This is a genomic window from Devosia indica, assembly GCF_003056405.1.
GTDB lineage: Bacteria > Pseudomonadota > Alphaproteobacteria > Rhizobiales > Devosiaceae > Devosia > Devosia indica.
In genome coordinates this window covers 1-56,008 of the sequence record NZ_PYVZ01000016.1, presented here as the reverse complement: position 1 = coordinate 56,008, position 56,008 = coordinate 1, and the positions used below count along the sequence as shown (strand labels likewise).

53 protein-coding genes, 1 tRNA gene and 1 pseudogene (1 of these 55 cut by a window edge) are annotated in these 56,008 nt (G+C 62.8%); 29 read left to right on the top strand and 26 right to left on the bottom strand.

Annotated elements, in window-relative coordinates; all coding sequences use genetic code 11:
* Both groL and DDE76_RS14980 read left to right on the top strand, forming a co-directional pair.
* A protein-coding gene (gene groL, locus DDE76_RS14985) for a chaperonin GroEL (protein ID WP_104891884.1) crosses the window boundary here: on the top strand, window positions 1-1,544 show its 3' portion. Its footprint begins 97 nt before the window's first position; the window shows 1,544 of its 1,641 coding nt (coding positions 98-1,641); its start codon lies off the left edge, out of view; its stop codon occupies window positions 1,542-1,544.
* Between the two features lie 133 nt (window positions 1,545-1,677).
* Window positions 1,678-1,911, top strand: a complete 234-nt coding sequence (locus tag DDE76_RS14980) for a BrnA antitoxin family protein (protein WP_104891885.1) — start codon at window positions 1,678-1,680, stop codon at window positions 1,909-1,911.
* Here the strand turns inward: DDE76_RS14980 and DDE76_RS14975 are convergent, their stop codons facing one another.
* The 7 genes from DDE76_RS14975 to DDE76_RS14950 all read right to left on the bottom strand — a co-directional run bounded on the left by DDE76_RS14975 (window position 1,912) and on the right by DDE76_RS14950 (window position 8,264).
* Window positions 1,912-2,661 (bottom strand): TSUP family transporter, encoded by a 750-nt coding sequence (locus DDE76_RS14975; RefSeq protein WP_104891886.1) that lies wholly within the window; start codon window positions 2,659-2,661, stop codon window positions 1,912-1,914.
* Between the two features lie 8 nt (window positions 2,662-2,669).
* Entirely contained in the window at window positions 2,670-3,887 is a 1,218-nt protein-coding gene (locus tag DDE76_RS14970; protein ID WP_198650929.1) for a glycosyltransferase family 2 protein, read from the bottom strand.
* A gap of 63 nt (window positions 3,888-3,950) precedes the next feature.
* Window positions 3,951-4,109, bottom strand: a complete 159-nt coding sequence (locus tag DDE76_RS19615) for a hypothetical protein (RefSeq protein ID WP_157955841.1) — start codon at window positions 4,107-4,109, stop codon at window positions 3,951-3,953.
* Window positions 4,110-4,112: 3 nt separating this feature from the next.
* Entirely contained in the window at window positions 4,113-4,805 is a 693-nt protein-coding gene (gene hisG / locus DDE76_RS14965) for an ATP phosphoribosyltransferase (protein ID WP_104891888.1), read from the bottom strand.
* Window positions 4,802-5,866: an ATP phosphoribosyltransferase regulatory subunit gene (locus tag DDE76_RS14960; protein ID WP_158672373.1), complete on the bottom strand. Its 1,065-nt coding sequence runs from the start codon at window positions 5,864-5,866 to the stop codon at window positions 4,802-4,804. The genes hisG and DDE76_RS14960 overlap by 4 nt, the downstream gene beginning before the upstream one ends.
* 139 nt (window positions 5,867-6,005) lie before the next feature.
* Complete coding sequence (hisS, locus tag DDE76_RS14955) at window positions 6,006-7,592, bottom strand: histidine--tRNA ligase (protein WP_104891890.1); 1,587 nt, start codon at window positions 7,590-7,592, stop codon at window positions 6,006-6,008.
* A gap of 405 nt (window positions 7,593-7,997) precedes the next feature.
* Window positions 7,998-8,264 carry a hypothetical protein gene (locus DDE76_RS14950; protein ID WP_157955840.1) on the bottom strand — a complete coding sequence of 89 codons (267 nt, stop codon included), beginning with the start codon at window positions 8,262-8,264 and terminating at the stop codon, window positions 7,998-8,000.
* Between the two features lie 473 nt (window positions 8,265-8,737).
* Here DDE76_RS14950 and DDE76_RS14945 point away from each other — a divergent pair, with 473 nt between their 5' ends.
* From DDE76_RS14945 to DDE76_RS14935, 3 genes are all read left to right on the top strand, one after another.
* The gene (locus DDE76_RS14945; RefSeq protein ID WP_157955839.1) at window positions 8,738-9,157 is read left to right on the top strand and encodes a response regulator; all 420 of its coding nucleotides are present in this window, start codon (window positions 8,738-8,740) and stop codon (window positions 9,155-9,157) included.
* A gap of 136 nt (window positions 9,158-9,293) precedes the next feature.
* Window positions 9,294-9,923, top strand: a complete 630-nt coding sequence (locus tag DDE76_RS14940; protein ID WP_104891893.1) for a L,D-transpeptidase — start codon at window positions 9,294-9,296, stop codon at window positions 9,921-9,923.
* A gap of 57 nt (window positions 9,924-9,980) precedes the next feature.
* Complete coding sequence (locus DDE76_RS14935; protein ID WP_104891894.1) at window positions 9,981-11,846, top strand: ubiquitin-activating E1 FCCH domain-containing protein; 1,866 nt, start codon at window positions 9,981-9,983, stop codon at window positions 11,844-11,846.
* A gap of 16 nt (window positions 11,847-11,862) precedes the next feature.
* Here the strand turns inward: DDE76_RS14935 and DDE76_RS14930 are convergent.
* A tRNA-His gene (locus DDE76_RS14930) sits at window positions 11,863-11,939 on the bottom strand.
* Window positions 11,940-12,259: 320 nt separating this feature from the next.
* Here DDE76_RS14930 and DDE76_RS14925 point away from each other — a divergent pair.
* The 5 genes from DDE76_RS14925 to DDE76_RS14905 all read left to right on the top strand — a co-directional run bounded on the left by DDE76_RS14925 (window position 12,260) and on the right by DDE76_RS14905 (window position 20,051).
* Window positions 12,260-15,007 carry a sensor histidine kinase gene (locus DDE76_RS14925; RefSeq protein ID WP_104891895.1) on the top strand — a complete coding sequence of 916 codons (2,748 nt, stop codon included), beginning with the start codon at window positions 12,260-12,262 and terminating at the stop codon, window positions 15,005-15,007.
* Between the two features lie 70 nt (window positions 15,008-15,077).
* Window positions 15,078-16,556 (top strand): ABC transporter substrate-binding protein, encoded by a 1,479-nt coding sequence (locus DDE76_RS14920; RefSeq protein ID WP_104894738.1) that lies wholly within the window; start codon window positions 15,078-15,080, stop codon window positions 16,554-16,556.
* A gap of 141 nt (window positions 16,557-16,697) precedes the next feature.
* Complete coding sequence (locus tag DDE76_RS14915; RefSeq protein ID WP_104891896.1) at window positions 16,698-17,648, top strand: ABC transporter permease; 951 nt, start codon at window positions 16,698-16,700, stop codon at window positions 17,646-17,648.
* Entirely contained in the window at window positions 17,645-18,493 is an 849-nt protein-coding gene (locus DDE76_RS14910) for an ABC transporter permease (RefSeq protein WP_104891897.1), read from the top strand. The genes DDE76_RS14915 and DDE76_RS14910 overlap by 4 nt, the downstream gene beginning before the upstream one ends.
* Window positions 18,480-20,051 (top strand): dipeptide ABC transporter ATP-binding protein, encoded by a 1,572-nt coding sequence (locus DDE76_RS14905; RefSeq protein ID WP_104891898.1) that lies wholly within the window; start codon window positions 18,480-18,482, stop codon window positions 20,049-20,051. Before DDE76_RS14910 ends, DDE76_RS14905 begins: the two co-directional genes overlap by 14 nt.
* A 10-nt stretch (window positions 20,052-20,061) precedes the next feature.
* On the opposite strand, the gene DDE76_RS14900 is transcribed toward DDE76_RS14905, so the two are convergent.
* The 7 genes from DDE76_RS14900 to DDE76_RS14870 form a co-directional block, all read right to left on the bottom strand.
* A complete protein-coding gene (locus tag DDE76_RS14900; protein WP_104891899.1) occupies window positions 20,062-20,643 on the bottom strand; it encodes a UPF0149 family protein in 582 nt (193 codons plus the stop codon).
* Window positions 20,644-20,688: 45 nt separating this feature from the next.
* A complete protein-coding gene (locus DDE76_RS14895; RefSeq protein ID WP_104891900.1) occupies window positions 20,689-22,002 on the bottom strand; it encodes a GH1 family beta-glucosidase in 1,314 nt (437 codons plus the stop codon).
* Between the two features lie 123 nt (window positions 22,003-22,125).
* Window positions 22,126-23,184 carry an Mrp/NBP35 family ATP-binding protein gene (locus tag DDE76_RS14890; protein ID WP_104891901.1) on the bottom strand — a complete coding sequence of 353 codons (1,059 nt, stop codon included), beginning with the start codon at window positions 23,182-23,184 and terminating at the stop codon, window positions 22,126-22,128.
* Between the two features lie 75 nt (window positions 23,185-23,259).
* The gene (gene fsa, locus DDE76_RS14885) at window positions 23,260-23,913 is read right to left on the bottom strand and encodes a fructose-6-phosphate aldolase (RefSeq protein WP_104891902.1); all 654 of its coding nucleotides are present in this window, start codon (window positions 23,911-23,913) and stop codon (window positions 23,260-23,262) included.
* Between the two features lie 81 nt (window positions 23,914-23,994).
* Window positions 23,995-25,179 carry an amino acid aminotransferase gene (locus DDE76_RS14880; RefSeq protein ID WP_104891903.1) on the bottom strand — a complete coding sequence of 395 codons (1,185 nt, stop codon included), beginning with the start codon at window positions 25,177-25,179 and terminating at the stop codon, window positions 23,995-23,997.
* 69 nt (window positions 25,180-25,248) lie between these two features.
* On the bottom strand, window positions 25,249-26,172 hold the full coding sequence (locus tag DDE76_RS14875; protein ID WP_104891904.1) for an electron transfer flavoprotein subunit alpha/FixB family protein: 924 nt from the start codon (window positions 26,170-26,172) through the stop codon (window positions 25,249-25,251).
* Window positions 26,172-26,930, bottom strand: coding sequence for an electron transfer flavoprotein subunit beta/FixA family protein (locus DDE76_RS14870; protein ID WP_104891905.1), 759 nt, complete (start codon window positions 26,928-26,930; stop codon window positions 26,172-26,174). The genes DDE76_RS14875 and DDE76_RS14870 overlap by 1 nt, the downstream gene beginning before the upstream one ends.
* A 212-nt stretch (window positions 26,931-27,142) precedes the next feature.
* Between DDE76_RS14870 and DDE76_RS14865 the strand changes: the two genes are divergently transcribed.
* The 3 genes from DDE76_RS14865 to DDE76_RS14855 all read left to right on the top strand — a co-directional run bounded on the left by DDE76_RS14865 (window position 27,143) and on the right by DDE76_RS14855 (window position 29,782).
* Window positions 27,143-28,309 carry a M20 aminoacylase family protein gene (locus tag DDE76_RS14865; protein ID WP_104891906.1) on the top strand — a complete coding sequence of 389 codons (1,167 nt, stop codon included), beginning with the start codon at window positions 27,143-27,145 and terminating at the stop codon, window positions 28,307-28,309.
* 68 nt (window positions 28,310-28,377) lie between these two features.
* Window positions 28,378-29,448: an AbrB family transcriptional regulator gene (locus tag DDE76_RS14860; RefSeq protein WP_104891907.1), complete on the top strand. Its 1,071-nt coding sequence runs from the start codon at window positions 28,378-28,380 to the stop codon at window positions 29,446-29,448.
* Window positions 29,449-29,482: 34 nt separating this feature from the next.
* Window positions 29,483-29,782 carry a hypothetical protein gene (locus DDE76_RS14855; RefSeq protein ID WP_104891908.1) on the top strand — a complete coding sequence of 100 codons (300 nt, stop codon included), beginning with the start codon at window positions 29,483-29,485 and terminating at the stop codon, window positions 29,780-29,782.
* Between the two features lie 71 nt (window positions 29,783-29,853).
* Here the strand turns inward: DDE76_RS14855 and DDE76_RS14850 are convergent, their stop codons facing one another.
* Window positions 29,854-31,488 carry an alpha-glucosidase family protein gene (locus tag DDE76_RS14850; RefSeq protein WP_104894739.1) on the bottom strand — a complete coding sequence of 545 codons (1,635 nt, stop codon included), beginning with the start codon at window positions 31,486-31,488 and terminating at the stop codon, window positions 29,854-29,856.
* Window positions 31,489-31,597: 109 nt separating this feature from the next.
* On the opposite strand from DDE76_RS14850, the gene DDE76_RS14845 reads away from it, so the two are divergent.
* Together DDE76_RS14845 and DDE76_RS14840 are read left to right on the top strand one after the other, a co-directional pair.
* A complete protein-coding gene (locus DDE76_RS14845; protein WP_157955838.1) occupies window positions 31,598-32,062 on the top strand; it encodes a GNAT family N-acetyltransferase in 465 nt (154 codons plus the stop codon).
* Between the two features lie 47 nt (window positions 32,063-32,109).
* On the top strand, window positions 32,110-32,448 hold the full coding sequence (locus DDE76_RS14840; protein WP_104891910.1) for a cupin domain-containing protein: 339 nt from the start codon (window positions 32,110-32,112) through the stop codon (window positions 32,446-32,448).
* Window positions 32,449-32,525: 77 nt separating this feature from the next.
* Here the strand turns inward: DDE76_RS14840 and DDE76_RS14835 are convergent, their stop codons facing one another.
* Entirely contained in the window at window positions 32,526-33,455 is a 930-nt protein-coding gene (locus tag DDE76_RS14835) for a 2-hydroxyacid dehydrogenase (RefSeq protein ID WP_104891911.1), read from the bottom strand.
* Window positions 33,456-33,741: 286 nt separating this feature from the next.
* Between DDE76_RS14835 and DDE76_RS14830 the strand changes: the two genes are divergently transcribed.
* From DDE76_RS14830 to DDE76_RS14820, 3 genes are read left to right on the top strand one after another with little or no spacing between them, the layout of a single operon-like run.
* Window positions 33,742-35,163, top strand: a complete 1,422-nt coding sequence (locus tag DDE76_RS14830) for a circularly permuted type 2 ATP-grasp protein (protein WP_104891912.1) — start codon at window positions 33,742-33,744, stop codon at window positions 35,161-35,163.
* Between the two features lie 2 nt (window positions 35,164-35,165).
* Window positions 35,166-36,110, top strand: coding sequence for an alpha-E domain-containing protein (locus DDE76_RS14825; RefSeq protein ID WP_104891913.1), 945 nt, complete (start codon window positions 35,166-35,168; stop codon window positions 36,108-36,110).
* A 3-nt stretch (window positions 36,111-36,113) separates the two neighbouring features.
* Window positions 36,114-36,920 (top strand): transglutaminase family protein, encoded by an 807-nt coding sequence (locus DDE76_RS14820; RefSeq protein ID WP_104891914.1) that lies wholly within the window; start codon window positions 36,114-36,116, stop codon window positions 36,918-36,920.
* A gap of 25 nt (window positions 36,921-36,945) precedes the next feature.
* Here the strand turns inward: DDE76_RS14820 and DDE76_RS14815 are convergent, their stop codons facing one another.
* Window positions 36,946-37,881 (bottom strand): AEC family transporter, encoded by a 936-nt coding sequence (locus DDE76_RS14815; RefSeq protein WP_104891915.1) that lies wholly within the window; start codon window positions 37,879-37,881, stop codon window positions 36,946-36,948.
* 161 nt (window positions 37,882-38,042) lie between these two features.
* Between DDE76_RS14815 and glpD the strand changes: the two genes are divergently transcribed.
* Together glpD and glpK are read left to right on the top strand one after the other, a co-directional pair.
* The gene (gene glpD, locus DDE76_RS14810; RefSeq protein ID WP_104891916.1) at window positions 38,043-39,545 is read left to right on the top strand and encodes a glycerol-3-phosphate dehydrogenase; all 1,503 of its coding nucleotides are present in this window, start codon (window positions 38,043-38,045) and stop codon (window positions 39,543-39,545) included.
* A 116-nt stretch (window positions 39,546-39,661) separates the two neighbouring features.
* Window positions 39,662-41,152, top strand: a complete 1,491-nt coding sequence (gene glpK, locus DDE76_RS14805; RefSeq protein ID WP_104891917.1) for a glycerol kinase GlpK — start codon at window positions 39,662-39,664, stop codon at window positions 41,150-41,152.
* A gap of 2 nt (window positions 41,153-41,154) precedes the next feature.
* On the opposite strand, the gene DDE76_RS14800 is transcribed toward glpK, so the two are convergent.
* Both DDE76_RS14800 and pdxH read right to left on the bottom strand, forming a co-directional pair.
* A complete protein-coding gene (locus DDE76_RS14800) occupies window positions 41,155-41,985 on the bottom strand; it encodes a DUF1499 domain-containing protein (protein ID WP_157955837.1) in 831 nt (276 codons plus the stop codon).
* A gap of 77 nt (window positions 41,986-42,062) precedes the next feature.
* Window positions 42,063-42,692 (bottom strand): pyridoxamine 5'-phosphate oxidase, encoded by a 630-nt coding sequence (gene pdxH, locus DDE76_RS14795; protein WP_104891919.1) that lies wholly within the window; start codon window positions 42,690-42,692, stop codon window positions 42,063-42,065.
* A gap of 113 nt (window positions 42,693-42,805) precedes the next feature.
* Between pdxH and DDE76_RS14790 the strand changes: the two genes are divergently transcribed.
* Window positions 42,806-43,759, top strand: coding sequence for a DnaJ C-terminal domain-containing protein (locus DDE76_RS14790; RefSeq protein ID WP_104891920.1), 954 nt, complete (start codon window positions 42,806-42,808; stop codon window positions 43,757-43,759).
* Here the strand turns inward: DDE76_RS14790 and DDE76_RS14785 are convergent.
* Window positions 43,756-44,694: an L-threonylcarbamoyladenylate synthase gene (locus DDE76_RS14785; RefSeq protein ID WP_104891921.1), complete on the bottom strand. Its 939-nt coding sequence runs from the start codon at window positions 44,692-44,694 to the stop codon at window positions 43,756-43,758. The genes DDE76_RS14790 and DDE76_RS14785 overlap by 4 nt on opposite strands.
* 62 nt (window positions 44,695-44,756) lie before the next feature.
* Between DDE76_RS14785 and DDE76_RS14780 the strand changes: the two genes are divergently transcribed.
* The 4 genes from DDE76_RS14780 to DDE76_RS14765 all read left to right on the top strand — a co-directional run bounded on the left by DDE76_RS14780 (window position 44,757) and on the right by DDE76_RS14765 (window position 47,391).
* Entirely contained in the window at window positions 44,757-45,683 is a 927-nt protein-coding gene (locus tag DDE76_RS14780; protein ID WP_104894740.1) for a histone deacetylase family protein, read from the top strand.
* A gap of 30 nt (window positions 45,684-45,713) precedes the next feature.
* A complete protein-coding gene (locus DDE76_RS14775) occupies window positions 45,714-45,965 on the top strand; it encodes an exodeoxyribonuclease VII small subunit (protein WP_104891922.1) in 252 nt (83 codons plus the stop codon).
* A 92-nt stretch (window positions 45,966-46,057) separates the two neighbouring features.
* Complete coding sequence (locus DDE76_RS14770) at window positions 46,058-46,657, top strand: SCO family protein (RefSeq protein ID WP_104891923.1); 600 nt, start codon at window positions 46,058-46,060, stop codon at window positions 46,655-46,657.
* Window positions 46,654-47,391 (top strand): TlyA family RNA methyltransferase, encoded by a 738-nt coding sequence (locus DDE76_RS14765; protein ID WP_281261864.1) that lies wholly within the window; start codon window positions 46,654-46,656, stop codon window positions 47,389-47,391. Before DDE76_RS14770 ends, DDE76_RS14765 begins: the two co-directional genes overlap by 4 nt.
* A 131-nt stretch (window positions 47,392-47,522) precedes the next feature.
* Here the strand turns inward: DDE76_RS14765 and DDE76_RS14760 are convergent, their stop codons facing one another.
* The 3 genes from DDE76_RS14760 to uxaC form a co-directional block, all read right to left on the bottom strand.
* A complete protein-coding gene (locus tag DDE76_RS14760; protein WP_104891924.1) occupies window positions 47,523-48,029 on the bottom strand; it encodes a CAP domain-containing protein in 507 nt (168 codons plus the stop codon).
* A 4-nt stretch (window positions 48,030-48,033) separates the two neighbouring features.
* Window positions 48,034-48,843, bottom strand: a complete 810-nt coding sequence (locus tag DDE76_RS14755; protein ID WP_157955836.1) for an aminoglycoside phosphotransferase family protein — start codon at window positions 48,841-48,843, stop codon at window positions 48,034-48,036.
* Between the two features lie 322 nt (window positions 48,844-49,165).
* Window positions 49,166-50,584, bottom strand: coding sequence for a glucuronate isomerase (uxaC, locus tag DDE76_RS14750; RefSeq protein ID WP_104891926.1), 1,419 nt, complete (start codon window positions 50,582-50,584; stop codon window positions 49,166-49,168).
* A gap of 222 nt (window positions 50,585-50,806) precedes the next feature.
* On the opposite strand from uxaC, the gene DDE76_RS19610 reads away from it, so the two are divergent.
* Window positions 50,807-50,962: a hypothetical protein gene (locus DDE76_RS19610; RefSeq protein WP_157955835.1), complete on the top strand. Its 156-nt coding sequence runs from the start codon at window positions 50,807-50,809 to the stop codon at window positions 50,960-50,962.
* Here DDE76_RS19610 and DDE76_RS14745 read toward each other — a convergent pair.
* A complete protein-coding gene (locus DDE76_RS14745; RefSeq protein WP_104891927.1) occupies window positions 50,959-52,803 on the bottom strand; it encodes a putative bifunctional diguanylate cyclase/phosphodiesterase in 1,845 nt (614 codons plus the stop codon). The genes DDE76_RS19610 and DDE76_RS14745 overlap by 4 nt on opposite strands.
* Window positions 52,804-53,443: 640 nt before the next feature.
* Here DDE76_RS14745 and DDE76_RS14740 point away from each other — a divergent pair.
* The 3 genes from DDE76_RS14740 to DDE76_RS14730 all read left to right on the top strand — a co-directional run bounded on the left by DDE76_RS14740 (window position 53,444) and on the right by DDE76_RS14730 (window position 54,992).
* A complete protein-coding gene (locus DDE76_RS14740; protein ID WP_104891928.1) occupies window positions 53,444-54,004 on the top strand; it encodes an alpha-ketoglutarate-dependent dioxygenase AlkB in 561 nt (186 codons plus the stop codon).
* 137 nt (window positions 54,005-54,141) lie between these two features.
* Entirely contained in the window at window positions 54,142-54,450 is a 309-nt protein-coding gene (locus DDE76_RS14735) for a type II toxin-antitoxin system TacA family antitoxin (protein WP_104891929.1), read from the top strand.
* Entirely contained in the window at window positions 54,447-54,992 is a 546-nt protein-coding gene (locus tag DDE76_RS14730; protein ID WP_104891930.1) for a GNAT family N-acetyltransferase, read from the top strand. The genes DDE76_RS14735 and DDE76_RS14730 overlap by 4 nt, the downstream gene beginning before the upstream one ends.
* Window positions 54,993-55,163: 171 nt before the next feature.
* Here DDE76_RS14730 and DDE76_RS14725 read toward each other — a convergent pair.
* Window positions 55,164-55,439: pseudogene (locus DDE76_RS14725) on the bottom strand (integrase core domain-containing protein); the annotation flags it as partial.
* Window positions 55,440-56,008 lie beyond the last annotated feature (569 nt).

Sequence of the window (56,008 nt, the reverse complement as noted above, 5' to 3'; positions counted from 1 at the left end):
CCAAGGGTCGTAACGTCGTTATCGAAAAGTCGTTCGGCGCTCCGCGCATCACCAAGGACGGCGTAACCGTCGCCAAGGAAATCGAGCTGGAAGACAAGTTCGAAAACCTCGGTGCGCAGCTGCTGCGTTCGGTCGCTTCCAAGACCAATGATGTTGCCGGTGACGGCACCACCACCGCGACCGTTCTGGGTCAGGCCATCGTGGTCGAAGGCGTCAAGGCCGTTGCCGCCGGCTTCAACCCGATGGACCTCAAGCGCGGTATCGATCTGGCGGTCTCCGATGTGATCGAGAGCCTCAAGGGCTCGGCCAAGGGCATCACCTCGTCCTCCGAAGTGGCTCAGGTCGGCACCATTTCCGCCAATGGCGAGACCTCCATCGGTGACATGATCGCCGAAGCCATGCAGAAGGTCGGCAACGAGGGTGTCATCACCGTCGAAGAAGCCAAGACCGCCGAAACCGAACTCGATGTTGTTGAAGGCATGCAGTTCGACCGTGGTTACCTGTCGCCCTATTTCGTGACCAACACGGAAAAGATGACGGCAACCCTGGAAGACCCGTACATCCTGCTGCACGAAAAGAAGCTCTCCAACCTGCAGGCCATCCTGCCGATCCTGGAAGCTGTCGTTCAGTCCCAGCGCCCGCTGCTGATCATCGCTGAAGACGTTGATGGCGAGGCCCTGCCGACCCTTGTCGTCAACCGTCTGCGCGCCGGCCTCAAGGTCGCTGCCGTCAAGGCTCCTGGCTTTGGTGACCGCCGCAAGGCCATGCTGGAAGACATCGCCGTTCTGACCGGTGGCCAGGTGATCTCCGAAGACCTCGGCATCAAGCTCGAGAACGTGACCCTGGACATGCTCGGCACTGCCAAGCGCGTCGAGATCACCAAGGAAAACACCACGATCGTCGATGGCGCCGGCACAGCCGATGACATCCAGGCCCGCGTTGGCCAGATCAAGGCGCAGATCGAGGAAACCACCTCGGACTACGACCGTGAGAAGCTGCAGGAGCGCCTGGCGAAGCTCGCTGGTGGCGTTGCCGTGATCCGCGTTGGTGGCTCGACCGAAGTGGAAGTCAAGGAACGCAAGGATCGCGTCGATGACGCGCTCAACGCGACCCGCGCCGCTGTTGAAGAAGGCATCGTGCCGGGTGGTGGTGTTGCCCTGCTGCGCGCATCGGCCAACATCAAGTCCAAGGGCGCCAATGCCGATCAGGAAGCCGGTATCGCAATCGTGCGCCGTGCCCTGCAGGCTCCGGTTCGCACCATTGCCAACAATGCCGGTGCCGAAGGCTCGGTCGTTGTCGACAAGATCCTGGAGAACTCGGAGATCTCGTTCGGCTACAACGCCGCGACCGGCGAGTATGGCGATCTGGTTGTTCTGGGTGTTATCGACCCGGTCAAGGTGGTTCGCACCGCCCTTGAAGATGCCGCTTCGGTTGCTTCGCTGCTGATCACCACCGAGGCCATCATCGTCGAGGCCCCCAAGCCTGAAGCTCCGGCAATGCCGGGCGGCGGCGGCATGGGCGGCATGGGCGGCATGGATTTCTAATCCAGCCGACTTCCGACACGCTTCGAGGTTCGTCTCTTCCCAGTCACGAACTTCGTGGAAAGCCCCGGTGGAAACACCGGGGCTTTTTTGTCGGCATGGCGTAGAGTGCACGCACCAATTTACGAGGACAATTATGCGCACTCCCCGACGCGGCAGCGCCTTTGAACAGGCGGAGGCTGCTTTCAAGGCGGTTACGAAAAGGAATGAGCCGACGGCAAAGGGGCCGGTGACCCCGCCGGCAGGCAAGGAGATGGTGTCATTGCGGCTCGACCGCGACGTGCTGGCGCATTTTCAGGATGACGGTCCGGGCTGGCAGGACCGCATCAACGCCGCATTACGCGCGGCCGCGGGACTGGCACCCGAGTGATCAGGGAAAGAATAACAGCTTGATGGCCATGGCGATGGACACCACCACGACCAGCGGACGGATGACCCTGGCGCCATAGCGAATACCGGTGCGGGCACCGATATAGCCGCCGACGATCTGGCCGAGGGCCATGACCAGTGCGACCGGCCAGACGACATGGCCCTGCGGAATGAAGATGGCCAGCGCGGCCAGGTTCGAGATGAAATTCAGCGCCTTGGTATTGCCGGTGGCGCGGGTGAGGCCCAGACCGAACAGCAGCACAAAGCCAATGGTGAAAAAGGACCCGGTGCCGGGACCAAAGACGCCGTCGTAAAAGCCAATGGCGAAGCCCAGAATGGGCACGAAGGGGCCGAAGGGCAAACGCGCCGCCTTGTCTGCATCAGACAGTTTGGGCGCGAACAGGAAATAAAGGGCAATGGCGATCAGAGCCACGGGCACGGCGATGTCGAGCAGGCCGGTATCGAGCTGGCTGACCGTGAGGGCGCCGAGAAAGCTGCCGGCAAAAGTCAGGGCAATGGCCGGCACAAGATTGCGAAAATCCACAAAGCCGCGTCGCCAATAGGTCAGGACCGCCATGCCGGTGCCGACCACCGATTGCATCTTGTTGGTTGCCAGTGCGGCAACCGGCGGCAGCCCGGCGGAAAGCAGCGCCGGCACGGTCAGCATGCCGCCGCCCCCGGCTATGGCATCGACGAAACCGGCGAGCAGGCCGACGCCCATGAGGGCCAGAAGAATGAGCGGATCAAGCATTTGGAGGATCAGACCTGGTCGGTACGGCGGCGGAACTGATCGTCAGGAATGACTTGATCGGCTAGGCGGCGCTCATAGATGGGGATGTTGATCATGGAGGACATGAAGGCGCTCATCATCAATTGGAAGCCGGTGACCAATGCGGTCATGGCCAGGATGAGAGCCCGGAGGGTGGCGGTGGAGGTCAATGGACCGAAATCGCGCTTGGCCCATTCCCAGGTGCCCCAGCCCATGGCTGCGAGCCCGCCGGCCATCAGCAGGATGGCCAGCAGCAGCAGGCGCTCCAGGGTCAGGCTTTCAAGGACGCGGTCATAGACGCCGGAGCGGGGGATGAAACCATAGCGCGAGGCAAAGCGGCGGCCAATGACGGCAAAGGCGATCGATTGGGTGCCCATGATGACGCAGAGCGACGCCACCAGCAGGCTGTGCACGCTCAGGGTCACCGTGCCGATCCTCATGGGACCGCCGGCGAGCAAGGAGCCAAAGACCAGCCCGACGATCAGCAGGAACAGGCCGGGATAGAGAAACAGCCAGCGCGGCGAAAACAGCAGCAGGAACCGCAGATGGCGCCAGCCATCGCGGAACGCGCGCAGATGCGGCTGGCGGGAGCGGCCATCGGGCCGGAGCGTGGTGGGGACTTCGCGGATATCCAGGTGGGACAGGGTCGCCTTGACCACCATTTCGGAGGCGAATTCCATGCCGGTCGTGCGCAGGTTGAGATCGGTGATGGCGGCGCGGGAAAAGCCGCGCAAGCCGCAATGGAAATCGTGCACCGGGGTCTTGAAGAAGAGGCGCCCCACAAAACTGAGCAGGGGATTGCCGATATAGCGGTGATGCCAGGGCATGGCGCCGGGGGCGATGCCGCCGGCAAAGCGATTGCCCATGACCAGATCGGCGCCATTGCGCAGCTCGCTCATAAAGGCATCGAGATTGGCGAAATCGTAGCTATCGTCGGCGTCACCCATGATGACGAATTTGCCCCGCGCAGCGGCGATGCCGCTGGCGAGGGCTGCGCCATAGCCGCGCTGCTCGGCATTGACCAGACGGGCGCCACTGGCCTCGGCAATGGCCTGGGAGCCGTCGGTCGAGCCATTGTCAGCAACCAGCACCTCGCCGGCGACGCCAGAGCGCGCAAGGTAGTCCCTGGCCTTGCCGATGCAGGTGGCCAGGGTCTCCGCCTCGTTGAGGCAGGGCATGAGAATGGTCAGTTCAAGTACTTCAGCCACCGCGCCCCCCGCCGGACCCTTGTGACGTTGTGCCGTGATTTGGGCGGCGGCGGCAATCTCATATCAGTCGCCGTCTCCCGCGCCGCCGCTGTCGGCCTCATCGGCGGCATCGTCGGGTTGAGTGGCGTCCTGGTTTCCGGCCGTCGGGCGCTGCGCCAGACCGGCATAGACGATCAGGCTGACGCCGCAAACAACCAGAAGCATGACAAAGGCCAGTTCCATCGCTCAGCCCTGCAATTGTCCGAGCAGCGCATTGAGGGTTTCGCGGCGCTGTTCGGTCCACTGAGCGGTACGCGAAACAATCAGGTTGGCCTCGCTTTTGAGCATCACACCATCTTCGAGCACGCGCAGGCCGTTGGCGGCCAGGGTCGACCCGGTCGAGGTGATGTCGACCACGATATCGGCGACACCCGAGGCGGGCGCGGCTTCGGTGGCGCCAAGGCTTTCGACAATGCGATATTCGGCGATACCGGCACTGGCAAAGTGCTGGCGGGTGATGGTGATGTATTTGGTGGCGATGCGCAGCCAGCGCCCGTGGCGGGAGCGGAAATCGGAGGCAACGTCGGCCAGATCGTGCATATGGGTGACGTCGATCCAGGCTTCGGGCACGGCGATGACCACATCAGCATGGCCAAATTCGAGGTCGCGCGCGAATTCGACTGCATCGGGGCCGGCTTCGCTGGTCTCGTGGATCAGGTCACGGCCGGTGACACCGAGATCGATATTGCCGCGAATGAGTTCACGCGCAATTTCCGAGGCCGGGAAGAAGCGTACCGTGACCTCAGGCAGACCTTCGATGGCGCCGAGATAGGAGCGGGCCCCGCCCGGACGGGTGATGGTGAGGCCACGCCGGGCAAACCAGTCGCGGGTGAGTTCTTCAAGGCGACCCTTTGAGGGGACGGCGAGGGTGATGGTCATTTGGGCCACTCTGCCTCCATGCGATCGACCCAGAGAGCGCAGCCGGAGGCGGCGATGGGGGCGGTGGCGCCGAGACGTTCGAGGAGACGGTCATATTGGCCGCCCGAGACGAGCACGGTGCCGCCCTGCCCGCGCATTTCAAAGACAATGCCGGTGTAATAATCGAGGCGCGGGGAAAAGCTGGCGTCGAAGGTGATGCGTGCCTCGCCCAGACCATCGAGATGACGGCGGATGGCCTTCATGGGCGGCCCGAGGAACAGGCGATGTTTGTCGGCCAGCGCCTCGACCTCGCGCAGGGCGGTCAGGGCGTCGCCCTTGATGGCGAGAAAGTCGCGCAGCAGTTTCAGTGTTGCGGCCGGCACATGGGCCGCGTCGAGCGCCTGTTGTTCGAGATAGCGGTCAGCGATCTCCTCGGGCGAACGGCCCTCGGAGAGGCTGAGGCCGGCCGAGACCATGCGGGCGGTCACATCCTCAACCAGTTCGTCACGGCTGGGCTGCTCGGTGCGGGGCAGATCGGGGGCCTGTTCGAGCCGGGAGAGCAGGCGGTCCATGGCCTCGGTATGGCCGAAGCGGTGGCGGATGCGCGGGCGCCAGGCATCGGGCATGTCGGCCTGGGCCAGCAGGGCTTCGAACAGGCCAACGCCGCCCAGGCGCACATTGGGCGTGATGCCATAGAGCGAAAGCGCGGCGCGGGCGAAGGTCAGCACCTGATCGAGCGCGATATCGCCATCGGGCTGAGCCAGCAGCTCGATGCCGGCCTGATCGAATTCGGCAGGGCCGGTTTCGCGCTGGCGGAAGATCGGGCCGAGATAGGAAAAGGCCGCCGGCTCCCCTGCCCCATTGGCGATGTAATCGGCCACGATGGGGAGGGTGAAATCGGGGCGGAGGCAATATTCGGCGCCGGTAACGTCGGTAGTGAGCAGGAGGCGGCGGCCGAACTCCTCGCCGGCGAGGTCGAAATAGGGACCGGCGCTCAAAAGCAGCGGTGGGGTGGCGCGGCAGCCGCCCTGGGCTTCAACGAGGGATTCGAGCTGGCTGCGGCGATAGGCGGCGTTGGTCATTTTTCGACCTTTCCACCGTCTGTCATCCCGGCGAAGGCCGGGATCCATCCTGAGGTCTCGCCACAAACAGGCATCTCAAGATGGGCCCCGGCCTTCGCCGGGGTGACATCGCGTTGGGGGAAAGAGCGGGGCAAACTCATCAACCCTGCTCGCTCAGCAGTTTCTGGACCGCGGAAACCAGATCTTCGCGCTGGATCTCGAACTGGCCGGGGCGGGCGGCTTTCCATTCGGCATTGTCGGTGATGGCCTGGGCGGCCTGTTTGCCGGCGACCAGGTCTTTCACCTGCAAGACGCCCTGCTCGCGCTCCTGAGACCCTTCGATGATGACGGCGGGCGCATTGCGCTTGTCGGCATAGGCGACCTGCTTGCCGAAATTCTTGGTGGAGCCAAGGAACATTTCGGCGCGGATGCCGGCGGCGCGCAGCTCGGAGACCATGGCCTGGTAGCGGGCGGTTTGGTCCTTGTCCATGACGAGGACGACGACCGGCCCTGCGGGTTCGGTGGCGCCGAGATTGCCGGTGAGTTTGAGCGCATTGGCCAGCCGAGAGACGCCGATGGAAAAGCCGGTGGCCGGCACGGGTTCGCGGCGGAAGCGGGAGACCAGGCCATCATAACGGCCACCGCCGCCAACCGAGCCGAAGACCACGTCCTGGCCCTTTTCGTTCTGGACCTTGAAGGTCAGTTCGATCTCGAAGACGGGGCCGGTGTAATATTCGAGGCCACGGACGACGGAGGGGTCGATCTTGATGCGGTCGCTGTAGCCCGCCAAGTGAAAGGTTTTGCCCATCTCGTAGAGTTCTTTGTAGCCTGAGAACCCCGACGCGTTGATGGTGGCATCGCCGCCAAATCTGTGGAATGCCGAATTCAGCACACCAAGCGGCAGCGAATACACCCCGGCCTCTTGGTGCCGAGCGGCATCAATGTGCAGGGCGTTCGCGGGTATGTACCGAATAACTCCCGGCTCCTCTGTAGCTTCTGCAACAGTCCGACCCTCGAAGCATGCGAAGAGATATTCGAAACTACTGATCTGGGCGTCTGACAAGCCAGCGCCTTGGGTGAAGTCGCCACTTTCGTCTTTGCGCCCTTTGCCGAGCAGCAGGCGCACGCCATCAACGCCAAACTTGTCCAGCTTATCGATCGCCCGTAGCGCCGTTACCTTCTGGCCATCGTCCACAATTCCTGCCGCCTCCATAATGCCATCCAGCACCTTACGGTTATTGACGCGGACGACGTATTTGCCCTGCAGACCCAGCGCGTCCATGACGTCGGCCATCATCATGCACATTTCGGCGTCGGCTTCGGGGCCGGGGGCGCCGACCGTGTCTGCGTCGAATTGCATGAACTGGCGGAAGCGGCCGGGGCCGGGCTTTTCGTTGCGGAAGACATAGCCCTGCCGATAGGAGCGGTAGGGCTTGGGCAGGGTTTCGAAATTTTCGGCAAAGAAGCGGGCGAGCGGCGCGGTCAAATCGTAGCGCAGGCTCATCCACTGTTCGTCATCGTCCTGCAGGGAAAAGACGCCGGCATTGGGCCGGTCGGTATCGGGCAGGAACTTGCCGAGCGTTTCGGTATATTCAAACAGCGGGGTTTCGACGGGGTCGAAGCCATAACGCTCGTAGACGGCCTTGATCTTGTCGATCATGGCGCCGACGGCGGCGATTTCGCCCGGCGTGCGATCTTCGAACCCGCGCGGCAGGCGGGGCGTGATGAGCTTGGTCTTTTCGGTCATTTCTTCGCCCTGGAAAGTCGGTCGTTTGCTTAGACGATCAAAGCCAGTGAGACAATGGTTGCACCAATGGCCCGAGCGGCAAAAGCCGTCGGGTGGGACCAGGTGGACGTGTTCCGAGGCACGTGCGTCTCGGTAAAACTAGATAATAGAGACGTCGCCGCCTCGGAACGCCGGGTTTCTCCTGCTGTCGTGGCCCCTCTTGATCGCTCGTCGCAAGGTGGCCCAACGAGCAGGCAGGCCCTGGAGCGACCCAGCACCCAACCGGCTCCCCCCGCAAAGTTCGCTGCAGTCCGTCCGCGCGGGAGTGATGGACGCAGTATGAAGCGGTTCCTGGCACCGTGGATAAGTTGGCAGAGCCATGCAAGCCGCAAGAGACAGCCGGGGCGAACCCCGGCTGTCGTTCTCTCATCTTGAGATGTCCTGATCCGGCGGGCGGAACTGCCAGAGCTGCGCGGGCACGGTAAATAGGTTGCGGTATTCATCCTCGGGCGGCAGGCCGACATCTTCGCGCAGATAGCCGGGCACCTGAGCATAACGCACCGGACGCTGGGCCCACCAGGCGCGAATGGCTGCCCCGACGACGGGGACCAGTCCGCGCTGCTGGACAGCATCGGCGATGGAGAATTCGAGACGCAGCACCACGCTGCGCTCATTGAGCACGTTCGAAGTCATTGGTTGTTCCGGCAGGTCACCCTGCCGGCCCCTGTTGTGAAAAGACGGGAGAATGGCGGAATCGGGACGTGGAATGACCCGGTTCGGCGATTCAGGGTGGAGAGTTGGGGGTGTCCGCGAGCCGCGATGCGGCCGAGGGTACCGTCAGTGGTTACGCGGTGGCGTGACCGTGATGAAGGTGATTTGGCCCCGAGTGGCGGGTTACAGATTTGAACATCAAACGCCTCCCTCGGTTGGCTTTGCAGACGGCATCTGGGTAACTCACGATCACGTGAGCCGCAAGCCAAGATGTGTCAGTCTGTCGCACTCTGTGGCAAGTGTTGCCTGGAAGACACGCTTGCCGATCCGGCCCCGGCAAGGACCGGATTGACAGGGCCGCGCTGCCTGCTATCCAGCGGGCATTTTTCGGCAGTCTGGCACAAAAATTCATGCGTCCCTTGGGCGTTGGGCGCGTGCGACGTTGGAGGGGCGGCATGATCATACCAGGACGCTTGCGGGCGCTGGTGGTGGACGACAACACCTATGCGCGCGCGATCTGCACGGTGGGCCTCAACAAGCTGGGCATTGCCGATGTCGAGGAGGCCGAGAACGGCGCGGAAGCCATACTCAAGCTGATGGGCAAGCCATTCCACTTCATGCTGATGGACTGGTACATGCCCGACATCAATGGCGCGGGCGTGATGCAGGTGCTGCGCGATGCGCGATTTGGCGCGCCCCGGACCACACCGGTGATCCTGATGACGGCTTATCCCTCGCGGGAAAATATTGCACGGGCCCGGGAACTGGGCGTTAACGAGGTGCTGCCCAAGCCTTTTACCACCGAGCAATTGGGCCTGGCGGTGCAGCGCGTGCTGCCGCCGGCAGAAGAGATGGACGACTCGGTTTTCCTTTAGATTCAGGCGTTTCGTGGCAGCGTGGCAAGGGTTTGTTAACGGCCCCTAACCACGCCCGGTTAACCACGCGGCTTGAGGACTCCTTTGCGCTTGTGCGGGAAAATACGGCCAAACGCATTATTGGGGATGCAAGGCCATGATCGTCCGAAACCTGCCCCGGCTGGCCATTGCGCTGGCCACATTCGCACTGGTGAGCACAGCGCTGCCCAGCCAGGCGGAAACCTTTCGCCCCGGCTGGCGCTTTGCGCCACCGCCCGGCGTGACCATCACCGAAGGCCGGCCACGCCACGCGCTGGCGCTGCAGGCCAATGTGCATGTCTCGCCAGTCTATCTGCGACAGGTGGTGCCCTATGCCACCCATGAGCGCAGCGGCACCATCGTGGTCGATACGCGGCAGCATTTTCTCTATTTCGTGCTCGGCGATGGCCGGGCGCTGCGCTATGGCATCGGGGTGGCGCGGGACGGGTTCGAATGGCGCGGCACGCACCGGGTCAGCCGCAAGGCGGAATGGCCGGGCTGGACGCCGCCGGCCGAGATGCGCAAGCGCCAGCCCGGGCTGCCGGCGCATATGCCGGGCGGCATTGACAATCCGCTGGGCGCGCGGGCGCTTTATCTGGGCTCAACGCTCTACCGTATTCACGGCACCAATGAGCCGTGGTCGATCGGCCAGAACGTGTCTTCGGGCTGCATCCGCATGACCAATGAGGACGTGATCGACCTTTATGGCCGCGTGCAGCTCAACTCCAAGGTGGTTGTTCTTTCCTAACAAGTTTGCGCGAAGGTGCGACCTGCTCATCCCTTCGTGGCGCAACCAGGTGTCCTGATGTCCAGATTTGTTCCGCTGTTGCAACGGTTTGCCAAGGACGAAAGCGGCGTATTCGCGGTGCTGTTCGGGCTGATGGCGATTGTGCTGATCGCGCTGGGCGGCGCCACGGTGGACTATGTCTCGCTCGAGCAGACCCGGCAGCGCGCCCAGGTGGCGCTCGATGCCGCGGCCCTGGCGCTGCAGCCGGAGATCTACCGGACAGGCCTGACCGAGAGCGAATTGGAGGCGGACCTGCTGGCCAAGGCCCAGGCCATCGTGCTGGAGCGTATTGGCGATATCGATGTGACCGCTGCGCGGGTCAACGAGATCGACTTCAACACCGAGGCCGGCCGGCTGACCCTGGGCGGTGATTTTGCTCTGCCCACGCGGTTTGTGCGGTTGGTCGGTGTCGACCAGCTTGGCGCTTCCTTCACCTCAGAGGCCGTGCGCGGCGCGGTGGATGTCGAGGTCTCGGTTGCGCTTGACGTGACCGGGTCGATGCGCGGGCAGCGGCTGGAAGACCTCAAGGATGCGCTTGGCGATCTGATCGATGCGATCGTACAGGACGAGCAGGAGCCGAACTATACAAAGATGGCCCTGATTCCCTATTCGCAGGCAATCAATGTGGGCAGCTATGCCGAGGCGCTACGCGGGCCAATCCGCGGCCCAAGCGACATCACGTCCATTTCCTGGGCCTATGGCGACACCAAGAATATCTCCAATGCGACCAGGGATGATCCGGCAAGGATCACTTCCGACCGGCACGGCTTCCAGAATGACGACTGGGTTTATATCTGGAACGTGGGCGGAATGTATCAGCTCAATAATCGGGCGTATCAAGTGGCCAACCGGACCAGGGATACGTTTGAGCTCAAGGACCAGAATGGCAACTGGGTCGATAGCCGCTGGTACAACTGGTACAACTGGGGTGGTCAGGTCGTGCAGTGCCTGGTGGAGCGCTGCGAGACGGTTATTACCTCCCCTGACCACGGGCTCTCGAACGGAGACAATGTCTATGTCCGAGATGTCTCCTGGCTCAATGGGATCAATAACCGCATCTTCCAGGTGACCAATGCCACCGCCAACTCGCTCAGGCTCGACGGCTACTCGATGATCGGCCAGGGAACCTATAGTCCTGGCACGGGCAAGCTGCATTGCACCAAGCAAACAGACTTGGTCGGCTGCGACTATTATCTGTTCACCAATCTGTCGGGCTGGTCGACGCTGCATGGGATCACCAGTTGCGTCACCGAGCGGGACGGGGTGGAAGCGTTTACCGATGCGGCGCCCAGCGTGAGCTATGTGGGCCGGAACTATCCGGGCAGCAATGGGTGCCTGACCAACCAGGTTGTGCCCTTGACCTCCGACAAGGATGTTCTGCACGATCTGGCGGACGATCTTGAGGCCGAAGGTTCAACCTCGGGGAGCCTGGGCATCCTGTGGAGCTGGTATATGCTCTCGCCCAATTTTGGCTATGTATGGCCCGAGGCCAGCCGCCCGGCTGCATATGGGCGCGAACGCCTGCTCAAGGCCGCGATCATCATGACGGACGGTGAATTCAACACCGTGCATTATGACGGCGTGATCTCCCGCAACACTGGCAGCGGCAGTGGCGGCAACAATGAGAAGATCAATCGGGACGCCCATAATGGCAGGCCCTATGAACAGGCGCGCGCCTATTGCGATGCCATGAACGATGATTCCACGGGCATCGTGGTTTATACGGTCGGTTTCGGCATCGTCGAAGGCAGCGATGCGGCCAGCGTGCTGCGCTATTGTGCCAGCAGCGCAGAAAACTACTTTCTGGCAGCAAATGCTTCGGACCTGTCCGATGCGTTCGAGCAGATTGCCCGCAACATCTCATCGCTGAGACTGACGCAGTGATGTCAGGAAAAGTGGGTGGTACCGCCTCCCCGGATTGAACGGGGGACCTCTAGATCCACAATCTAGCGCTCTAACCAACTGAGCTAAGGCGGCAGGACCCGCTGGGAACCTTAGTCAACGACCGGGCTCCGAAAGCGGGCGGAACATAGGTCGAGATGGCCGAGATGACAAGCACCGATTTTGCGCTGTGGACAGTGCCGCAAAAATGCCCCCGCCAGGGCAAATTTTGTGGGCCGGCGTGACCAATCCTTAGGAAAGGGCACTTAACCATGGTCCGTGATTGGCCCCATGCCGCCTGCCGCCGGGGTGGATTCGCCCGCCGCTGCACTATATTGAAGAACACTTAAGGAACTTCGGACGTTTGTACCGGAATGGCACAAATCAACGGGGTCGCGACCAGACAAAGGCAGTCCATGGATGACCGCTGGAACACATTGCCAGATGCGCGGCGCGTGCAGCAGCATGAGGATGATTCACGCCCGGCATGGCTCTGGTCCCAGGATGGCCGCAGGCTGATCTGGTCCAATCCGGCGGCCGATCTGTTCCTGGCGAAGGTCAAGAAGCACGGCCTCAAGCGTCCGGCGCCCGCCGTGCCGATCAAGGGACAGATTGCGCGCATTATCCGGCTCGGCTCGACCGGCCGGACGAGCCTGGCGCGCATCCAGTTCCTGGCCGGGGACAAGCCGGCCTCGGCCACCTGCGCCACGACGCCGCTGCGCTGGGACAATAATGAGCCGGTCCTGCTGATCGTCGGCGTCGACCCCATTGCCCAAGAGGTGATCGCGGCAGCGCGGGCCGATACGGACGCGGCAGACCCAGACAGCGTCGCGCCTGCCCAGGCAGCGGCGGAGGCCATGAAGCCGGTGCAGGCAGAGCCTGCCGCTGATGAACCGGCTGATACAGCGCAGGCGCAAGAAGAAGTCGTGGCCGCTCAGGCGGTGCCGGAGGACAGCATCGTCGCAGAGCCGACTGATGCAGACGCCGTGATCGAAGCCGATGAGGCCGCGCCGGAAACAGAAGGCGGGATGGCCCCTATTGCTGCGGACGAGGCCTATGCCCACGAGCTACAGAGCTGGCAGGACAGCGATGCCGAGATCGCCTATGAGCCGGCTGAACCGCATCGCCCCGACCCTGAGATCGACAATCCGGAAAGCTGGTCTGATCCGCAGGACGGCGCTTCGACCGAGGATGACGGCGCTGAGCCGCGCCCGATGCCAAGCATTTTCGAGGCGATCGCGGCCGTGTCGGACGAGCAGAGGCTGCAGGACGCGGATAATGACGACGCGCATGCGGGCGATGACGACACCGAAGCAGGAGACGCGCCGGAGGTGCCCGAGGCATTGCGGGGCGTTTCGCGCCGGCTGAGTGACCTGGTGGAAAAGCTGGCCGATGACGAGGCGCTTTATGCGCCTTTGAGCGAAGAAGACGACATGCCGCCGTTTGCGGCCGACCTGGCCCCCGCCGGACCGCCTGTCGAGGCGCCGGGGCGCCAATACTACAAAATTACCGGCCGTGGCTTTACCCCACTGGAAGAGGGTGACACCGAGCCGACGGAGAGTGCCTCGGAGACCGATGCGCAGCCCGACCCCGAGACAGTGGAACGGGTGTCGCGCTATAATTTCGACGAGCTGTCGCGCATTCTCAATGACCGGGTGGGCGAACGGGGCCAGACCAGTACTGGACCGGCGGAGCCGGCACTGCCGACCGTAAAGGGGGCAAGCGGGTCTGGTGCGCTGATCAATCTGGGCGGCGAAACGCTGGTCCTCAATCGTTTGCCGCTGGGCATTCTGGTGTTCCGCGACCAGCAGGTGCTGTTTGCCAACCGCGCCATTACCGAAATGGTGGGCTATGAGTCGGTGGACAGTCTGCGCCAGGCCGGGCTGGGCGCGATCTTCCCGGTGCTGGGTGGCGAAGGACAGGAGGCCGGGCCGGTCAACCACCTGGTGCAGCGCGACGGCACGCTGGTGCCGGTGACCGCGCGACTGCAGTCGATCTCCTGGCATGGCCGCCCTGCCCTGATGCTCTCGGCCAGCACCACCGAAGTGCGCACGGGCCATGAAGATGCGGTGAAGGCCTTTGCACAGACCTTTGCCGAAATTCGCGGCGACGGCTTCGTCGAGGCCAATCGCAATGGCATGGTAAGTGCGGCCAGCGCAGCCGCCACATCAATGCTGGGCGAAAGCAAGGCTTTGACCGGGCGGCCGCTATCGGCGCTGGTCGGGCAGGACGACGCAGTGGCGTTGCGGGCGTTTCTGGAGCGGCCGGCGCGCTTTGCCGAAACCGCCCGCCCCTGCCTGACATTGCGCTCGGCCGATGGAAGGGCGGATATCCTGTTGTTTGCACTGGGCCAGGCCGGGGTTGTTTCGGGCTATTTCGGCCTGGTCAAGCCGCGCGAGATGAGCCCGGCGCGGGTCAGGTCGGCCAGCGATATCGACCCGGCGTTGCTGGGCCGGATCAGCCGCGGGGTGCGCCGCCCGCTCAATACGATCATCGGCTTTTCCGACATCATCCGGTCCAAGGCCTTTGGCGAACTCGATAGCGAGCGCTACGCCGCCTATGCCGACGATATCGGCCAGGCAGGCCAGGAAATAGCGGCGCTGGTGGATGAGCTGGACGATTACGCACGATTGCGCGATGGGCGCTATCTGCCGCAGCGCGCGAGCCTGGACCTGACGGACCTGCTCGAGCAATGCGTGCTGCGCATTCGAAGCCAGGCCAATGGCGCCCGGGTGATCGTGCGCAATGCGATTTCGGAGATGCTGCCGCGGATCACGGCTGACCGGGCCTCGCTGGCGCAGGCGGTGCTAAACCTGTTGGCCAGCGCCATCGACCAGACCCCGATGGGGGGCGCAGTGGTGATTTCGGCGCAGCGCAATGATGACGGCTCAATCGCCATTCACGTGCGCGATGCCTCGGTCAATGCGGTGGACATGGCCGAGCGCTTCGTGGTGTTCCGCGATGGCGTGGGGCGCGAGGGGCAAGTGCTGGCGCCGGTGCGTTCGAGCGTGGGCCTGGCGCTGACGCGAGCGCTGCTGGCGGTCAATGCGGTATCGCTTTCGGTGGACCCGGCCGGGCCCGAGGGCATGCTGTTCACGCTCAGAATACCGGCTGATCTGGTCGATGAGCGGCCATTGATCGAAAATGCCGAGGAAGCCGAGTAGCCCCCGCTACGCAAGGGCGCGCACTTCCTCTATAGCTAGGAACCATCTGGCCACGATGGAGGAGACCACCATGACTGCACGCAACACACTGGCGCTGACGGTGGCGGGCCTGCTGCTGATGGCCGGGCCGGTTCTGGCCCAGCCCACCGAAATCCGCATCGGCGTGGCGCTGGAGCCCCCTGCCCTGGACCCCACGGCCGGGGCGGCGGAAGCCATCGATGTGGTGGTGTACCAGAATGTGTTCGAGGGGCTGGTGCGGATCGACCAGACCGGGGCGGTGCAGCCGGGGCTGGCAGAGAGCTGGACCATTTCGGACGACGGGTTGACCTATCGGTTTGCGCTTAACGAGGGCGTGACCTTCCATGACGGCACGGCTTTTGATGCCGAGGACGTCAAGTTCACCTTTGACCGGCTGTTGGCCGAAGACAGCGTGAACGCCCAAAAGGCGCTTTACGAACCGATCTCGGCGGTGACCGTGATCGACCCGATGACGGTGGAATTTACGCTGTCGCGGCCGGACGGGCTGTTCCTGTTCAATCTGGGCCGGGGCGATGCGGTGATCGTGGCGCCGGAAAGTGCAGAGAACAACGGTGCAGAGCCGATTGGCACCGGCCCCTTCGCCTTTATCCAGTGGGATCGCGGCAGCCGCGTGGTGCTGGAGCAATATGGCCCCTATTGGGGCGAGGCGCCGGCCCTGACCCGCGCGAGCTTCGTGTTCATCTCGGACACGGCGACGCTGACCAATGCATTGCTGGCCGGCGATGTGGACGGCACGAATAATTTCGCCGCCGAGGCGCTGGCCGTGTTCGAGAACAATGTGCAGTTCAAGGTGCTGGTGGGGTCGACCGAGGGCGAGACCATTCTATCGACCAATAACCGGAAAGAGCCCTTCACAGATCTCAAGGTGCGCCAGGCCATGGCGCATGCGCTGGACCGGCAGGAGATCATTGATGGGGCAACCTATGGCTATGGCGTGCCGATCGGCACCCATTTCGCACCGCACCACCCCTATTATCTCGACCTGACCGACACCTATCCGCATGACATCGAGGCGGCCAAAACGCTGCTGGCCGAGGCGGGATATGCGGACGGGTTTTCCGCCACGCTGAAGCTGCCGCCGGTGGCCTATGCGCGCCTGTCGGGCCAGATCATTGCCAGCCAGTTCGCCGAAGTGGGGATCGACCTTGAGCTGATCAACATGGAATGGGCGCAGTGGCTGGAAGATGTGTTTGCCAACAAGGACTTCGACCTGACCATCATCAGCCATGTGGAGCCGTTCGATATTGGCATCTATGCCAACCCCGACTACTACTTCGGCTATGACAACCCTGAAGTTCAGGCCCTCAACGAGACGCTCAATGCCACAACGGACGAGGCCGAACGCCTGGCGCTGGCACAGGAGATCCAGACCATTATCGCCCGCGATGCGGTTAATGGGTATATGTTCGAGCTGGCCCAGACCGGAGTGTGGAACGCCAAGCTGGACGGCATGTGGCAAAACGCGCCCGTGGAAGGCGTGGTGCTGCGCGACATTCACTGGGTGGAATAACTTTATCTCCACCCAACCCTCCCACCTGACCTTCCCCCCGTGGGGGCAGGGACTGGCTGTCGTGCGCCGTGGATTTCAGGTGCGACCGCGCAAGCGCCCCTCCCCCTGGCGGGGGGAGGCCGGGTGGGGGTCGACTTTGACATGACCTTTTTTCTCGTCCGCCGCATGGCCGGGTTTGCGGCGACGCTGTTCATCGCGGCGCTGGTGATCTTCCTGTTGCTCGACCTGTTGCCGGGCGATCCGGCGCGGTTCATCCTGGGGATCAATGCCACGCCGGAGGCGGTTGCCGCGCTGCGCACGCAGATGGGGCTCGATGCGCCGGCGCATGAGCGGTTCCTGGCCTGGGTCGGTGGCATGCTGGTGGGCGATTTCGGGCTCTCGACCACGCAGCGCCTGCCGGTTGCCGAGCTGATTGCCGAACGGATGGCGGTGACGCTGCCGCTGTCGCTGATCGCCATGGTGGTGTCGGTGGTGGTCGGGCTGCCGATTGGCATATTGGCGGCGATGCGGCGGGGCAAGGCGACCGATACGGCGCTGATGGTTTTGGCGCAGACCGGGGTGGCCATTCCCAACTTCTGGTTCGGCATGCTGCTCACGCTGGTGTTTGCGGTGACGCTGCGCTGGCTGCCGACGGGCGGGTTCATTCCCTGGGACGAGGATGCGGGTGCGGCCATGCGCGGGATGATCCTACCGGGGCTGGCGCTGGCCCTGCCGCAGGCCTCGATCCTGGCGCGGGTGATGCGCACGGCGCTGGTCGATGTGACCGAACAGGATTTCATCCGCACGGCGCGCGCCAAGGGCATGACCAAATCCGAGGCGATCTGGCGCCACGGCGTGCGCAATGCGCTGTTGCCGGTCTTGACCATTCTGGGGCTGCAATTCGCCTATCTCATCGCCGGGACAATCATTGTGGAAAATGTGTTCTACCTGCCGGGGCTGGGGCGGCTGATTTTCACCGCCATTTCCGAGCGAGACCTGGTGCTGGTGCGCGGCGCGACCATTGTGCTGGTGGTGGTGACCACCGCCACCATGCTGGTGGTCGATCTGGCCTATGCCTTTGTCGACCCGCGGCTGAAGGGGCGTGAGGCATGAACTGGCAACTTTTGGGGCGGCATCCGAGCCTGGTCGTCGGGCTCCTGGCAGCAGTGCTGTTTGCCCTGCTGGGCCTGGTGTCGCTGTGGTGGACGCCGTTCCCCATCGAACAGATCAGCATTGCCCGGCGCTTTCTGGGGCCAGTGGCCGAGCATTGGCTGGGCACGGATCATTTGGGGCGCGACATACTTTCGCTGGTGATGCGCGGGACGCTAACCAGCTTCGTGGTGGCAGGGCTGGGCGTGATCATCGGGATCGGCGTGGGCGTACCGTTGGGGCTGGCTGCAGTGGCCTGGGGCGGCATTGTGGAATGGCTGGTGCTGCGCCTGTCGGACATTACCTTTGCCTTTCCGGCGGTGATCGTGGCCATTCTGATCGCGGCGCTGTTCGGACCGGGCGAGATCAACGCGGTCATCGCCATCGGGATCTTCAATATTCCGGTATTTGCGCGGGTGGCGCGGGGCGGCGCGCTGGCCATTGCCACGCAGGATTATGTGGCTGCAGCGCGGCTGGCGGGGCTGGGGAATGCGGCGATTGCCGCGCGGCATCTGCTGCCCAACATCATGAGCCTTCTCATCGTACAGGGCACGATCCAGCTTTCGCTGGGGATCCTGGCGGAGGCGGGCCTCTCCTATATCGGGCTGGGCACGCAGCCGCCGGCGACGAGCCTGGGGCTGATGCTGCGCGATGCGCAGAGCCTTTTCCTGATCCACCCCTGGCTGAGCGTGGTGCCGGGGCTGACCATCGTGCTGATCGTGATTGCGCTCAATATTGCCGGTGATGGGCTGCGCGATGCGATCGACCCGCGACTGCGCCATGAAGGATTGAACCATGGCGCTGGTTGAGATCGATCACCTGACGATCGGGTTTGATGGGCACGCGGCGGTGTCGGACCTATCCTTGCGCATCGCACGCGGGGATCGGTTCGGGATCATCGGAGAGAGCGGCTCGGGCAAATCGTTGACGGCCCTCTCGATTGCCGGCCTGCTGCCGGAGGCGGCGCAGGTGTCGGGACGCATCGCGTTTGACGGGACGCCGCTGCCGGACAATGAGCGGGCAATGGCGCGCCTGAGGGGCAAGCGCATCGGCATGGTGTTTCAGGAGCCGATGACAGCGCTCAACCCGCTGATGACAATTGGCGAGCAGATCGAGGAAGCCATCAACCTGGCCGGCATTTCCGAAGTGATGCCGCTGGCCCTGCCCGATCTGCTCGATGAGGTGGGACTGGCCCCCGGGCATGTGGGGCGGTTTCCGCACCAGCTCTCGGGCGGGCAGCGGCAGCGCGCGATGATCGCCATTGCGCTGGCCAGCCAGCCCGAACTGATGATTGCAGATGAGCCGACCTCGGCGCTCGATGCCATTACCCAGCGCACCGTGCTCGACCTGATTGCCGAGATCTGCAAGCGGCGGCACATGACGCTGTTGTTCATCAGCCATGACATTCGGGCCGTGGCGGCGCTGTGCGACCGGGTCGGGGTGATGCGCGCGGGCGAGCTGGTCGAACAGGGCGAGACCGGCGACGTGTTCAGAGCGCCCCAGGCCGACTATACGCGTAAGCTGCTGGCGGCCAGCCGGATGCAGCGGCGGGACAGGCCAGCCGCGGCGGCGCGTGTCGACGGTGCGCCCTTGCTGCGCGTCGAGAGTGTCAACCGGGTCTATCGCCATGGGGGGCTGTGGCCCTGGCGCGACGCCCCGGTCCGCGCCGTGGATGGCGTTACGCTTAATATCGTGGCGGGCGAATGTGTCGCTCTGGTGGGTCCGTCCGGCTGTGGCAAGACGACATTGGCGCGGATGATCGTTGGGCTGGACGATGTCAGCGCGGGGCAATTGGTGTTCGATGGGGCGGCCTATCGTGGCCGGAACCTGCCGCCGCTGTTGCGTGCCGGCCTGTCGCTGGTGTTCCAGGACCCGTTCAGCAGTTTTGACCCACGCATGACAATCGGCGACTCGCTGGGCGAGCCGCTGCATCTGCTGGGCCGCCTGTCGCGGGACGAGCACGACGCGCGGCTGGCAGAGGCCATCGAGGCCGTTGGTCTGAGCGTGACGATGCTGGAGCGCTATCCGCATGAATTTTCCGGCGGACAGCGTCAGCGCCTGGCCATTGCCCGCGCCCTGGTGACCCGGCCACGCCTGGTGGTGCTGGATGAACCGGTTTCGGCGCTCGATGTCTCGGTGCGCGGCGATGTGCTGAACCTATTATCGCGGCTGCAGGAAGAGCATGGCCTGACCTATCTCATCATCAGCCACGATCTCGACATGGTCGCTGCGATGGCTGACCGGGTGCTGGTGATGGAGAAGGGGAAAATCGTGGAAGAAGGCGCGCCGCAGAGCCTTTTCGCTGCCCCACAGCACAGCCTTACCAAGGCCCTGATGGCGGCGCGGCTGCCTGAAATAGCCGCCTGAAATCGGCTCTTCAGTTCGGCTTGTGCAACTGGTGGAGCAGGACTGCAGTTCGGGCGATGATCATGGGCATGGCCTCGTGCATCTCGTCAAACTCGGCCCATTCCTCGTCGCCGGCCGTATCGTCGGGCCTGGTATCGGGCTGGGCCAGCATCAGGGCGGATGCCAATCCCATTGCGGCTTCGCCCCGGATATCGCTCTCGGTGTCGCGCAACAGATCGTCCCAGGCCTCGAAGCGCAACAGCATGGCCTGCTGGAAGCCGGCGATCCACACCTCCCAGATGATGTCGTCGCTCTCCTCATCGACCTCGAACAGCGGCGCATAGGCGTCGGCGGCCAGTTCGGCATTGATTTCGTCGAGGCGCGCCTCGATCAGGGTGGCGATTTCCTCGCTACCGCTGCGCAGGACGCCGCGTTCGTCGGTCAGCCAGTCAAAGGGCCACCATTCGCTGCTGGCGATGGGCTCGGGACCAACCGCCAGGCAACAGAGAAACCCATCCAGCTCGGCAAGCAGCATGGACTGATCCCCAGCCTCATCGAGAAGCTGTTCGAGCCGAAGCAGCGACGGCGAGAGTTCGGCGTATTCTTGTTCCATTGCAAAGGGCCCAGGCTGGTATCAATCAGCCTGAACCCTACAGGATCAGCGCGCGTTGTGCAGCAGCCCCTGGAACGCCCGATAGCTGGACTTGGGCGTGCGCTTCTGGGTTTGGTAATCGACATGGACGAGACCGAAGCGCTTGTTGTAGCCCTCGGCCCATTCGTAATTGTCGAGCAGTGACCAGGCAAAGTAGCCCCGCACATCAGCGCCGGCCTGGCGCGCGGCGAGCACGGCCTTGAGGTGGTCCTCGTAGTATTTGGTGCGGCGCGGATCGTTGTCGCCCTCGACTTCGGCCATGCCGTTCTCGGTGACGTAAATCGGCAGCTTGGTGTAGTCGTTGGACACGCGGACCAGGAGATCGGTGAGGCCCTGGGGGTAGATTTCCCAGCCGATATCGGTCTTTTCCAGCGGCCCCTTGACCTGCTCGGCCGGCCGGCCGGGTTCGGAGGAGGCCTGGTAGAGGCCACGGGTGTAGTAGTTGATGCCCAGCCAATCGAGCGGGCGGGAGACCACGGCCATGTCGCCCTGATAATTGGCCGGCAGATAGGGCGCCAGCCAGTCGGTCATTTCCCTGGGGTACTGGCCCTTGAGGACACCGCCGAGATACCAGCGATTGAACACGGCATCACCAAAGTTGGCGGCAGATTTGTCCGCCTCGCTGTCGCTGGCCGGTTCGGATTTTTCGAGATTGAGCACGATGCCGAGATTCTTCGCGCCGGCCGTGCGGAGCGCGTCGATGGCCGTACCGTGGGCAAAGAGCACGTGATGCATGGCGCGGGCGGCGGCGCGCAGATCACGATAGCCGGGGGCATGCACGCCGAGGAAATGGCTGAGAAAGGCGACGCACCAGGGCTCGTTGATGGTAGCGGTGGCTTCGAGCCGGTCACCGAATTTTTGGGCGACGAGCGTGGCATAGTCGGCGAACCAGTTGGCAATATCGCGGTTCATCCAGCCGCCGCGATCCTGCAGGGTCGAGGGCAGGTCCCAATGGTAGAGGGTGGCATAGGGCTTGATGCCGCGCTCGAGCATACCGTCGATCAGGCGATCATAGAAATCGATGCCGGCCTGGTTGACGGCACCGGTGCCCTCGGGGATGAGGCGCGGCCAGGCGAAGGAGAAGCGATAGGCATCGAACCCGCCATCGCGGATGAGGTCGAGATCCTGCGGCCAGAGCTCATAATGATTGCAGGCGTCACGGCCCGTATCACCATTGTGCACATTGCCGGGCGTGGCCGCAAAGGTGTCCCAGATGGACGAGCCGCGACCGTCCCCCTGCCCGCCTTCGATCTGATAGGCAGCGGTAGCCACGCCAAAGGTGAAATCGGAGCCGAAATCGCGGCGATCAAACGAGAACATATCCCCTCCATGCGGACATTTAGCCCTTATGGGGAAGGCCGATAACATTCACGCGGGAGGTTATGCAATCGATTTCAGCAATCGATATAAATGGTGTACGTGCCTCAGAACGCCAGCGTCTGGCTACGCCAAGGTGGCGACCAGACGTCGGGCGATCGTGCGGTAGGCATTGGCCTCCGCGCCGTCGGGCGCGGTAACCAGTGGGGGGGTGCCGGCGTCCGAGCCTTCGCGGATCGACATGACCAGCGGGACCGGGCCAAGAAAGGGAATTTCGAGGCGTTCCGCGGCCTTTTCGGCGCCACCGGTGCCGAAAATATCATAGCGATTGCCGGTGTCCGGGGCGATGAAGTAGCTCATGTTCTCGACCAGGCCCAGGACGGGCACGGACATGCGGCGCAGCATGTCGATGGCCTTTTGCGCGTCGATCAGCGCGAGATCCTGCGGGGTCGAGACGATGACCACGCCATCGACAATGGTCTGCTGGAAGAGAGCGATGTGGATGTCGCCTGTGCCGGGGGGCAGATCGATAATGAGGCAGTCGAGCCCGCCCCAATCGGTTTCGCGCAGGAGCTGGCGCAGGCCGGAGGTGGCCATGGGGCCGCGCCAAACCACGGCCTGGCCGGGCACCAGCATGGAGCCGATGGACATGACCTTCAAGCCGAAGGCGTCGTGCGGGGTAAAAATGCCATCGTCGCGAATGGCAGGCTTGCCCTCGATGCCAAGCAGCTTGGGGATGGAGGGGCCATAAAGATCGGCGTCAAGCACGCCGACCTTGAGGCCTTCGGCGGCCAGCGAGAGGGCGATGTTGACGGCGGTGGTCGACTTGCCCACGCCACCCTTGCCGGAGCCGACGGCGATGATGCGCTTGACGCCATCGACCCGCGTTTTGCCCTGCGGCTGGGCCGCGCCATGGCCGAATTTGGGGGCATTGGATTTTTCGGCGGTCAGCGAGACCATGACCTTGCGGGTGCCGCCCAGCGCCTGGGCGCGCTTCTGAGCTTCCTCGCGCGCCGGGCCGAAGGCAGCCTCCATGCCGGGCGCCACGGCAATGGCGAAGGCAATGGCGCCGGGGGTGACGATGACGTCGGAAAGGCCGCCATAGCTGGCCAGGTCACCGCCGCCGGGAATTTCGACGTCGGCCAGGGCAGTCTTGATCCGGGCGGCGAGATCGGTGTCGGCCATGCGCATTTCCAAAAAAGAAAAGACCCCACCCCGAACTTATCGAAGGGCGGGGTCTGAAAGCGGAGCGAAAGCCCTTTACAGGATCGACTGGCCGGTGGCCTTCCAATCCTTGAGGAAGCCTTCGATGCCCTTGTCGGTCAGCGGGTGCAGGGCCAGCTTCTTGATGACATCGGGCGGGATGGTGGCCACATCGGCACCGGCAAGGGCCGCCTGGGTGACGTGGTTGGCCGAACGGATCGAGGCGGCCAGGATCTGGGTCTCGAACTGGTAGTTGTCGTAGATGGTGCGGATGGACTCGATCAGTTCCATGCCGTCGATATTGATGTCGTCGAGGCGGCCGATGAAGGGCGAGATATATGTCGCGCCGGCCTTGGCGGCGAGCAGGGCCTGATTGGCTGCAAAGCAGAGGGTGACGTTGGTCTTGACGCCCTTTTCCTTGAAATACTTGGTGGCCTTGAGGCCGGCCATGGTCAGGGGCAGCTTGATCACGACATTGGAGGCGATCTTGGCCAGGGTTTCGCCCTCGGCAACCATGCCGTCATATTCCAGCGATGCTACTTCGGCCGAAACCGGGCCGGGCACGATGGCACAGATCTCAGCAATGACTTCCTTGAAGTCGCGGCCGGACTTGGCGATCAGCGACGGGTTGGTGGTCACACCGTCGAGCAGCCCGGTATCATGAAGCTCCTTGATGGCGGCGGTATCTGCAGTGTCGACGAAGAACTTCATCGTTCCCTCCTAAAAACTCGAATTCTGTCTGGCGCTTAGACCAGATGTAGACATGGCCGCGGGTTGCCGCAAGCCACTGGATCAGCGAATGGCGGCCAAAACGGCTTCGGCCAGATCGCCAACGCGATCTTCCGGGATGCCGGCAACATTGATGCGACTGTCCGAAGTCATATAGACCCCGTTTTCGGCCTTAAGATGATCAACCGCCTCGACCGAGAGGCCGAGCAGCGAAAACATGCCACGGTGATCGGCGATAAAGTCAAAATCGCTTGAGTTGGACCGCTCACGAATGGCGGCGGCCAGCTTTTCGCGCAGCACGATCATGCGATTGCGCATGTCGGCCAGCTCGGCTTCCCATTCAGCGCGCAATTCGGCGTCCTCGAGAATGGTGCGGATGATCTCGGCACCATGATCGGGCGGCTGGGAATAGGCACCGCGGATGATGTTGAGGAGCTGGGAATTGGTCACATCGGCCTGCTCGCCGTCGCGGGCAACCAGAACGGCGGCGCCGATGCGCTCACGATAAAGCCCGAAATTCTTCGAGCCGGAAAAGGCGATCAGCGCTTCGGGGACCGAGGCAAGGACCTTGCGGGTGCCATAGGCATCGGGCTCGATACCATCGCCGAAGCCGAGATAGGCCAGATCGATGAAGGGCAGCGCGCCGGTTCGGGCGAGGCTTGCAGCCACCTGGTCCCACTGCTCGTTGTTGAGATTGGCGCCTGTGGGGTTGTGGCAGCAACCATGCAGCAGCACGACATCATCAGGGCCGAGCTTGTCCAGCGCGGCCAACATCTCATCGACCTTCACCGCGCGGGTTTCGGGATCGAAATATGGGTAGGTGGCAACCTTGAGGCCCGAGCCAATGACGATGGGATTGTGGTTGGCCCAGGTCGGATCGGAAACATGGACCGTGGCGCCGGGACGGGCGCGATTGACCAGTTGCATCAGCACCCAGAGCGAACCAGTGCCACCAGGGGCCTGGGCGATGCGGACGCGAGCGCGGTCTACGCTATCGGCCAGCACAAGATCGAGCACGGCGGCGCCGAAGCCCTTATTGCCGGCAATGCCGAGATAGGATTTGGTCTTCTCGTTCGAAAGCATAAGCTGTTCGGCCTTGCGGACCGAGGACATGATCGGCGTTACGCCTTTTTCGTCCTTATAGACGCCGACGCCGAGGTCGATCTTGGTGGGGCGGGAGTCGGCAGCGTATTCGCCCATGAGCGCCAGAATCTTGTCGCCAGGGGCCTTGGAGAGGGTTTCGAACATTTTTTCCGAAGATCCGGTGAGAAGGCGCGGCCTTTATAGGCCGCACAGGAATTTTTGCAAATTGGCGGGCTAGCGTCTGACGCCCGATTTCTCCAGTTCCGCCGTTAGTTGCGGCAGGATTTCGAAGAGATCGCCGATCAGCGCCACATCGGCAATCTTGACCAGAGGGGCTTCAGGATCGGTGTTGATGGCGATGATCTTCCTGGCGCCCTGAATGCCGGCGAGATGCTGCAGCGCCCCGGAAATGCCGACGGCAATATAGAGATCGGGGGCAATGATCTTGCCCGTCTGGCCGACCTGCCAGTCATTGGGAGCATAACCAGCGTCGACGGCAGCGCGGGTGGCGCCGATTGCCGCGCCAAGCGTCTTGCCGAGGGCTTCGACCAGCTTGAAGCCTTCCGCCGAGCCGACCGAGACGCCGCCGCCAACCACGATCTGCGCGGTGGCCAGATCGGGGATGTCGCTCTGGGTGCGATGGGCGGCGATGAAACGGGCTGCGGAGGCGATATCGGTATCGAGCGTTTCAACCGGTGCCGCGTTGTCCGACGCCGCCGGGCGGAAGGCCGAGGCGCGGAAGGTCAGCACATGCTTTTGTTGCGGGTCGGTGACGGTTTCGAGTGCGTTGCCGGCATAGATGGGGCGGACGAAGCGATTGGCGCCCTCGATAGCGACGATGTCGGTGACCGGCTGGATATCGAGCCGGGCGGCAAGGCGCGGCATCACATCCTTGCCAGTGGTCGAGGCGGAGGCGGCAATGATGGTGTAACCTTCGGCCAGTCCGGCCAGCAGGTTGGCCAGGCCGTCGGCCAGCAGGGCCTGCTTGGCGTGGATGACCTTGGCGACGCCAGCGATTGCCGTGGCTTGATCGGCAGCGGCGCGGGGACCGGGGACCAGAAGATCGACCGGGCCGAGCTGAGCCGCGGCGGCGACGGTCCGCGCGGTGGCGGCCGAGAGGGTGCCATCGTCGAGCTCGGCGAGAAGCAGAACGCTCATCAGATCGCCTCCATCTCGTTGACATCGGCGGCGATGATGGCGGCCAGTTCGGTCACCGAGTTCACCGTGGCGCCGGCGGCCCGTTCGGGCGGGGGCGAGACCTTTTCAACCGCGAGGCGCGGGGTGAGGTCGACGCCGAATTCGGTCGCCGGACGTATGGCCAGCGGCTTGGAGCGCGCCTTCATCACCATGGGCAGGGCAGCGTTGCGCGGCGTGTTGAGGCGCAGATCGGCAGTGACGATGGCGGGCAGCGGCAGACCAATCGTTTCGCGGCCCGAATCCACTTCACGGGTGACTTCGAGCGCCGTGCCGTCGAGCTTGATTTCGGAGGCGAAGGTGGCCTGGGGCCGGTCGGTCAGGGCGGCCAGCATCTGGCCGACATGATTGCTGTCATCATCCACCGCCTGCTTGCCGAGCAGGACCAGGTCGGGCTGCTCCTCCGCGACCACCCTGGCCAGGAGCTTGGCAATGGCCAGGGTTTCGAGCGGCTGATCGGTTTCGACGAGAATGCCGCGATGCGCGCCCATGGCCAGGGCCGTCAGGATGACATCATTGGCCGGTTTGGGGCCGATGGAGACAATGACGATCTCGTCTGCCGCCCCTGCCTCTGCCAGTTGCACGGCCGCTTCCACGGCATGCTTGCAGAACGGGTTCATGGACATGCGCACGCCACTTGTCTCGACGCCCGACCCATCGGGCCGAACCCGAATGCGGACATTGTGATCGACCACGCGTTTGACCGCGACGAGAATTTTCATAGCCAACCTTTTCTGGGCAATCCCCGGGAGTTGGCGGCTTTCTGACAAAAAGGCCCGAAAGGAGCAAGGCGCGGCGGGGGAATATCGGTTCGGTCTGGCGCGAAATGTTGGAAAGAGGTGCCCACGTGTTCCGGCGCGACATGGTGTAGAGTTGACTGCCGGGGCCCGGACGGAGACATTGCGCCCTCTTTTCCCGAGTCCCGGATTGTTGCATGCCCGTTCTCAACCGCGTCGCCGAATTCCAGCCCGAAATCGCCGCCTGGCGGCAGGACTTTCATGCCCACCCTGAACTGCTGTTTGATGTGCATCGGACGGCCGGCATCGTGGCGGACAAGCTCAGGGCATTCGGCTGCGACGAGGTGGTGACCGGAATAGGGGAAACGGGCGTTGTCGCCGTCATTAATGGCCGCGGCACGGGCAATCGGATGATCGGGCTGCGCGCCGATATGGACGCCCTGCCGATGACCGAAAAGACCGGGCTGCCGCATGCCTCCACCCATCAGGGCCGGATGCATGCCTGCGGCCATGACGGGCACACCGCCATGTTGCTGGGTGCGGCGAAATATCTGGCCGAAACGCGCAATTTCGACGGGCGCGTGGCGCTGATCTTCCAGCCGGCAGAAGAGGGCGGCGGTGGCGGCAAGGTGATGCTAGATGACGGCCTGTTGGACAGGTTCGACATCGCCGAAGTCTATGGCATGCACAATTGGCCGGGCATGCCGGTGGGAACATTCGGCATTCGCAGCGGCGGCATCATGGCGGCCACCGACCGGTTCTACATCGATATTGTCGGCAAAGGCGGGCATGCGGCGCGGCCCCACGCCACGATCGACCCGATCATCGTTGCCGCCCAGATGGTGACGGCGCTGCAGACGATTGTGTCGCGCAATCTCGATCCGCTGCAGAGCGCGGTGCTCAGCGTCACCATGGTCGAGGCCGGCGAGGCAGACAATGTGATTTCGCGCACCGCCAAGATCACCGGCACGGTGCGGACGCTGGATGGCGGGGTGCAGGACTTCATCGAGACGCGGCTGGCCGAGTTTGTCCCGCAATTCGCCCGCAGCTTTGGGGCCGAGGCCAGCGTACGCTATGCGCGCGGCTACCCAGTGACGGTCAATGCGCCCGAGCAGACCGAGTTTGCCGCCTCGGTGGCACGCGACGTAGTCGGCGCCGGTCAGGTCGACGCCGAAGCAGAACCCTCCATGGGCGGTGAGGATTTCTCCTTCATGCTCAATGAGCGACCCGGCGCCTATATTTTCCTGGGCAATGGGGATTCGACCGAGCTGCATACCGATACCTATGACTTCAATGACGAAGCCATTCCGGTGGGCGTGAGCTATTGGGTGCGGCTGGTGGAAAAGGCGCTGCCCCTGGCGTAGGCACGCCGGGTTGATCGGAAAGATCAAGCTTTTGCGCGAACGGCGGATCGTCTAAGGCTGGCAGCACCATGCCAGCCTTTTCCGTTTCTTCCCGAACCATCTTTTGTGTCCTCCTGACCCTCGCCGTTTCCGCGGCGGGCGGCGGTATCGCCATGCTGCTCGGACTGCCCGCCGGCTGGCTGATGGGCGGGGCGCTGGCCGTGACCATTGCGGCGATGGCCGGGGCCCCCATGATGCTGCCCGATGGTCTGCGCAATGTGGTGTTCGTGCTGATCGGCATGTCGATGGGGGCCAGCGTGGCGCCGGACAGCCTGCAATTGCTGGGGAGCTGGCCAATATCGCTGGCCGCGCTGGCAATCGAACTGGTGATTATCGTGGCCACGACCGGCTGGATGCTGACCAAGGTGTTCAAGCTCGATCCGGGCACGGCCTATCTCAGTTCGTTTCCGGGGCATTTGAGCTTTGTCATGGGCATTGCCGCCACGGGCATCGGCAATGCCCGACAGATCGTGATCATCCAGGTCATCCGCATTCTGATGCTGACCATTGCCGTGCCGATTGGTGCGGTGTTCCTGCCGATCGACCATTTCGCGACCCAGACGGCATCGGAATTTCTCAGCCCGCTGCAACTGACGCTGCTGGCTGCAGTCTGCGTGGCGGCGGGGCTGATCTTCATGCGGCTCAAGGTGCCGGCCGGCATGGTGCTGGGCGCCATGGCGGCAGCTACGGCGGCCAAGCTGGGCGGGCTCTATACAGAGGCAATGCCGACCCCGCTGGTGGTTGCAACCTTTGTGCTGACCGGAGCGCTGATCGGGTCGCGTTTCGTGGGGATCACGCGCACGGAGTTCATGGCCGCAGCCAAGGGCGGGCTGATCGCAACCGCGATGACCGTCAGCGTTGTCACGGTGATGGCGCTGGGCGTCGCGCAATTGGTGGACATGCCGTTCGGACAGATCTGGCTGGGCCTGTCGCCGGGCGCCCTTGAGGGCATGGGCGCGCTTGGCATTGCGCTGGGCTATGACACCGCATTCATTGCCGCCCACCATGTCATCCGGCTGCTGCTGCTCAGTTTTGCCATTCCGGCCGTTGCAATAATGGTGCGGCGCATTGGGCCACAGGCGCAAGACGGCCACAATTGAGCGGCATGAAATTCGAGCAAAGGAGATTGCAGTGATGATCCGAATTGTTACGCCAGTCCTGCTTGTCCTCGCCCTTTGCGGCACGGCCCAGGCATCTACCGCGCAATGCCTGGCCAACCGGCCGGGCGTGAGCATTTCCTTCGGGGTGACCCTGGGAGACAAGTTCAGCGAAAGCGACCAGAACGAATTTAACCTGATGCGGCTGCGCCGCATGGGCGTGGATGCCACCCGCGCCGAAATGTGGGGCGGATGCATCCGTGCATTCGTGCGCACACCCAGCGGGGAGGAAATGCAGTTCTTCCACCCCCAATCGTTTGAGCGCGTGTATATGTGAGCCGAGCTGCCAGAACGGCGGGAGTGGCAGCGTCATCCACGCTGCCCAAAACGTGGTTCCCTAGCGTAACCCTAGCGCGCCTTGTAGCCCACCCTGCCCTCTCCGACCGGTGCGGGAAGAACAGCGAAACCATTTGGCCCGAGTTGCAGTGATGCCCCTTCGAGCGTGGCATTGTGGCTGACCGGTTCGAGCGACGGTTTCATTTTTGACAGCTTCACCACGCGCGGCTCGGCCGAGAGGTTGAAGACGCAGATCAGATCCTGGTCCTCGCCCGAGCGGCGATAGGCGAGCACCGGCTCGTCGCATTTGAAAAAGGCGATGTCACCGGTAATCAGCGCCGGGTGCGTTTTGCGCCAGGCCAGCAGCGTCCGATAGGCATTGAGGGTGGAGTCCGGGTCGGCTTCCTGCACATCCACGCTCAAGGCAGATTGTGCCGGTTTGACCGGAAGCCAGGGCGTGCCGGTGGTAAAGCCGGCATGGGGCAGATCGCGTTGCCAAGGCATTGGCGTGCGGCAGCCATCGCGCCCCTTGTCCTCGGGCCAGAAGCGGATGCCGCGTGGATCGGTCAGCTCATCATAAAGAATATCGGCTTCGGGCAGGCCCAGTTCCTCGCCCTGATAAAGGCCGGCCGATCCCTTGAGCGTCAGCACCAGCGCGGCAGCCTGCCGGGACAGATCGGCCGGTGACACGGCATGGGGGGCCCAGCGCGTCATGTGGCGGATGACGTCGTGATTGGAAAAGCTCCAGCAGGGCCAGCCGGTTTCGCCATCGGCGAAAAAGCCTTCGACCTTGGAGCGGAAATGTTTGGCGGTGAATTTGGGGCCCAGGAAATCGAAGGAATAGCACTGGTGCAGCATGTCGGTGCCGGAGGTGTATTGCTTCATCAGTTCCACGCCCCGCTCATCATCGCCCACCTCGCCCACGGTGGTGGTGCCGGGATATTGATCGAGCAGTTTGCGGAGCTTCTTGAGCCAGGTCACATTCTCCGGCTGGCTCTTGGAGTATTTGTGGCTCTGCATGTCATAGGGGTTGGTCGCCGGCTTGCCCTTGAGGGATTTGAGCGGCGGATTGGAGCGCAATCTGGCGTCGTGGAAATAATAGTTCACGGTGTCGAGGCGGAAGCCATCGAGCCCGCGATCGAGCCAGAAGCGCATGATATCGAGCACCGCATCCTGCACCGCGGGATTATGGAAATTGAGGTCCGGCTGGGACGTCAGGAAGTTGTGCAGGTAATATTGCTTGCGCGAGGTGTGCCATTCCCAGGCCGAGCCGCCGAACACCGAAAGCCAGTTATTGGGCGGGGTGCCATCGGACCTGGCATCGGCCCAGACGTACCAGTCGGCCCTGGCGTTATCGCGCGAGACACTGGATTCGGCGAACCAGGGGTGCTCGTCGGAAGTGTGGCTGACAACCTGGTCCATGATGACCTTGAGACCCAGAGCATGGGCCTTGGTGATCAACTGGTCGAAGTCCTCCAGCGAGCCGAAGAGCGGATCGACCTGGGTGTAGTCGGACACGTCATAGCCCATATCGGCCTGGGGCGACTGGGTGATGGGTGAGAGCCAGATGCAGTCGACGCCGAGGCTGGCAATGTGGCCCAGCCGGTCGATGATGCCCGGCAAATCGCCCACGCCATCGCCATTGCTGTCCTGAAACGAGCGTGGATAGACCTGATAGATCACTCCGCCGCGCCACCAATCACTCATCATCTTGCTCCCTGGGACCGTTGGTCCGAATTTGTCACGCAAGGCTATCGGGTTCCGGGCGCGCTGTTAATCGGGCAAAATGCACGCTCGGATTGCGAAAGTCGACGACATGACGATCAGAACGGCCCTGCTGGCGGACCACGCCAATGCGATAAAGGCGATCGCGCGGTTGATGGAGGAGGAATGGTCCGATTGGTACCGGCCCGGATACGCCTCGGCCGCACAAGACCTGCAGGCGCGCATGCAACGTGATCGGCTGCCACTGGGCTTGGTGGCGCTGGCGGACGAGCAAGCGGTCGGGACCTGCGCTCTGACCGCCACCAGTGGCGGCCTCGAGACGGAGCGCACGCCATGGCTCGGTGGCTTGCTGGTGGCCCCGGCACATCGACGACGCGGCGTTGGCAAAGCGCTGTTGCAGAGATCACAGGAAGAGGCGGGGCGACTAGGCTTTGACCGGATTTATGCGCTCACGGCGGCGGCGCATGCCCTGTTTTTGCATGAAGGTTGGGAACTGGTCGAAACCATTATTCTCGATGATGAGCCGCATGGCATTTACGCCATTGCGACGGCCTGATGTCGAAGCCTGGGAGAGTGGCGCGTCGCAGAACAAAGGAGTTGCAGATGGCCCATATTATCCGCGCCGCCGAACGGCCGCCAAGCAGGAGCCGCACCATCAAATTCGAAGGCGAGGCCTATGGCACGCCGATTTCGTTTTTCGCCGTGGACAATGATCCGGGGGAAGGCCCGGTGCTGCACACGCATCCCTACCCCGAGACCTGGGTGGTGCGAAGCGGGCGGGCCGAAGTGGTGATCGGGGAAGACCGTTTCGAGGCGGGGCCGGGCGATATCGGGGTGGCCCCGGCCGGGGTGCCGCACAAGTTCACCAATCTGGGCCCCGAGCGACTGGATATCGTATGCATCCATGCGGCGGGGATGATGGAGCAGGTGGATCTGGAGTGAGGGGCTTCGCCATGTAGCGCCGGCCCGGTTCTTCTCCCCACTGGGGAGAAGACTATGACGCGCCGCCCGCAAAAGGATCACACCACCGCTGAAATCAGCGGCTCACCGGCGAAGTGTTTTTCGAGATTGGCGACCAGCAGCGCGCCCATGGCGTCGCGGGTCTGGTGGGTGGCGCTGCCCTGATGGGGCGAGAGGACGACATTGTCGAGGGTGAGGAGTTCGGCGGGGACCTGGGGTTCGTGCTCGAAGACGTCGAGTGCCGCGCCGCCGAGGCCGCCGTTCTGCAGCAATTCGACCATGGCGGGTTCGTCGATCAACGTGCCGCGCGCGACATTGACGATGCGGCCTTCGGGGCCGAGGGCTTCAAGCACCTTGCGCGAAACGATGCCCTCAGTGCCCTTGCCGCCAGGCGCAATGACTACGAGCCAGTCACTGTCGCGGGCCATCTCTTCGAGATTGTCGTAGTAGATGTAGGGCACCGAGGGCTGGTAGTGGCGGCCATAATAGACCACGCGCATTTTCATGGCTTGGGCGCGGCTGGCGATTTCCTTGCCGATGCGGCCAAGGCCCAGAATGCCGACGGTCTTGCCGGTCAATTCGGAGAAGAGACCAAAATTGGCGCCGGGCCATTTGCCCTGACGCACGAACTGGTCCGACTGGGGAATGCGGCGGGCCATCGAAATCATCAGCCCGATGGTGAGTTCGGCGACAGCGTCGTTGAGCACGTCGGGCGTATTGGTGACGCGGATATTGCGGGCCTTGGCGGCAGCGGTGTCGATATTGTCGTAGCCGACGCCGAAGCTGGCGATAATCTCGAGATTGGGGAGCTTGTCCATCAGATCGGCCTGGACGCCTGAGCCGGCATGGGCGCGGATGCGCGGGCCATTCTCGGCCAGCCAGGCATCCTTGTCGGTCATCTCATGCAGCTTGTGCACGGTGTAACGGGCCGCAAGGGCCTCTTCGCAACTGGCAAGGAGAGAATGGGTCTGGAGGATTTCGATGGTCATGGCGACGTCCGAGATTGTGGCCCGAGGAGGCGCGGGCAAGATGCCCCCTGCCGGCTCTGCCAAGGCCCCTTGGGCCCGGCGGCGCTACCTTCCCCTCTGGGGGGAGGGTGACAGCGGGCCTGGGGATGTTGATTGCGCGCGAATGAGAGCACTTTATGCACCCGTTTCGCAAGCCAGAGCTGCACGAAAAAGCGGCATGGCAATGCTTTGAGCGTCTGGACGGCAGGTTTCAAACGTGTAGCAATGCAGAGGCGATTGGGAAGCCGCATTTCAGAAGCGGAGCAGAATGGGCGAGAAAACGCCATTTGACGAAATGTACAACCCGGATGGGTCGGTCCGCGAGCCCTATCGTGCGCTTGCCGAATGGCTGGCCGAGCAACCGGACAAGGGCCTGGCGCTGATGCAGACCGATGCGGAAGCGATCTTCCGCAAGCTGGGCATCACCTTTGCCGTTTACGGCTCGGATGAAGGCACCGAGAAGGTCATTCCCTTCGACGTCATCCCCCGTATCATCGCGGCCACTGAATGGCGGCGGCTCTCCAAGGGGATCGAGCAGCGGGTCAAGGCGCTCAACGCCTTTCTCTACGACATCTACCACCGCCAGGAGATCCTGAAAGCCGGGCGGATTCCGGAGAAGCTCATTTTGAACAATGAGGCCTTCTGCCCGCAGATGATGGGACTGGAGCCGGCCAAGGGCGTTTATGCCCATATCATCGGCGTAGACATCGTGCGGGTCGGGCCCGACGAGTTCTATGTGCTCGAAGACAATCTCCGGACCCCCTCGGGCGTCAGCTATATGCTGGAAGACCGCGAGGCGATGATGCTGCTGGCGCCGGATTTGTTTCATCGCTCAAAGGTAGCGCCGGTCGAGACCTATCCGGAAAACCTGCGGCGGACGCTTGAGAGCGTGGCTCCCGAAAGCGTGCGCGGCACGCCCAATATCGCGGTACTGACCCCGGGCATCTACAACTCGGCCTATTTCGAGCATTCGTTCCTGGCCGACCAGATGGGGGCCCAGCTCTGCGAGGGGCCGGACCTGTTCGTGGATGGCGGCAAGGTCTATATGCGCACCACATGCGGCCCCGAACAGGTCGATGTGATCTATCGGCGCATCGACGACGATTATCTCGACCCGCTGACCTTCCGGCCCGATTCGATGCTCGGGGTTCCGGGGCTGTTCGACGCCTACCGGGCGGGCAATGTGACCCTGGTCAATGCGCCGGGGACCGGGATTGCCGACGACAAGGCGGTCTATACCTATGTGCCGGACATCATCGAGTTCTACCTCGGGGAGAAGGCGCTGCTGTCGAATGTGCCGACCTATAATTGCACCGATGAGGACCAGCGCGCCTGGGTGCTGGAGAATATTGCCGATCTTGTGGTCAAGGAGGTCCATGGTTCGGGCGGCTATGGGATGATGGTCGGTCCGACGTCGACCAAGGCCATGCATGCCGAGTTCAGGAAAAAGATCGAGGCGCGCCCGGACAATTACATCGTGCAGCCGACGCTGAACCTGAGCACCTGTCCCACCCATATTTCGGGCGACGTGGCACCGCGCCATGTCGATCTCAGACCCTATGTGCTGATTGGCGATGAAGTGCGAATCACCCCGGGTGGGCTGACGCGGGTGGCACTTAAGAAAGGATCGCTGGTGGTGAATTCGTCCCAGGGTGGCGGGACGAAAGATACGTGGGTGCTGGAAGATTGAGAATGCTCGGACGTACCGCTGCCAATCTGTTCTGGCTCTCACGCTATGTGGAGCGAGCCGAGAATATGGCCCGCCTGCTCGAAGTGGGTTACCGCATGTCGCTGACCAGCCGCCGCGAAGGCGGGGCTAGCGAGCATCTGATTTCGATGATGCAGGCCGCCGAGGTGGATGAGGGATTCGACGCCAAGCATGAGGTGGCCGATGTCGATACGGTTGCCCACTACATGATGTTCGACCCGGACAATTCTTCGTCGGTCTATTCATGCCTGCAGGCGGCGCGGACCAATGCGCGCTCGGTGCGCACGGCCCTGACCGGGGACATGTGGGAAAGCATGAACGGGGCCTGGCTGGAGTTTTCCCAGATCAAGCCGCGCGACGTGCGGGGCGCCAAGCTGTTGGGCCTGCTGCAATGGGTGAAACAGCGCAGCCACGAATTCCGGGGCGCGCTGCTGGGCACCATTCTGCGCGATGACGGCTTCAATTTCCTGCAGGCGGGCAATTTCGTCGAGCGGGCGGACAATACCGCGCGTATTCTCGACATGAAATACTACGTGCTGCTGCCGCGCGCCACACAGGTAGGCGGGGATCTCGACATCCAGCAATGGACGCTGATCCTGCGCGCAGCCTCGGCGCATCGGGCCTATCGGCATGTCTATCACGACCGCTACAAGGCCCATAACATCGCCGACTTCCTGATCCTGCGGCCCGAAATGCCGCGTAGCCTGATCTATTGCGCCAATTTCGTGCAGCAGAACCTGGATAACCTGGCCAAGATCTATGGCCGCAAGGAGAAATGCCAGGAGGCGGCAGACAGCTTGCTCGCCCTGGTGGAAGGGGCCAGCATGGAAGCCATTTTCGCCGATGGATTGCACGAGTTCCTCAACGAGTTTATCGCCCGCAATAACCGGGTGACCGACACCCTGTCGGAATCGTATAACTTCTATTGAACCATGCGCATCGAGATTGACCATTCGCTGACCTGTTCGCTGCCACCCGGTGCGGCGGCGCTGGTGATGCATCTGATGCTGACCCCGCAGAGCGGACCGTCGCAGACTGTCGAAAGCTGGAGCGTGGAAGCGGCTGGCATCGGCAATGCCGGGAGGTTCCGCGACGGCTATGGCAATGCGGTGCATCTGGTGAACCAGACGCGGCCCGAAGGCGACATCACCATCGGCGCCCGCGGTATGGTTGTGACCCAGGACACCAATGGTGTGCTGGGCAAGATTGCGGGTGAGCCGGTGCCGTCATTGTACAAGCGGGTGACGGGGCTGACCCGAGCGCCCGTGACGCTTTATGGCAAGTATCGCTCGGCGAAGGACAGCCGGCTCGATGTGTTGCATGGGTTGATGGCGCGTGTCGGCGAGACGCTGGGCCTGCGCGAGGAAACCGAGCCGATGACGCAGATGCAGGCGACGGGCGAGCAGACGCAAAGCCAAAGCACGGAGCCGGGACCAGAGCTGCCGCCGACCGCCGATTATGTGCATCTGTTTATCGGTGCGGCGCGGGCGCTCGATATTCCGGCACGGTACGTTTGCGGTTACCTGGCGGCAGGCGAAGGGGTCGCCGGAGGGCTGCACGCCTGGGCGGAAGCCTATGACGACAAACTGGGTTGGATCGGTTTTGACGCGCAGAACCAGATCTGTCCTACCGAGCGCTACGTGCGGCTGGCGGTGGGGCTCGATGCCGAAAGCGCGTTGCCGCTGCGGACTGTGCCCGTGGGCGAGATCGTGCAGCGGGCGGCGGTAAAGGCTGTTTGAAGCCCTCTGCTGAAACGAGCTTTGGCTACAAGCTCAACACATAAAGCCAACCCGAAATCGTCAGGGCCGAGAGCACGGTGGCGATGAGGATGGTATTGGCGGCAACGCTGACGCCGCGATCGTAGAAGGTGGCAAACACATAGATGTTGATGCCCGAGGGCATGGCCGAAAGCAGGATGCCATAGCGGGCGATCTCCATGGGCACATGGAACACCCAGATCATCAGGCCATAGGCAATGGCCGGATGGATGACCAGCTTGATGAATGAGGCAACCAGAGCCTGCTGCCAATTGTCGGACAGCTTGAATTCATTGAGCGCGCCACCAATGCCGAACAAGGCTGCCGGCACCACGGCCTGCGCCATCATTCGGAAGAAGGCCGCGATCGGCTCAGCCAGTTCGACCCCGGAGATCGAGAGCGAAATACCGCCGGCGATGCCCCAGATCAGAGGATTTGAAACGACACGCCGCATGGCCAGCACCAGGGTAGCGCCAAGGGGCTGTGCATCGCGACGGGTGAGTTCCATGGTGACCATGGCAAGGGTCAGCAGGATGGCCCCATGCAGCCCGATGATCGACAGGGTGACCGGCAACGACCCATCGCCATAAGCCCGGCTCATGATCGGCAGGCCGACCAGGACGGTGTTGGTGAACATGGCTGAAAAACCGGCCGACACCGCCTCGCCTGGCCGATTGCCGAAGAAACGGCGCGCCACCACAATGCCGAGGACGAAGCAGACAATGGCACCGAAATAATAGGGCCCGATAATGCCGATATTGAAGGCGGCGCGGAAATCGCTGGTGCCGATGGAGTAGAACAGCAGGCAGGGGGTGGCGAAATTGTTGACGAAGCCGATAAGCGCCTTCACCCCGTCAGCCGGATAGAGCCCACGGTGTACGGCCAGGTAGCCCAATGCGATGAGCGCAAAAATGGGCGCGATAACGGCGAGTATGGAAAGCATCGGCCAGCAGTCCGGGCCAGAGGGAGGATATGCAAGCCCTAGCCTTGGGCGGAACCAAGGTCAATCATCATCTTGTATGGTAGATCAATACGAAAGCGCCTACCTTCCAAAACGAAAGCATATGCATTACATACGAACCAACAGGACGATGAGGCGGCGGCATGCTGGATATTTTTGTCATTGGCGGCGGGATCAACGGAGCCAGCGTGGCACGCGATGCGGTGGGCCGCGGCTATAGCGTTTCCCTGGCCGAAATGAACGATCTGGCATCGGGGACCTCGTCAGCAGCGACAAAGCTGATCCATGGCGGGTTGCGCTATCTCGAGCATTACGAGTTCCGGCTGGTGCATGAAGCACTGGCCGAGCGCGAGGTGCTCTGGGCCTCGGCGCCGCATATCATCTGGCCCCTGCGCTTCGTGCTGCCGCATCACAAGGGGTTGCGGCCGGCTGCCGTGCTGCGGGCGGGGCTGGCGCTTTACGACTATATGGGCGGACGACGCCTGCTGCCGCCGACCAAGACGCTGGATCTGACGCGGGACGAGGCGGGCAAACCGCTCAAGCCGGGCTACAAGCTGGCGTTCGAATATTCCGACTGCTGGGTGAACGATGCACGTTTCGTGGTGCTCAATGCGCGCGACGCGGCGGATCGCGGTGCCAACGTGCATGTGCGCACAAAGGTGGTTTCGGCGCGGCGCGAAGATGGTGGCTGGACAGTGGAACTGGACGGCGAGGACGGCAGGCAGAGTGTTCGCGCGCGCATGCTGATCAACGCCTCCGGCCCGTGGGTTGATGATGTGATCAACCAGGCGATGGGCAAGAACGGGGCGCATAATGTGCGGCTGGTTCAGGGCAGCCACATCGTGGTCAGGAAACTCTATGACCACGACCGCTGCTATTTCTTCCAGAACAGCGATGGGCGCATTTTCTTTGCCATTCCCTATGAGGGCGAGTTCACGCTGATCGGTACGACCGACCGCGACTATCATGGCGACCCCAAGGACGTGGCAATTACCGAGGAAGAAACCGACTATCTGCTCAAGGCGACCAATGAGTATTTTGCCCAGAGCGTGGGGCGAAACGATATCGTTTGGAGCTATTCGGGCGTGCGGCCGCTGTTTGACGATGGCGCCAGCGCTGCCCAGGAAGCGACGCGCGACTACGTGCTCAAGCTTGATGGGGATGCAGCAAACGGGGCAGTGATCAATGTGTTCGGCGGCAAGCTGACCACATCGCGGAGACTGGCCGAATCGGTGCTGGAAAAGATCGAAGAGGTGCTGGGCAAGAAGGGGCCGGCATGGACCAAATCAGCCACCCTTCCCGGCGGTGATTTTGGCCCCAAGAGTTTTGACGCTGAGCTGCGCCGGCTCGGCATGGACTATCCGCAGATGAATGCCGGCCTGCTGCGGCGCATGATGCGGCTCTATGGCACCAGGGCCAAGGCGGTGCTCGGAACGGCCCGGTCCGAGGCCGATCTGGGGACGCATTTCGGCGCCGACCTTTACGCTGCGGAAGTCGATTATCTGGTTGCAAATGAATGGGCGCGGACGGCGCAAGACATCTTGTGGCGGCGCACCAAGCTTGGGCTGAAGGTCGGTGCCGAGGATGCAACGCGGCTGGAGGAGTATCTGGCGGCACAAGACGGTTCGAGGGCAATGCCGGCTTGAAGCCAATGGGACGCCCACCCTACCTTCGCGACGGCCTCATGGCCTAATTGCGGTACCCTCCCCTGACGGGAGACGGTGATCAAGGAGCCAGCAGAGCTCCCAATGAGGAGAAATCAATGACCAAGTTCATTCTGGCGATCGATCAGGGTACCACGTCGAGCCGGGCGATTGTGTTCGATGGGGACCGCAGAATCGCGGGCGTCGGCCAGAAGGAGTTTACCCAGCATTTCCCGCAGGACGGCTGGGTGGAGCACGATCCGGAAGAAATCTGGGAGAGCGTCGTCTGGTCGGTCAAGACTGCGCTGTCGGAAGCCAAAGTCCCGGCCGGCGACATCGCGGCAATCGGCATTACCAACCAACGCGAAACGGTGGTGATCTGGGACAGGGCGACGGGCGAATCGATCCACAATGCGATCGTCTGGCAGGATCGGCGCACCGCGGCCTATTGCGCCGAGCTGAAAAAGGCCGGGCACGAAGCAATGGTGACCGAACGCACAGGGCTGCTGCTGGACCCCTATTTCTCCGGCACCAAGGTGAAGTGGCTGCTCGATACCGTCGAGGGCGCGCGGGCGCGCGCTGAAAAGGGGGAGTTGGCCTTTGGCACCATTGATAGTTTCCTCATCTGGCGGCTGACCGGGGGCAAGGTGCATGCGACGGACGCCACCAATGCCGGCCGGACCTTGCTGTTCGACATCGGAAAGAACCAGTGGGACGCCGAGCTCTGCGCCTTGCTCGATGTACCCATGACGATCCTGCCCGAGGTCAAGGATTGCGCCGATGATTTCGGGACGGCGGAGGCCGAGCTGTTCGGGGCGGCGATCCCAATCCTCGGGGTGGCGGGCGACCAGCATGCGGCAACCATCGGACAGGCCTGTTTTGAACCGGGCATGGTCAAATCGACCTATGGCACGGGATGCTTTGCCCTGCTCAACACCGGCACCGACATGGTGCCCTCAAAGAACCGGCTGCTGACGACCATCGCCTATCGGCTGGATGGCCAATCCACCTATGCGCTGGAAGGTTCGATCTTCATCGCCGGAGCCGCGGTGCAATGGATCCGCGACGGCCTGAAACTGGTGAGCCATGCCAGCGAAACCGGCCCGCTGGCGCGCACCGCCGATCCAAGCCAGAATGTTTACATGGTGCCCGCCTTTGTGGGGCTGGGTGCGCCATGGTGGGATGCCGATGCCCGCGGGGCCATTTACGGCATTACCCGCAATACCGGACCGGCAGAAATCGCCAAGGCGGCGCTGGAAGCGGTCAGCTACCAGACCCGCGACCTGCTCGAAGCCATGCGCAAGGACTGGACGAGCGGCAGCACGGAAACGGTGCTGCGGGTCGATGGGGGCATGGTGGCGTCGGACTGGACGATGCAGTTCCTGGCCGACATTCTCGACGCGCCGGTGGACCGGCCGACGATTCTCGAAACCACGGCTCTGGGAGCGGCCTGGCTGGCCGGGATGAAAGCCGGGGTATGGCCCGGCATGAGTGAATTTGCGGCTGGCTGGGCCCGCGACCGGCGCTTTGAACCAGAAATGGATGCCGCTACCCGGAAGGCCAGGATCGCCGGCTGGGACGATGCGGTGCGCCGCACGCTGACCCAATAGGGTCAGCCGCCCCCGCTGGCCTCGACTTCGGCTGCCGGCTCTTCGGGTTCGGCAGGCGCCGGCTGATTGATATTGGGATTGTCGCGCAGGAAGGCGGTCACCTCGCTATCGAGCGTGACGAGGAAATCGCTGATGCGCTGGCCGTTGGAGCCCAGGTCATGCAGCGCGCCGATCGAGGCAGAGCGCATGTCGACGGCGGCGCCGCGGCCCGAGGCAGCGACACGCAGCACTGCCTCTTCGCGCCAGCCGACCAAGGTGAGAATGCGCGCATTAAGCTGGCCCGGCGCGCCGGCAATGCCCGGTTCACGGCGCTGGCGAATATCCCAGCCCTGCACCTGCACAAGATGTTCGACGATGGCAAAAAGCTGCAGCGGGTCGAGCGGATAGGTGCGGGTGGTGGCGTTGGGGAAGAACCGCTGTTGCTCCTCCGCTGTCAGCAGCCGCGGCGCGGGCATATCGGCCATGTCCGGCTCGAAGATCAGCGGCAGCTCGCTGCGCGGTGCGGTGGCGATGTCGGTGACGATGGGGTAGCGCAGCGCCTGGACACCATAATAGGCAAAGGGTGCGAGGCAAATCAGCCCCAGGAACAGCCCGGACAGGGCCTTGCTCCAGCCCTGATCACCTGTGTGCCAGAGCCGCACCAGGCCGATGCAGGCGGCCAGAACGGCGAGCGCCGCGACGATTGCGGCAAACAGAGCCACCACAAGGAACACGCCTGAATCGAGGAAGCGCTCGCGGTGCATGAGCACCGGAACGATGGTCAGCGGCACGGCAAGGCTGCCCAGCCGCCGCGCCAGCACAGCCCATTTCGAGGTTCTGATCAGTATCCGCACGAAGGCCTGTTCCCCAATCCGGCGCGCAGAATAGCGGCAAGGTCTTTCGCTTGTTTGAATAAATTCTCCGCGACCACCTAAGGATAAAGGCGCGTGCTGGTCCAGGCGGCACCGGGCAGGTCGCGGGTAAACCGCACGCGATCGTGCAGGCGATACTCGCCGTCTTTCCAGAATTCGATGGCCGTGGGGATCAGGCGGTAGCCGGACCAATGCGGGGGCCGGGGCGTTTCCCCCTCCCCGATCATGGCGGTCAGGGCCGCCACTTCGTCCATCATCTGCTGCCGGTTGGCCAGCGGCCGAGATTGTTTAGAGGTCGCCGAGGCAATGCGGCTGCCCTTGGCGCGGGAGGCGAAATATTCATCGGCCTCGGCCTCGGTGACCTGCTCGACAGGGCCGCGCATGCGCACCTGGCGTCGAAGACTCTTCCAGTGCATGACCATGGCGGCCTGCGGATTGGCCTGCAATTGTTCGCCCTTGGCGCTTTCGAAATTGGTGAAAAAGCAGAACCCCCGGGCGTCGCGGCGGTTGAGCAGCACCATGCGCACATCGGGCAGGCCAGATGTGTCAGCGGTCGCCAGGGCCATGGCATGCGGGTCGTTGGGCTCGCTGTCTTGGGCCATGGCGAACCATTCCTCGAAGATGGCGAAGGGATCGAGATCGGTACGGTCGGTATCGTCGAACAAGCGTTCGGTCAGGGTCTGCAACATTGAGATATTTCCTGCGCGTTGCCCGTGCCGCAACTGGACAAGGGCCGGGGGCGTGGCCATATAGGACTTCAAATACGGGGCGAACAATGCCCCCAAGACAAAGATTGGACCCAATGCGCGATCCTTACACCGTACTTGGGGTGTCGCGGTCCGCAAGCGAGAAGGACATCAAGTCCGCCTATCGCAAGCTGGCCAAGAAGTACCACCCCGACCAAAATCCTGACGACCCAACGGCCCACGGCAAGTTTGCCGAGGCGACGCATGCCTATGACCTGCTCAACGACAGCGAAAAGCGGGGACAGTTCGACCGTGGCGAAATCGACGCGGACGGCAATCCGCGCTTTGCCGGCTTCGGCAATGGCGGGTTCGGCGGCGCCCGGGGCGGTCCAAGGCCCGGCGCTGGCGCTGGCGGATTTTCCGCCGAGGACATTCTCAAGGAGTTCATGAGCGGCTTTGGCGGACAGCCACGCGGCGGCGCAGGTGCGCGCGGCGCAGCGGGCGGTGCGCAATGGGACCCGTTTACCGGCACGGCGGCCGGTGGGGCGGGCGGCCGGATGGGCAAGGGCGACGATGTGATCGTCAATGTCACCATTTCGCTCGAAGACGCACACAAGGCGGCCTCCGTGCCCGTGCGCATGCCGAGCGGCAAGGTGCTCTCGGTCAAGCTGCCCGAAAAGGTCGAGGAAGGTCAGCAGATCCGCCTCAAGGGCCAGGGTTCGCCCAGCCCCTATGGGGAGCCCGGCGACGCCCTGGTGACGGTGCGCTTTGAAAAGTCGAAGACCTTCCGCAAGGATGGACATGATGTGCGCACCGATGTGCCGGTGACCCTCTATGAGGCGGTGCTGGGCGCCAAGGTACGCGTGCCGACGCTGGATGGTTCGGTGGAACTCACCCTGCCCCCGGGCATGGACACCTCAAAGGCCCTGCGCCTCAAGGGCAAGGGGCTCTATGGCGATGGCGATCTCTATGTGAACATCCGCGTGGTGCTGCCGCCGGGCGGCGATGCGGACCTCGAGGCCCTCGCCCGTTTCATGCGCGACCAGAAGCCATACAAGGTGCGCGACTAGGCCCGCGGCGCAGCGGCCCGCTTCAGACGATCGTTGATTGCCTCGCCCAGACCCGTTTCGGGGATGGGCGCGACGGCGATCATCTGGGCACCCATGGCATCGAGGTCGTGCAGCATGGAAAAGAGGTTGCGAGCGGCCTCGTGCAAATCGCCGGCCTCCGAGAGGTTGCGCACAAGGCTGTTATGCGGGACCAGGGGACCGAAGGCCAGATAGGCCTCGCCCGGCATCGGGGTGGTGTTGAGGCGAAGGCCCGCATTGGGCGCATAATGACTGAGCAGCATGCCGGGCGCTGATATCGCCGCACCCTCTTCGGCCTGTTCCACCTGCCGGCCGGTGGCGTCTTCGATCTGCTGCCGGGAAAGCGCGCCAGCGCGAAGCTGAACCAGCCTGTCTCCATCCACCGCAAGAATTGTGGATTCAACGCCGGCCTTGCAGGGGCCGCCATCGAGGACGGGCACCCTGCCGTCAAACCCCTTGTGAACCTGTTCGGCCGTTGTCGGTGAGAGTTTGCCCGAGGGATTGGCGGATGGCGCGGCAAGAGGTCGGTCCGCGGCGCGCAAAAGGCCAAGCGCCAGGGGATGGTCGGGTACACGCAGGGCAACCGTGTCGAGGCCGGCCGTGACAATGTCTGTCAGGCCGTGACCCGGGCGAAGCGGCAAAACGATGCTGAGCGGGCCGGGCCAGAAGGAGTGTGCCAGTTGACGCGCCAAGGGCGAGAAGGTGGCAAGGCCCTCTGCCATGGCCAGATCGGCGCAATGCACGATCAACGGGTTGAAGCGCGGCCGCCCCTTGGTTTCGTAGATGGCCAGCACGGCATCGGGATTGGTGGCATCGGCGCCAAGCCCATAAACCGTCTCGGTAGGGAAGGCGCAGAGCTGCCCGGCGCGCAGCAGCGTGGCGGCTTGTTCAACGGTCGTTTGGAACGGGTCTGACATGCGCGGTGTTTGACAACAGGGAATGCCCGCGTCAAGACGAGATGGAACATGCGGAGAGCCAAGTGACGACGCTTCTGGTCAGCCAGCCCAATTTTGCCGATCACCTGACACCGCCAGGGCACCCCGAACGCGCTGATCGGATCCGGGCAGTGGAAGAGGCGCTGGCCGGGGCCCAGTTTGCTTCGCTCAAGCGCCGCAATGCGCCCTTTGGCGACATCACGCTGGCCGAGCTGGTGCATGACGGAACCTATCTTTCGCGTTTGCGCGATGCGAGACCGGCCGAAGGCATCGGGCAATTGGATGCCGACACCTTTATTTCAGATGGATCAATGGGTGTGGCGGCCACCGGCCTGGGCGGCGCGCTGGCGGGGCTGGAAGCCGTTTTGCTGGGGGAGGTGGACAATGCATTCTGCGCCATTCGCCCGCCCGGTCACCACGCAGAAATCGCCCAGCCGATGGGCTTTTGCCTGATAAACACCATCGCCATCGCGGCGCGGGAGGCGCAGCGGAAATATGGTGCAGAGCGCGTGGCGATCGTGGATTTCGACGTGCATCACGGCAATGGCACGCAGGACATTTTCAAGGACGATCCGAGCGTGTTTTACGCATCGAGCCACCAGATGCCGCTCTATCCCGGCACCGGCAGCCCGGCGGAAACCGGGGTGGGCAATATTGTCAATGTTGCACTGGCGGCCCATTCCGGCGGCGAAGCGATGCGGCAGGCCTACACCGATATCCTATTGCCGGCATTGGAGAATTTCGCGCCGGACCTGTTGCTGATCTCGGCCGGGTTTGACGCGCATATCCGCGACCCGCTGGCCCAGCTCGAGTGGGTGGATGGAGATTATGGTTGGGTCACGGCAAAGTTGATGGAGGTGGCGCACAGGCGCTGCGGCAATCGCATTGTGTCGCTGCTCGAAGGTGGCTATGACCTCAAGGGACTTGCCGGGGGCGTACGGAGCCATGTTTCGACCCTCCTGGACCTGTAAGATGAACGAGATTTGAGCGAGCGAACGGTTATGGCTGACACGGCACAGGACGATGTGAAAACGCTGAGCTTCGAAGCGGCGCTGGAACAGCTCGAGCAGATCGTGGCCAAGCTCGAAAGCGGCAAGGCCCCGCTGGCCGAGTCAATCGCCATCTATGAGCGCGGCGAGGCCCTCAAGGCCCATTGCGAAGCGCTGCTCAAGACCGCCGAGGCGCGGATCGAGAAGATCACGCTCAATCGCGAAGGCAAGGCCGTGGGGACTGAACCGCTGGACGCTGGCTGAGTTTGCTGGATACCCCCACCCGACCACCCCCCGATAGGGGGAGGGACCGCGCCGGTGGATGAGGCGGCACACAGCCTCGAACAGGATATGAGATGACAGCCAACAACACCCTTCGCAATTTCCGCATCGTGCTATGGGTTCTGGTGGCCGTGGCGGCGATCGGGGCGACGGCGCTTTATGTGTTCCGGCCGCCGCAGCGGCCGCTGGGCGTGACGGGACAGGAATTTGCGCTGACCTCTACACAGGGCGGCAGCTTCACCCAGAACGATCTGCGTGGCACGCCGAGCCTGATCTTTTTTGGCTATACCTTTTGCCCTGATGTGTGCCCGACAACGCTGGCGGAAACCACGGCCTGGCGCGCCCAGCTCGGGCTGGCCCCGGAGGATCTGCGCATCATCTTCGTGACGGTCGATCCCGAGCGGGACACGCCGGAAATGGTCAAGGCCTATGTCGAAGGGTTCGATCCCAGCGTGATCGGGCTGGTGGGCAGTGTCGAGGAGACCGAGAAGGCCAAGGCCGCCTTTGGCGTCTTCTCGGAAAAATCGGGCGATGTGGACAGCGAGTTTTATCTGGTCGACCACACCGCGCTGACCTTCCTGATCGACGCGGATGGTACCTTTGAAGGCACAATTGCCTATGAGGAAGCCAGCGACACCGCGCTTGGCAAGATCGAGCGCATGGTCAAGGGGTGAGCCGCACACGGCTCGACCTGGCGCTGGAACAACGCGGGCTGATGCCCAGCCGGGCACGTGCCCGCGATGCCATTTTGCGCGGGACGGTCTCGGTCAATGGCGCAGCGGCGAAAAAGCCCAACCAGATGGTGGGACCCGATGATGTGCTGGCGCTGGACGATCCGGCGGCAGGCTATGTGTCCCGCGCAGCGCTGAAGCTGATTGCCGGGCTGGATGCGGGACAAATCGATGTTGGCGGCAAGACCTGCCTTGATGTGGGTTCATCCACGGGCGGGTTTACGCAGGTGCTGCTGGAGCGCGGCGCCGTGCGGGTCTTTGCCGTCGATGTGGGACATGACCAATTGCACCAGAGCCTGCGGGATGATGCGCGCGTGGTGAGCCTTGAGGGGACCAATGCGCGGGACCTGGACCGGGAGACAATCACCGACCCGATTGACCTGCTGGTATCCGATGTCAGCTTCGTGTCGCTGACCAAGGTGCTGGCGGCGCCAATGGCGCTGTGTGGACCGGCGGCCGAAGCGGTCATCCTGTTCAAGCCGCAATTCGAGGTGGGGCGGGAATTTGTCGGCAAGGGCGGGATTGTCAGTGATTCGGCGGCGATGGAACGGGCGATGGCAGAGGTGGTGGCCTTTGTCGAGGGCGCGGGGTTTGGATTGCGGGCAAAGGTGGTTTCGCCGATTGCCGGCGGTGACGGGAATGTCGAGACGGTGCTGGTGTTCGGGCGGGGTGAATAGGCGATCGAGACACCCCCACCCTATCTGCGCAACGACCTCCGGCCGAGCTACGCTCTGCCATTCGAGCATAGCTCTCGCGGCTTCTCGCCTCAAATCTCTCCACTGGAGCGATTTGCCCTAGGGAGACGGCTCTAAGCCTGTACCCAGGCCTCGTAGGGGCCGCCGGCGATCAGGGCCCAGTAGAGCTTGCCCGAATTGGTGCGGGCAAAGGCCAGGCCGAATTCGGTGAAGCGGTTGGAGAGCAGGGTATTGCGGTGACCTTGGGAGCCGAGCCAGCCTTCGATGGCGTCGGGGAGGGTCTTGTAGCCCTTGGCGACGTTCTCACCCACCGCGAGGAGATAGCCGGCTTCCGAGACACGCTGGCGCAGGGTGACGCCGAGATCGTGGCTGAGCGTGTCCTTTTGGGCCATCAGCCGCGCCTGGGCGCGGGCGGCGGCTTCCAGTTGCGGATTGTAACTCCAGCTTCCGGCGCCATTTGCGCGGCGAACGGCGTTGATCGTTGCAACGATCTGATCGCGGGTGAGGTCTTCAGGCCGGTCCGAGACCTTTGCCGGCAGAGGCGGGATGGTCGAGGCACAGGCCGAGAGCAGGGACGCGGCGACCAGGGCCAGGGCGGCGCGGCGGGTGTAATGGGTCATGGGGTCAGGCCTGGTCGTATGCGCTCAGGAGATTGGGCAGAATGGCAAGATCGGTGGTGACGGGCTTGCCATCGGCCAGATCCCAGCAGACCGAAAGGCCCGAATGGGCGGCGGCAAAGCCGAGCACGCGTTTGCGGTTGAACCCCAGCCGCGCGGCGAAGGCATCGGCCATGGCGTTGATGCGCTTGGGGTCGGCAGCCAGTTTGGTGGCGCCGGGCGGATTGCGGAACGCGTTGGCGACCTCGTAGTGCGGATCACCGATCAGGCCCTTGGGATCAATGGCCAGCCAGCCGCGATCGGACGAGATGATATTGTCGTGGTGCAGATCACCATGCAGGGGGATTTCCGGCATGGGCTTGTCGAAGAGTTTCAGTGCAATACCGGCAGAGCGCGCATAAAGATCGCGCGCTGTGTGAGGCCAGGCGCGCACATCGGTGTCGAACAGTGCCTGGAAGCGTTGCCGCAGCGGCATCAGGTCGGCCAGCGCATCGGCGCGATGGCGGTGGAGGTTGGATACCACGGTGGCGAGGGCCGTAGTGGCTTCGGCGTCGCGGCCATTGCGGGCCGCCTCGCCCAGGGTGCCGCCATCAAGCCATTCCATGAAGATGGTATCGCCATGCATGTCGAAAACCGTGGCGGCGCCATCACCGCCATACCAGGACAGCAGGCGAGCGCCCCTGCCCTCTTCTTCGGATGCGGCAGGCTTGAGGATCTTGAGGGCCGCAAAATTGCGCCCGTTCTGTTCGACGCGAAAGATCCAGCTTTGCGGCGTTTCCGCCACGGGTGTGGACTTGGTCAGGGACCAACGGATCATGGCACGGCTCAACGCCGTTTCGACGGGGGACTGATTCACCATGGCGCCATTAGAGCAGAAGCGAGGACACGATTCGACGGTTCTGTGCACGTGACGCGAGAAGGTGATGGAAGTGAGGCGGAACGGTCTGCCGGGTGCCCCAACTGGCGCTGCTGAGATGAGGACTGAAGGCGATCACCCCACCCTAGCTTCGCTACGACCCTGTGGGCCTAGCGCCGCTACCCTCCCCATCAAGGGGAGGGAGGGAAGAACGCTAGCGCCTCAGCCGACGCGACCCTCCTCTGAAGGAGAGAGCATGAGGGTGACGTGACCACGCCGTATCCTACTTAATTCTGTAGGCGTCTTTCGCCGCCTGATAGCTCAGATGCCTGGCGATTTCGGTGGCAGAGGATTTGCTGAGGCGGTTTTCGGCGACCCAGTTGGCCAGGAAGCCGCTGACTTCGCGGCGCCAGACATCGTGGCGGGCGGGGATGGAGAGCAGCGCGCGGGTGTCGTCGTTGAAGCCGGCGAGGTTGTAGAAGCCGGCGGTCTCCACGACCTGATCGAGATAGCGGCGGATACCCTGCGGGCTGTCGTGGAACCACCAGGGCGGGCCGATCATCAGCGAGGGCCAGTAGCCGGCCATGGGGGCCAGTTCGCGGGCATAGGTGGTCTCGTCAAGAACGAACATGATGATCTGCAGGTTCGGCTCATTGCCACACCGGCTGAGCAGCGCCCTGAGACCGCCGACATAGTCGGTCGGCCCCGGTATGTCGGCGCCCAGATCGGCGCCGCGCTCGTCAAACAGCAGCGGATCGGTGTTGCGGCGGGAACCGGCGTGGATCTGCATGACCATGCCATCTTCGACCGAGAGCAACGCCATTTCGGTGAGCATCTGCGCGCGGAACAGTTCGGCATCACTGGCGTCGTGGCGCCCAGCCAGCACCTTGTCGAGCAGGGCCTGCTTTTCATTGAGCGGCAGGTCGGCGGTGTTGGCCGTGGGCACGCCATGGTCAGTGGCGACAGCGCCAAATTTGCGGAAATAATCGCGGCGCTTGCGGTGGGCGTTGATCAGCCCATCCCATTTGGTGATGTCCTCGCCGGTGAGTTCGCCGAATTTGTGCAGATTTTCGACAATGGCGGCGCGGCTCGGATCGGTGACGTCGTCCGGACGGTAGGTGGTTCGGACCTGGCCGATCAGGCCCTGTTCGGCCATGGACTGGTGATGGGCCAGGGGATCTAGCGCAAATTCGGTGGTGGCGATGACCTCGACCTTGAAGCGATCGAGAATGGCGCGCGGCAGCAGGTCGGGTGACGCCAGCTTTGCATCGATGGCGTCGTAAATGCTGTCGGCGGTGGCGCCGGAGAGCTCTTCGGTGACGCCAAAGACCGCATGTAGGGAATGGTCGATCCAGGTCTTCGACGGCGTGCCGGCGAACAAATAGTAGTTCTCGGCAAACAGTTGCCAGGCCTTGCGGCCATCGGTTTGGATGGTCTTGCCATCCTTGCGGGGGATGCCCAGCGCATCATAGCTGATGCCGCGGCTCCTGAGCATGCGCAGCACATAATGGTCCGGCGTCAGGAACAGCGCGGTGGGGCTGGCAAAGCGGCCATTCCGGGCGAACCAGGATGGATCGGTATGGCCGTGCGGGCTGATCAGCGGCAGGTCGCTGACGGCGCCATAGAGATCGCGCGCAATGGCGCGCGCAGGCTCGGAAGCGGGAAACAAACGGTCGGGATGGAGATGGCTTGGCTGGGTCATGGGGAGGTTGTGCCACGTTCACCGGGCAGTTTCAATGTCTTCCATACAAGATGGGAGCGCGGGGGATTTGAAACAAATTAACCGCAAAGGGAGAACGCGCTTGGATGGCCGAAGGCTCGCGGTATCCTCGCTGCCATCAAGGGTAAGAAACGGCCCAGCAAGGCGGCGGCCCGGCTAACACATTGCGTTCCCTTTGGAATGGCGTGTTGCGGAGGCGGCAAGATGACCCAGCTCGATCTCGACCAGTCCGGTTTGGACCTGACTCGCCTGCGGCGCGGCGTTCCGGCGCAGCGCCAGCGGCTGATGGTGCTATCGGGCTTTGCATGTGCTTTTACCATGGTTGGCGTGGCGGCAGCGGTGCTGAGCGCCCTGCTCTAGCCTGAGGCGCCGGCCGAAGCCCGCCGGGGCAAGTCCGGCTTCTGGCCAAAAAGCTGCAACATGGGGGTCACGTCCTGGGCCGGGACGGGGCGTGAATACAGATAGCCCTGCCCCATCTGGCACCCATATCGCGCCAGAATGTCGGCCTGCTGGCCGGTTTCGATGCCTTCTGCGACCACCCGCGTGTCGAGCTGGCGGGCGATATCGAGAATGGCACGCGTTACCACGCCACTGGGTTGGTCGACGCCCAGCCTTTCGACAAAGGAGCGGTCGATCTTGATGATATCGACCGGGAAGCTGAGGAGATGGGTGAGCGAGGCATAGCCGGTGCCGAAATCATCCAGCGCGACGAGAAGCCCCTGTTCGCGCAGGGCCTCCACGGCCCGCGGCACGGTCTGGTCGCTGTCGCCCATGAAGACGGATTCATTGACCTCAAGCACGACATGGCTGAGCGACACGTTCTGGCGGGCAAAGATGTCCTGGATCCGCTCGGCCAGGTCGCCGCGCTGAAAATCGCCCGTGGTGACGTTGATGCCCACATGTTGAAACGGAATGCCGGCATCGAGCCAGTAGCGGATGTCCTGCGCCACATGGTTGAGCATCCTGCCGGTCAGTTCATAGGCAATGCGCGGATCCTCAAGCCCGGTCTGAAACGCCCCGGCAGAGACGATGGTGCCATCCGGCATGACCAGGCGGGCAAGGGCTTCCAGGCCCACGATCTCGGCCGTTTCGAGCCGGACGATGGGCTGATAGTGCGCGATCAGCCGGTTCTCGTTCAGGGCCGTGCCGAGCCGGCGCACAGTGTCGATCCGCTCGACCATGTCGGTGCGCAGATCCGGGCGGAAGCCGACATAGCCGCCGCGATGGGTCTGCTTGGCCTGATACAGGGCAAAATCCGCGTTCTGGCACAGAGTATCGGAATCGATGCCATCGACGTCGAACAGCGCGCCGCCCAGCGTCACATGCGCATCGATAGTCTGATCGCCGACCTCGACCATGCCGGAGGCTGCGGCCAGCACGCGGGCGGCGGCAGCCTCGAGAGCGGCGTGGTCGGCGCAATCGGAGACAAGCAGGGCGATTTCATCGCCCCCCTGGCGGCAGGGCAGAATGTCCGGGCCACATTGGCGCAGGCGGCCGGCGATGGCGCGGATGAGCGCATCGCCTGCGGCGTGGCCGATGCTGTCATTGACCAGCTTGAGATGGTCGATATCAAGCAGGATGAGCCCGAAGGGTTCGCCAACCAGGATGCGCTCGGCCAGCGCGGCGTTGAAATGGCCCCGGTTGGGGAGGCCGGTCAGCACGTCGAAATAGGCCAGACGATGGATCCTGGCACGGACGCGTTCATGTTCGATCGCCAGGGCGCACAGGTGCAGGCAGGTGGCCACCACGTCACGCTCGAAAGCGGAGGGACCTCGCTTGGTGTCGTAGTAGAAGGCAAAGGTGGCAACCACCTGGCCCTCGCTGTTGTGAATAGGGCTCGACCAGCAGGCCTGCAGGCCCAGCGGCAAGGCCAGGGCCTTGTAGTCGGCCCAGAGCGGATCGGTTTCGATATCGGTAACGATCACCGGTTCGCCGCGCCAGGCGGCGGTGCCGCAGGACCCAGCGCATGGGCCGATCGGGACACCGTCCACCGCAGCCGAATAGGTGACCGGCAGGCTGGGGCCAGCGAGCGGGCGCACCCTGCCCGCTTCAATCAGCAGGATGGAGCAGGTCACCCCGGGCACATGGCTCTCGACGCGACGGCACAAAATGTCGCCGACCTCGGCCAGTTCTTCCCCACGTGCGACGGCTTCGAGGACTTCCGTCTGTATGCGGAGCAGAAGTTCGGTATCGCCCGCCACCTTACTGGCTCCCAGTTTGCTAGGCGGTAAGGCTAGCAGAGCACGCGTAAAGGGAGTGTGTGTGGAAGAATGCAGATTGAATCAATTTGCGCAAGAAACCGGACTGCCAGGTCCGATCGGGTCCCGAGGCCCTTGGCCGGCCATCTGTCGGATCGGCCAATAGCAGCCAGACCATGGCACAGGCAGCCCACTGCTCTGCTTGCTGTTCACGACATAGGAAGGTGGTGGTGCCAGAGCCGGAATCGAACCAGCGACACGCGGATTTTCAATACCCTTAAATCTCAATCACTTAGCCACAATTTGCCCCATACCGTCTCGCGGACCGAATGATCGTGTTCAGGAATAAGTCTCTGAACTGTCCAAGCTTTCCCAACGCGTCCTGTTCAAGCCCAGCGACGCCTGCTCCCCCATTGCAGCCCAGCACACTGAAACACGCGGCTGTGGTCGAACTTATCCTCGGCGAACCCGAAATCCACGAGTTCAAGCCATCCCGCTTTCCTGGCTACGTGCACGCCAATACGCTGGGTGGCCAAAGCGCGTTGACCAAGTACCGCGCCTTCAGCACCGGGTGTTCAGATTGCCGTGACCCGAAAACAATCCACCGCTATCCTCGCCAGCATTACCATATGAGAATTTGCCCATGCTGCCAGCCGGTGCACGATATTTGCCCAACTTCATCATTCAGTCAGATGAAGAAGCGCTGCTTGGCCAGATCGACAACTTGCCTTGGCTCGGAGACCTGAAGCGTCGTGTCCAGCACTACGGGTATCGCTACGACCATAAGGCCCGCCGCGTAACTGATAACGCTTATCTCGGCGCTCTGCCTAGTTGGCTGAATGACTTGTCTACCCGGCTCTGGGAAGCAGCGATTTTCGACGCAAAGCCCGATCAAGTCATCATCAACGAATATCTGCCCGAGCAGGGCATCTCCGCGCATGTGGATTGTGAGCCGGGCGTTGGTGACACCATCGCTTCGCTCAGCCTCGGTTCGGCCTGCTTAATGGAGTTCTCGAGTGTGCGCTCGGGGGGCTCTTTGACCCGACTTTTAGAACCACAGAGACTGCTCGTCTTGCAAGACGAGGCGCGTTTTGAATGGAAACATGGCATCCCTGCACGTAAATCTGATGTTATCGAGCAGCAAAAAGTGACGCTTGGACGCAAAGTGTCGCTGACGTTTCGCACCGTCGTGCTGGCGCGCTAAGCGGGCACGTGGAAGGTTCGAGACATCTTGCCGTGGATCGTACGTTCGAGCGTGTCAAACCTCGAACTCTTACAAAGCATTGCAATGTACGCCTTCATGACGTACATTGGACGCGAATGCGCTTAAGGAGAACGACCATGCGCACGTTCGACGACACGACAAAAGACATAGATGAGCGGGCAAGCGAACGGATGAATTTCCGCACGAAGCCACATATCAAGGAGGCAATTCACCGCGCGGCAACACTCAGCGGTGTGGACGATAGTGTCTTCACGATGAGCGCTGCCTATCGGTCCGCACTCGAAACGATCGCCGCGCATGAACGCACAGTTCTGGAGCCGGTGGACCATGCCGCGTTCTTCGACGCACTCGACAATCCATCGCAGCCGACTGCAAGGCTGAAGGATGCATTTGCCCGCCATAAATCGCGCGTCCTGTCCAAGTGACAGGCAACCCACCCGAGAAAAACACCATAGAGCCGTTCGATCCAGACAAGCATGATCGGACGGCTTTTTCCTGTGGTGTTGAACAGGTCGACAACTTCTTCAAGAAGACGGCCAACAAACTGTCGAAGGCGGGTAATTCCCGCGTCTATGTGATGACCGCCCCCGACGGTTCGGTGATTGGCTTCTATGCACTCAATGCGCACGCGGTCGATTATGTGGATCTTCCAGAAAAGTATGCCCGGTCGCGGCCTGCGCATGGCTCCATCCCGGCCGCGTTTCTGTCCATGATCGGTGTGGATCAACGTTATGCAAGTCAGGGCTTTGGTGGCGATCTACTGGTTGACGCCCTAATGCGAATTGCCAGAACATCTGAAGACATCGGAATTGCTGTCGTAATCCTCGACGTCCTCGATGACGGGAACCCCGACCAGCTCAAACGGCGTAAAGCGCTCTACGCCAAATACGGCTTCCAGTCCCTGCCCTCAAACCCACTACGTATGTTTCTGCCGGTTGCAACGATCCGCAAGCTGCTCGCTGAGTGAACATAGCTCAGACCTAAGCTCCACGTGTCCATCCTGTTGGTGCCGTCGCCGATGACCCCCATACGTACCCCCGAGGTCAGGACCGGGATCGCATAGAAAAACAAGAGGTTCCACAGAGAAAGGGCCGGAAATTCCGACCGACTGCCACAATTAGTCCGCGTGTCGACTGCGCTAGATGTTTAGTCCCGGCATCTGATGGATCGGATCTATGATGAATGGATCTGGGTTTGCAGTCCACTGCTTGCAGATGAACTCGTATGGAGTGAGTCCCTTCAGCGTCTTCAGTCGCCGTCCAAAGTTGTAGGCGTCGATGAAGTCCCGAAGGTGCTGAAGAAGCTGATCGTGGCTGTCGTAGTGGAAGCGCCTGACGGTCGCCTCCTTGATGGTCCGGTTCATCCGCTCGACCTGACCATTGGTCCACGGGTGCCGCGGCTTAGGGAAAAGATGACGTTATTAGCGAGATGATTGTCGAAAATCCGTGCGTCCGCAGCGGCTGCGATCGCCCGTGCGATTGTCAGCTTCCCGACCGCATAATGGCCGATGAGATATATTATGGTGTTTCTCATGTTCCCCTCGAGCCATCACAGGGGATTGGGGTTGGCGACTTAGGCTCGTCGTTCGTCCTGATCATCTCTATACCTTTGGCAGCTATCACGTTGAAAATACCAAAAGTTGTCCGTCGCGAAACCACCCCGACCTAGCCATTGGAGAGACGGGAGCTCAATCGGTTATTAGGTTTTTCTTATGCGTCGGGATGGCCGGACTGGGGCGCTTGCCTACTGGGGGGGTCTTACCAGCTGTAGCTTATGGTGTGTGATCACTTGGCTAAAGCGCCTGCCGGGCCTATTAGCCATGCATGAACTTTCCTGCTCCCCTCGCTCGCCTTCTGCCTCATCTCGTCACGGTCAGCCCGCTTGAACGTCTTCGCGCCGCGGGTGGTGCCGCGATCGGTATTTTGATCGTTGGCATTATCGGCATGCTGACGCTGCCGGCGCCCAGTGCGCCGCTGCTTATCG

Bases quoted from the DNA above. Each gene is read 5' to 3' on its own strand.
- DDE76_RS14850 (WP_104894739.1), bottom strand. From the start codon at position 31,488: ATGAGTGATTGGTGGCGCGGCGGAGTGATCTATCAGGTCTATCCACGC.
- DDE76_RS14775 (WP_104891922.1), top strand. From the start codon at position 45,714: ATGGCTGACACGGCACAGGACGATGTGAAAACGCTGAGCTTCGAAGCG.
- DDE76_RS14900 (WP_104891899.1), bottom strand. From the start codon at position 20,643: ATGGAACAAGAATACGCCGAACTCTCGCCGTCGCTGCTTCGGCTCGAA.
- DDE76_RS14825 (WP_104891913.1), top strand. From the start codon at position 35,166: ATGCTCGGACGTACCGCTGCCAATCTGTTCTGGCTCTCACGCTATGTG.
- DDE76_RS14975 (WP_104891886.1), bottom strand. From the start codon at position 2,661: ATGCTTGATCCGCTCATTCTTCTGGCCCTCATGGGCGTCGGCCTGCTC.
- DDE76_RS14895 (WP_104891900.1), bottom strand. From the start codon at position 22,002: ATGTTCTCGTTTGATCGCCGCGATTTCGGCTCCGATTTCACCTTTGGC.
- DDE76_RS14945 (WP_157955839.1), top strand. From the start codon at position 8,738: ATGATCATACCAGGACGCTTGCGGGCGCTGGTGGTGGACGACAACACC.
- uxaC (WP_104891926.1), bottom strand. From the start codon at position 50,584: ATGACCCAGCCAAGCCATCTCCATCCCGACCGTTTGTTTCCCGCTTCC.
- glpD (WP_104891916.1), top strand. From the start codon at position 38,043: ATGCTGGATATTTTTGTCATTGGCGGCGGGATCAACGGAGCCAGCGTG.
- pdxH (WP_104891919.1), bottom strand. From the start codon at position 42,692: ATGTTGCAGACCCTGACCGAACGCTTGTTCGACGATACCGACCGTACC.
- DDE76_RS14815 (WP_104891915.1), bottom strand. From the start codon at position 37,881: ATGCTTTCCATACTCGCCGTTATCGCGCCCATTTTTGCGCTCATCGCA.
- DDE76_RS14980 (WP_104891885.1), top strand. From the start codon at position 1,678: ATGCGCACTCCCCGACGCGGCAGCGCCTTTGAACAGGCGGAGGCTGCT.
- DDE76_RS14875 (WP_104891904.1), bottom strand. From the start codon at position 26,172: ATGAGCGTTCTGCTTCTCGCCGAGCTCGACGATGGCACCCTCTCGGCC.
- glpK (WP_104891917.1), top strand. From the start codon at position 39,662: ATGACCAAGTTCATTCTGGCGATCGATCAGGGTACCACGTCGAGCCGG.
- DDE76_RS14960 (WP_158672373.1), bottom strand. From the start codon at position 5,866: ATGACCAACGCCGCCTATCGCCGCAGCCAGCTCGAATCCCTCGTTGAA.
- DDE76_RS14860 (WP_104891907.1), top strand. From the start codon at position 28,378: ATGCCAGCCTTTTCCGTTTCTTCCCGAACCATCTTTTGTGTCCTCCTG.
- DDE76_RS14915 (WP_104891896.1), top strand. From the start codon at position 16,698: ATGACCTTTTTTCTCGTCCGCCGCATGGCCGGGTTTGCGGCGACGCTG.
- DDE76_RS14890 (WP_104891901.1), bottom strand. From the start codon at position 23,184: ATGGCCGACACCGATCTCGCCGCCCGGATCAAGACTGCCCTGGCCGAC.
- DDE76_RS14910 (WP_104891897.1), top strand. From the start codon at position 17,645: ATGAACTGGCAACTTTTGGGGCGGCATCCGAGCCTGGTCGTCGGGCTC.
- DDE76_RS14950 (WP_157955840.1), bottom strand. From the start codon at position 8,264: ATGACTTCGAACGTGCTCAATGAGCGCAGCGTGGTGCTGCGTCTCGAA.
- DDE76_RS14870 (WP_104891905.1), bottom strand. From the start codon at position 26,930: ATGAAAATTCTCGTCGCGGTCAAACGCGTGGTCGATCACAATGTCCGC.
- DDE76_RS14830 (WP_104891912.1), top strand. From the start codon at position 33,742: ATGGGCGAGAAAACGCCATTTGACGAAATGTACAACCCGGATGGGTCG.
- DDE76_RS14920 (WP_104894738.1), top strand. From the start codon at position 15,078: ATGACTGCACGCAACACACTGGCGCTGACGGTGGCGGGCCTGCTGCTG.
- DDE76_RS14925 (WP_104891895.1), top strand. From the start codon at position 12,260: ATGGATGACCGCTGGAACACATTGCCAGATGCGCGGCGCGTGCAGCAG.
- DDE76_RS14845 (WP_157955838.1), top strand. From the start codon at position 31,598: ATGACGATCAGAACGGCCCTGCTGGCGGACCACGCCAATGCGATAAAG.
- DDE76_RS14840 (WP_104891910.1), top strand. From the start codon at position 32,110: ATGGCCCATATTATCCGCGCCGCCGAACGGCCGCCAAGCAGGAGCCGC.
- DDE76_RS14735 (WP_104891929.1), top strand. From the start codon at position 54,142: ATGCGCACGTTCGACGACACGACAAAAGACATAGATGAGCGGGCAAGC.
- DDE76_RS19610 (WP_157955835.1), top strand. From the start codon at position 50,807: ATGACCCAGCTCGATCTCGACCAGTCCGGTTTGGACCTGACTCGCCTG.
- hisG (WP_104891888.1), bottom strand. From the start codon at position 4,805: ATGACCATCACCCTCGCCGTCCCCTCAAAGGGTCGCCTTGAAGAACTC.
- DDE76_RS14820 (WP_104891914.1), top strand. From the start codon at position 36,114: ATGCGCATCGAGATTGACCATTCGCTGACCTGTTCGCTGCCACCCGGT.
- DDE76_RS14740 (WP_104891928.1), top strand. From the start codon at position 53,444: ATGCTGCCAGCCGGTGCACGATATTTGCCCAACTTCATCATTCAGTCA.
- DDE76_RS14880 (WP_104891903.1), bottom strand. From the start codon at position 25,179: ATGTTCGAAACCCTCTCCAAGGCCCCTGGCGACAAGATTCTGGCGCTC.
- hisS (WP_104891890.1), bottom strand. From the start codon at position 7,592: ATGACCGAAAAGACCAAGCTCATCACGCCCCGCCTGCCGCGCGGGTTC.
- DDE76_RS14785 (WP_104891921.1), bottom strand. From the start codon at position 44,694: ATGTCAGACCCGTTCCAAACGACCGTTGAACAAGCCGCCACGCTGCTG.
- DDE76_RS14755 (WP_157955836.1), bottom strand. From the start codon at position 48,843: ATGATCCGTTGGTCCCTGACCAAGTCCACACCCGTGGCGGAAACGCCG.
- DDE76_RS14935 (WP_104891894.1), top strand. From the start codon at position 9,981: ATGTCCAGATTTGTTCCGCTGTTGCAACGGTTTGCCAAGGACGAAAGC.
- DDE76_RS14760 (WP_104891924.1), bottom strand. From the start codon at position 48,029: ATGACCCATTACACCCGCCGCGCCGCCCTGGCCCTGGTCGCCGCGTCC.
- DDE76_RS14865 (WP_104891906.1), top strand. From the start codon at position 27,143: ATGCCCGTTCTCAACCGCGTCGCCGAATTCCAGCCCGAAATCGCCGCC.
- DDE76_RS19615 (WP_157955841.1), bottom strand. From the start codon at position 4,109: ATGGAACTGGCCTTTGTCATGCTTCTGGTTGTTTGCGGCGTCAGCCTG.
- DDE76_RS14940 (WP_104891893.1), top strand. From the start codon at position 9,294: ATGATCGTCCGAAACCTGCCCCGGCTGGCCATTGCGCTGGCCACATTC.
- DDE76_RS14905 (WP_104891898.1), top strand. From the start codon at position 18,480: ATGGCGCTGGTTGAGATCGATCACCTGACGATCGGGTTTGATGGGCAC.
- fsa (WP_104891902.1), bottom strand. From the start codon at position 23,913: ATGAAGTTCTTCGTCGACACTGCAGATACCGCCGCCATCAAGGAGCTT.
- DDE76_RS14835 (WP_104891911.1), bottom strand. From the start codon at position 33,455: ATGACCATCGAAATCCTCCAGACCCATTCTCTCCTTGCCAGTTGCGAA.
- DDE76_RS14790 (WP_104891920.1), top strand. From the start codon at position 42,806: ATGCGCGATCCTTACACCGTACTTGGGGTGTCGCGGTCCGCAAGCGAG.
- DDE76_RS14770 (WP_104891923.1), top strand. From the start codon at position 46,058: ATGACAGCCAACAACACCCTTCGCAATTTCCGCATCGTGCTATGGGTT.
- DDE76_RS14855 (WP_104891908.1), top strand. From the start codon at position 29,483: ATGATCCGAATTGTTACGCCAGTCCTGCTTGTCCTCGCCCTTTGCGGC.